Raw genomic sequence first — 55,320 nt, forward strand, 5'->3', positions numbered from 1 at the left:
GACAACAGGTATCTGATGACACCAGTAGGAAAGTAGCAATATTAGTTAAGGCGACTTCAACTCTTCACAAACCTGTTCATTATAATATTTTAAGTGATAGATTAAAGGTTGCTGCAATAGGGGCTGGTGATGAAGAAGCTAGTATAAACAGAGGATTATGGATTAGCGGCTTATACGGCATCAACAAACAAGGAACTTGGAGGAATATTCCAAAATATCAAAGTCGTACAACCGGCGTAACTATCGGGGCCGATGCTGAATTCATCAATAGCCATGATGTTATAGGAATAGCTTATAGCCGTTTGGAATCCCAAATTAAATATAATAAAAAACTAGGAAAAACATCAGTTAACGGTCATCTTTTAAGCATTTACGGTCTAAAAGAACTAATTAAAGATTTCTCGTTGCAGGCTATAACATCTTACGGTCATAATTATATTAAGAATAAATCTAAAAGTATTAATAATATAATTGGAAAATATAAAAACAATACTTTAAGTTTTCAAACTTTATTAAATTATAAATATCGTACAAAATACGATTTACATTTTATTCCTAATATTGGTTTTAAATATGATTATTCAAGAGCTAGCAACTATAAAGAATATAATGTAGATATAGAAAATCTGATGATTCGAAAGAAATCAAATCAATTATTTGAAAGTAGCCTTGGCGGTAAAATAGTGTTTAAGCCTATAACGACCACAAGTAATATAGTATTAACACCAAGTTTGTACGGTAATATTGAGCATCACTTCAATAATAAAAATACAAAAGTTAATGCACAAGCGACTTTTAAAGGACAAACATTACAAGAAACAATTATTATACCAAAACAACCTAAGCTTGGATATAATATCGGTAGTAATATACTTATGAGCAGAAAGAATATAAATGTTCTACTTGAGTATAATTATTATACTCATAGAAAATATCAAAGCCATCAAGGACTTGTTAAACTAAAAATCAATTTGTAAAAATAAATAGAGGATAGGGTTTTTTGAGAATCTTATCCTTATTTATCAAATCTCTTGATAGATAAGCATATTAACCAAACTGCCAAATAGAATATCGGTATACTAAATACGGTAAAAAATAGTTTAAATGAATAGCTATTAAGTACAAGATGACCTAATTGGTCAAAAGGAAAAATATTAAATAAGCTCATAATCCCAATTACAATAAAAGTATCGATAAATAAAGAAATTGCCGTACTAAAATTGTTTCTTACCCATAAATATTTACCTTTAGTAATTTTACGTATCCATAAATAGATATTAATATCAACAAGTTGAGCTATATAACAAGCAAAAGTTGATGCTAAAAAAGATATATGGTATGAACCAAAGACTTTATGAAAAGTTATGTTATCAACATTAGACCAATTAGTAGCTTCCAATTTATCCATAAGACTTATTATTAAAACTACTATTATATTAAAAACAATAGCAAGCTTTACACAAAAATTGGCTCTTTCTTTACCGTAAAACTCAGCTATTAAATCCGTTAATAAAAAAGTTAACGGGTAAAAAATTGCTCCTATAGATAATTCAAGAATATAAAAATTAAAAATATTAAGGTAAACAAATTTTTGATATATTAAGTTTCCTACTATAATAAGGACTGTAAAAAACGTACATAAAATGATATAAATTTTTTCTTTTATATTAAATTCTATAGACATTTCTAAAATTATTTTAGGTGCAAAAATATTGCTGTACTCTAATAATATATATTGGGAGTTCTGAAAACTATACTAAATTCTCTGATGTCATTCCGTTGATCCATAGGTGTTGTTGCATGAATCCTGTTATGTCATTCCCGCAGAAGCGGGAATCCAGTACTTTTATCTGTCACCCCGTGGTCAAGCCACAATGGCATTCGGTTAAGATAAAAAATATGATATAATGACTTTCATTGTAATAACAAAGAGAGGAATATTGAGATGGAGGTAGCAAAATCATTAATTTTTTGGTCTGAAGTCAACGAAATATTTAAAAAAGTAAGTGATAAATTTGATTCTAAGTGGCAAACAAGAAAACGAGTATTAAATACACAAATATTAGTAACATTTTTATTTAAACTAGTACAAAGTTATAATAAACAAGGGTATGGTAGTAGTCTTATTCAATTTTGGGAGTCATGTTTAGATAAAAATATTATATTACCCTAAACTAAAACAGTAGCTGCATCTTCATTATGTGAGGCAAGACAAAAATTACCAGAAGATGTTTTTATAGAATTGAATCAAAATTTATTGGTTCTTTGGCACAAGATTCAAGATTTACCAAATTGAAAGGGTTATAGAATATTTACAATAGATGGATCAAGGGTAAGTTTACCAAGAGAATTAATTAATGAAGGATTTATAGTGTGTTCAGCAGATCAAGGTAATTACTATCCACCAGGTTTAATGAGTTGTCTTTATAACATACAAGAAAAGGTGGTATATGACTTTAGTTTGCAAGCACATTTGAATGAAAGATTATCTGCTCTAGAACACATTCAACAGTTAGGTAGTAAAGATATTGTAGTACTGGATAGGGGATATTTTAGTTACTTAATGCTTTATAAAATCATAGAACAAAATTGTCATGTTATTTTTAGAATACCTTTTGGTATTAGAAATAATACCAATAATGAGATTATGAATTTTATAGAAACAGATCAAGAAGATAGTACTATAGATTATATGCCATCTACAACTGTTATGCATGATCTAAAGAAGGATGGTTATAATTTAAAATTTAGACCGCTAAAGGTACGCTTAATTAAACATAAAATAAATGATACAACTTATATATATGCTACAACTCTAACAGATAAGTATATTTTTCCCAAAGAATGTTTTTATGAAATTTATCACTCTAGATGGAGTATAAAAGAACTTTATAAAATCTCAAAGAGGTTTATAGAAATAGAAGATTTTCATGCAAAATCAGCTAGAGGTATTAAACAAGAATTATACGCTTTATACGCTCATATATTATTAATCAATTTATCTAGGTTTTTTGAGTTTGAAGCAGAAAAATTAATTCCATCTAACAAAAGTGAAGATAATAAATACATAACCAATACTTTTGATCCTATCTCAATGATAAAAATCAATTTTAAAAACTGTTTACTAATCGTAACGAGGCAGTTAGAAAATCTAGTGATGACAGGGTGTATTTTAACTAATAATACATTACAAAAAATTATAAGTTCTATAGCTAAAGTACGGCAAAAGGTAAGGTTAAATAGACACTATCCTAAAATATCGCGTAAATCTATTAATAGGTGGGTTACATCTCATAGTAGACGTAAATTTGCTTAACCGAATGCCATTGATCTTTCCTCCCATCTGAACTAAAAATTTTACTGTTTCTAAATCATGACCAAGTATTGCTAACTCCAAAGGAGTTCTACATTTAGCATCTGTAGCATTAATATTTTTTTCATTACACAAAGCTTCTACTAACTTTATTTCTTTAGACCCTACCGCTATATGTAAATCCGACCATTTATTATCTCTTATAGCCATCGGGTTTACTTTCGCTATCTTAGCTTTTAAAGCTTTAAGACGTGATATTATATAATCTTTAGGGGTAATTTTTGCATATGAGGCATAGAGGTAGTCATTGAATTATTTCCATTATTTAATATATTGCGGCGGCAATTATTAAAATATATTAATAATGTCAATGATAAATGTAGATACCGAGTCGTCATTGCGAGAAAATTACGCAAGTAATTGACGAAGCAATCTCAGGATATTTGACGAGATTGCCACGCAGCCTGTGATACAAGATACCGTGGTCAAGCCACAGGATGACAGCTAAAAGTACTGGATTCCCGCCTTCGCGGGAATGACATTTACCTCTCAGGCAATAATATCTCTCTTTTACCTGTATGATTCGGTGGTGAGACTATTCCCTCTTTCTCCATCTTCTCAACTAAGTTGGCGGCTTTGTTATAGCCGATTCTAAGCGACCTTTGGATATAGCTAATGGAAGATTTTCGCTCGTCACGCACTATCTGCACGGCTTTTTTGTAAAACACTTCATCAGATGTGCCGTCACCGATATCAATGCTACTATCGTCTTCTTCAGGCTGCTCGGTAACGGCAGAGATATATTCAAGCGTACCGGTCTCTTTCAAATATTCCGTAATTTTCTCAATTTCGGCTTCATTAACAAACGGTCCGTGTACCCTACTTATCTTTGAAGTATTACCCATAAATAGCATATCACCCATACCGAGTAACTGCTCGGAGCCTTGCTCGCCTAAAATCGTTCGGCTATCGATTTTAGAGGTAACTTTAAAGCTAATACGACTTGGAAAATTGGCTTTAATGACACCGGTAATAACGTCTACAGAAGGTCTTTGCGTTGCCATAATAATATGAATGCCTGCCGCTCTTGCCATTTGAGCAAGCCTTTGAATCAGCATTTCAATATCCTTACCGGCAATTAGCATTAAATCAGCCATCTCATCAACAATAACCACAATGTAAGGTAGTTTTTCCATATTCATCGTAACGGTTTCGTAAATAGGCTTACCGGTTTCAGGATCAAAACCCGTTTGAATCGAACGCTCAATTACTCTATTCTCTTTAACCGCTTCTAAGATTTTTGCATTATAACCTGCGATATTCTTAACACCGATATTGCTCATCATTCTATAACGGTTTTCCATTTCCTTAACTGCCCATTTAAGAGCAACTACCGCCTTAGAAGGCTCGGTTACCACGGGAGTTAGCAAATGCGGTATTCCATCATAAGCCGATAATTCAAGCATTTTCGGATCGATCATGATAAAGCGGCATTCTTCGGGAGTATAGCGGTATAAGAGCGATACAATCATCGCATTAATACCGACGGATTTACCTGAGCCGGTGGTTCCTGCTACTAATAAATGAGGCATTTTAGCAAGATCGGCAATTAACGGCTTACCTGCTAAATCTTTACCCAAGACTAACGGCAATAAAGTTGATTTGTCTTGGTATTCTGTAGTCTCTATAAGCTCTTTCAAACAAAAGAATTCACGTTGCTTATTAGGAAGCTCAATACCAAGTACGTTTTTGCCGGGTATGACTGCTATCCTTGTTGATAAAGCAGATAGTGAGCGTGCTATATCGTCAGATAATCCTACTACCCTTGATGTTTTAGTACCTGCTGCCGGCTCAAATTCATATTGAGTTACCACCGGTCCTTGATTGATATTAATTATCTGTCCTTTAACTCCAAAATCATTAAGCACGGTTAATAACTCTTCAGCCTTTTGTTTAAGCTCTGAGGAAGAAACCCCCTTTACATGATGGTTTTCAGGATCACGTAATAAGGAAATAGGCGGCAATTCTGCTATTTCGCTTTGAGATATTTTAGGGCTAACAGATTTGCTAAAGAATCTTATAGGATTTGCAGGTATGGGTCTTGCTTCTTCAGTGAATTTTACTTTTTCACTTACAGGCTTTTGGTAAGAAGAAGTTATATTTATCTTATCATTTTTTTTAGTATGGAATAATCTTATCGACGACAATCGTGAAAATACATTATGTAAAAAAGATTGTACCCGATAGATTAAAAATTTACCTAGCTTAATAATAAAATTACTTAAAGAAGTAAATTTAATTTCAAGTAAAACAACTAATATAATAAAGGTAAAAAATATTAATAATAAGTATAGTTGATTTGTAAATCGCTCAAAAAAATTAGAAGCTATTATTCCAATAGCTCCGCCTGCATTTGCCGGTATGAATTCTAGCTTAATCTTAGATAATAACGTGCTACTGCTAACGAGAGCGAGCAACATTACAAATATACGGATAAATGAGCCGCGATATCTTCCATACCAACAATTTCTCACCCAAACAAAGCAAGCAAGCGGTATAATAAAAGCAGCCAATCCAAAAAATTGATATAAACAATCCGATAAATAAGAGCCAAAAATTCCGACTAAATTACTAGGGTACTCTGTTGTGACCGAGTTAAAAGACGGATCGTCTATATTATATGACGTGAGAACAGTAACAATACCAAGCCCGATTATCCCTAAGATAACAGCTTGTACCTTATTGTTTGAAAGAATTTTATTTATGTAATATAGCATAGTTTTAAATATTAAGCTAAATTATGAGTTTTATATCTTTTTCTATAATACTCTATAGGCTTTTCAATAAAGAAATAAATTAAAAAAGAAATAATTATTACTGTTATAAAAGTAACCAACGTATTAAGAAATTTCCCATTATCAACCCAATATGAAATAGCAGGTAATATGTTATACAAGACAATTAAATGACAACAATATATTGGGTAAGAGAGTAAAGCAATTAATTTGTCTAACTTATTATCTTTGGTTAAGTCAAATATTTTTCCTAAAGATAGAGCAAATAAACAATAAAAAAGTAATTTTTTTAGTTGAGGCTCTATTGGGATAAACGAAAAAGTAATAATTATTAATATAATATAAATAGAGTAATTGACTAAGCCAAGGCTTTTTTTCGTTTATTTCTTTACTAGAATAAATATAAAATGCTTGACTACCGATTAAGAAAATTGCACGTTTAGAAGGAAAGAATCTATAAGACCAAGGATCTCCTATAAATCCGTTAAACTGAAGAATAATTCTAGTAATTAAAGATATACAAATTATGGATAAAATATAGATATTTTTCTTTTTTAGAATCCAAGGTGCTATTAAATAAAAAGAAATTTCTAACCCAATTGACCAACCAGGAGGTATCAACAAAAATTGATAAAGAGGAGGCGTGGAGTCAGTAAAGTATTGTGTAAAATGTACTGTATTATTATTAATTCCAATAAACATTGTTACATCTTGAAACAACATGGTTAGGTTTGTAAAAATTAAAAAAAACAGCCGGAAATGGAAGATTATACAATTGCCTTAAAAAAGAAAATTTTTGCTGCAAGAGGAAAGTAGCTAAAATACAAAAGATATAAGTAGGATAAAGCCTTAAATATCTACTTTTCCAAAATTTTATTTTGCTTGTATAATTGCTCTGAATCATAGCCATATAAAAGCCGGAAATCATGAAAAAAGATTGTACTGTGATTTCTGAACCTACAAATTTAAGAAATGGATGAGCATTTGAATGTGCAGCCACAACAGAAAGAGTAAATTAATAACCTAACTACACCCATTATGTTAAATAATAATCATATTAGCAATTATATAATATCCAAAACCTAAATCAAGTAACATAGCAGCACTTCTCAATAATAGGATAAGTTATTTACATTAAAAGAACCATTTTGTATTATAAAAAATACATTTTTTTACTTGAGTGAAAGGTAACCAAAATTCATGACCATAAAAATCCATACGGAAAAAGATTTCATAAAGATGCGAGCAGCTGGAAAATTAGCTGCAGAGACACTCGATTTTATTACTGATTACGTAAAGCCGAACGTCACTACTAATAGTTTAAATGACCTTTGTCATAATTTTATTACTTCTAATAATGCCATTCCTGCACCGTTAAATTACAAAGGCTTTCCGAAATCGATTTGTACTTCTATAAATCATGTGGTTTGTCATGGCATTCCAAACGACAAGCCATTAAAAAACGGTGATATAGTAAATATTGATGTTACGGTAATTTTAGACGGTTGGTACGGTGATACTAGCCGTATGTATTATGTTAGTGACGTAGCAATTAAGCCAAAGCGTCTTATTCAAGTAACTTATGATGCAATGATGAAAGGGATTGAAGTAGTTAGACCCGGTGCTAAACTCGGTGATATCGGACATGCTATTCAAAGCTATGCCGAGAAACATAATTATTCTGTGGTTAGAGATTATACGGGTCACGGTATCGGAAGAGTTTTTCATGACCAACCGTCAATATTAAATTACGGTCGCAGCGACACGGGTATAACGTTAGAAGAAGGGATGTTTTTCACCGTTGAACCTATGATAAATGCCGGTAATTACGACACTATATTAAGTAAACTAGATGGATGGACGGTTACTACACGTGATAAATCATTATCGGCTCAATTTGAGCATACTATAGGCGTGACTAAGGACGGTTTTGAAATATTTACGTTATCACCGAAAAAATTAAAATACCCTCCATATTCAATTTGATTCACACAATGTTAGAAAATAATTTGATAGAATTCGGTAATGATGAAATAGGTACACCTCATTATATAGGTCACCGTAAAAGGGTAAAAGAACGCTGCGTTACTGCCGAAGCAGAACATTTTTCCGATTACGAATTACTTGAAGTAATGTTATTTTCGGCTATCCCTCGTAAAGACGTCAAGCCTCTTGCTAAAAATTTACTTGACCATTTTGATATTACGGATTTAATTAATCTTGATAAAGAAAGGCTACTTTATTAAAGGTACTAATGAAAATTTATATATTAATTTTGCTCTAATACGTGAGTTGATAAATAGAGTATTGAAACAAAAAACAATCAATAAAAATATTATTGCTTCTTGGAGTTCTTTGATTGATTATTTAAAAGTTAATATGGGCAATATGCGACTCGAGCAATTTCGTATATTATTTTTGAACAAGAAAAATATTTTACCGATGAGGTTTTAAGTCAAGGAACTATAGACCAAGCTGCGGTATATCCACGTGAGATAATTAAACGAGCTTTATTTAACGAAGCAAGCAGCCTTATACTTGTGCATAATCATCCAAGCGGTAGCCCTGAACCTTCAAAAGCCGACATTCATATTATAAATAAGATAGTAGAGACATGCCAAACCGTAAATATTATAGTACATGATCACGTCATTATAAGTAATAACAAATATTATAGTTTTAAATCTAATATGTTACTATGAATATAAATAGCTATAGCACTTTAGACTTCCTGCATAACGTAGCTAATAAAGAGGAATTTGCAGGAAACACGGAAACGCTTGCCGCCGCAGCGTACACTTTAGTACGTGAGGATGCGAGTACCGGATTGACGCACAAATTACCTTTAGGAGTAAGTTATGCAGGAAGTCTATTATTTATTTTTTCTTTTATAGCAACCGCTATATTAACATATATATTAACTAAATATCTTCCTGCAATCGGTTTAGTTGATGTACCGAGTAGTCGTCGCTCTCATGATAAGATAACACCGCGCGGCGGCGGTCTTGCTATTGTAATTGTCGTAATGATTGCTTTGAGCGGATTTGAATATATAACAAGCAATAATCTTATTAATTCAACAAAAATACTACCTTTATTATTGGTAATTTCCTCGGTTTCTTTTTTAGATGACTTAAAAGCCGTACCTATTCTAATTCGTTTAATAGTCCACTTAATTTGTGCAGCTTTTGCTATTTTTCTTTTTTCACAGGTAAATTCCGTCCATATACTAATATATTCTATTTTAGTTATAGCTTTAAGCGGCTTTATTAATATATATAATTTTATGGACGGTATAGACGGTATGAGCTGCATAGAATCTATTCATCTATCTAGCACTATGCTTATATTATGTTTTTTACAATTTCCTACTATTGATAACTCGTATTTTATATCTAGTGTAAATGTTATTATTCTTGGTTGTTCTTGTGGTTTTTTAATATTTAATTGGCATCCGGCCAAAATATTTTTAGGAGATGTGGGAAGTATTAGCCTTGGATTCTTAACGGGTCTTTGCTTGCTCCTGCTTGCTCTTACAAGCACTAATTTATTTATAGCTTGTGCTATTGCTAGCTTATATTACATTACCGATGCCGTACTAACCATATTAATTCGGCTACTCAATAAAGAAAAAATTTGGCAGCCTCATTTAAAGCATTTTTTCCAAAAAGCAGTACAAAAAGGTAAGTCTCATAAAAAAGTAGTATCGATTATAGCAGTTTGTAATATATTTTTAATGATCATATCGGTTACATCTTTACATTTTCCCGTAATATCTATAATGCTTGCTTTAGCCGTTATAACTTTAACAGTGCAGAGTTTATTAAAATGAAGCTAATTAAAGAGGATATTGATAAAATAGTTAGACGTATATTTGCCAAACAACATCCATTGCTGCCTGAAATCATGATTAACTGGAATAAAATAGTCGGGTTTAACTTCAGTACTAAAGCATTACCTTTAAAAATCACCACCTATACTTATAAAAAACAAAAGATTAATACGCTGTTTATACAAGCAGAAGATAATGCTACGGCAGCAGAATTACCTTATTATCAAGATATTATTCTAGAACGTATTAAAATTTATTTAGGCTTTGAAGCAATACATCAAATGAACGTAACGTTTTATAAGAAAAAGCCTAAAGTATGAGAATTAATGCTCTCTTCGTGTGGATTTCTTGAATTAAAATATCCGCCGGAATATTTAAATTTTTATGTAATTTTCTAATCATAGATAAAGTAAGAGGTCTTCTTTTATTAAGAATTTTAGATACTTTACTTCTTGAACCTATGCTCTTTTCTAAATCTTTTCTAGAAAGTCCAAGCTGCTCTATCCTAAAATTAATTGCTTTAATTGGGTCAGGTGCTTCTATTTTATAATGTGTATTCTCATAATCTTCTACTAATATTGATAATATTTCTAATTTTTCAGCTTCTGAGGAATTTTCTTTTGCATATAATAAATTATCTAGTTCTTTATATTCTTTGTCTGTTTTTATAATATTTATTTCCATACTTAAATCTCCTTAACATTTATCTTATCATATTCTGCATGCGTTCCCACAAATCTTATGACCATTGCCTGCGTGAATACTCTAATCGTCAATGCGAGCAGGCGTTGTTGCGTAGATACCCAAGTCGTCATTGCGAGGAGCTGTAGGCGACGCGGCAATCCAAAAAATAATTAAAAAAATTCTGTAAATCAGAATTTTTTACTGGATTGCTTCGTCAATTACTTCGTAATTTTCCTCGCAATGACGAAAAAGCTGAATCATGCGATAATACCTTGCAGTCGCTTAGCTCATGACGCCTCAGTATCCACGTAGGCAATACCAAGGCACACAAACAAAAAAAGGAGTCTTTGATTAAAGACTCCTTTTTAGCTTGTAAACAGATTTGAGAGTTAATTACATATCAAATCTTAATCCTGCCATTAAGTTATTACCTTTATAACGGGTTCCACCAAATTTAACTTTATTTCCGGCAACATTTTTAGTATTAGTTTTTGATTTACCGTAATCTGTCCAGCTATAAACGAGTTCTGCTTTCACACCTTGTGCTAGTTCAAATGAAGTTCCTAAAGATAATTGATAAGCAAAGTTGGTTTTGTTTTTAGTGGTTCCTGAAAAATTAGTACTACTAATAACATTATTATTAGCAACAGTCTTAGTTGAAATATTTACTTTTTCCTTTACTAACGCAGCACCGACACCTGCTCCTGCAAAAACTTTAAACATACTTAAATCAATAAAATCTACATAACCGTTAAGTAATGCACTTACAATAGTAGGTTTATGTTTTACTGATACTGTAGTAGTAGTGCCGCCAGGACCACTTGTAAACACACCTCCTGGAATCACAACACCATTAATAATAAGTTGTCCACCTGCTGAAATAACCGATGGTACAGTAGTAACAGTAGAGCTAGAGGCTGAAACATTTGTAGACTTTTTCATGTGGTTACTTGTTACCATTCCAATTGTAAAATCAGTTCTTAAATTATCCATGATATAATAACCTGCTCCAATATTACCGGTAAAACCTGTATTGGATTTTAACTTAACACTGCTATTTGAAGGTTTCGCTTTATCAAAAATCACGCCACCGGCATTAAGTTTTAAATACCATTGATTTTCCAGAGATGATGACATCGATGAATTAGTAGATGAATCTACAGAAGAATTCGTATCGCAATCAGCGAATGAAAGACCGGAAGTTAAAAGTGCTGTGCTTGCAGCTGCTATTAAAAGTAATTTTTTCATATTGTTAAATTTTTCCTTTAAATTTTATTAGTTGTTAGTAAAAACGATATTAGATAATAATTTTACAATTTTTACCTAAATTCGATAAAAAATAGTTTTAAGTGACATTTTTGAGTTGTCGTTTAATGTCACTCCATGGCTTGACCACGGAGTCCAGTCTTTTTTTGTATTTCTAGATACCGTGGTCAAGCCACGGTATAATATTAAGTTATTACCTAAAACTATTAATATATTCTTGTAATTATATATCAAATCTTATACCAGCTGTTAAGTTGTGGCTTTGATAACGCATGCCACCGGTTGGTACACTTGTTCCTTGGTAAATTACATTCTTACTTTTTGTTCTACCATCATATATCCAGCTATAAGCTAGTTCTGCTTTAACCCCGTCGGCAATTTGCGCAGAAGTACCTAAAGTTAGCTTGTACGAGATATTAGTTCTGTTTTTAGTGTTAGATGAAAGACCAGTTATCCCATTATATGTAATTTTTTCTTTAACTAATGCAGGACCAACACCGGCACCAGCAAAAACATCGAACATATCACAATTAGTTAAATCTACATAACCGTTAATAAGTAAACGTGTAATAGTAGGTTTATGGCTTGCTGAAACATTAGTACCGGTAAAAGGTGCATTAGTCGCAGCTCCGGATTTCTTCAACTTCCCACCTATTATAGTGCCTAAAGTTAAATCGGCTCTAAAGTTTTCGGAAATATAATAACCGATACCTAAATCAACTGGAACAGTTGTATTAGATTTTAATTTAACACCGGTTGCCTTATCTTTTTCTTTATTAAACATTGCTGCACCGGCATCTATGCTTAAATACCACTCATTATCCATGCCCTCGGCAAATGATACGCTAGAAGATAAAATTGTTGCACTTGCAGCTATTAAAAGTAACTGTTTCATGATTAGCACCTCAAATTAAATAATTAAACATTATCTTAATAGCATATATAACATATTATATTTTTTAGTTCTATATTTAATCGGCAATTAGATTCATATAATAAAGCTTTTATTAAGTTTTGTGATAAAATAAACACATATAGTTAATTCATGTTATTTATGTATTTATTAAACTTATCTTTCTCATCTTTAAATTTATCGGCATCAGGCAAAGCAGGTTGTTTTTTGGTAATATTTTTCCATCCTTTATTTTCTATAAAATCTTTTGCACGTTCTACCCATTCTATTAACTCCGGTGATTCGGGTTTAATAGCATCTATAGGACAATCAGGAATACACACACCACAATCTATACATTCATCAGGATTGATAACTAGCATAAATTCACCTTCATAGAAACAATCTACGGGACATACTTCAACGCAATCAGTATATTTACATTTTACGCATTCATCGGTTACAACATAGGTCATTTTGTTATCGATTCTTAATTTTATCAATTAATATAGAGGTTCTTAAAAGTAATACTAACAAAAAATATAGTATAAAACTTATAAACATAATAATTAAAGGCTTTAACATTGAAGAATGAATAGTAGGAGAACCAAACCTTAAAACACTAGCAGGCTGATGCAGACTATACCAAATATTTACCGAGAATTTTACTATCGGTATGTTAATCAGTCCGATAATAGCAATAATCGAAGCAGGATTTTGTGCTTTTCTTATATTATCCGCACTATTCACTATAATAATATAGCTTAAATATAATAAAAATAATATGAGCATGGAGGTAAGTCTTGCATCCCAAACCCACCATGTCCCCCATATAGGTTTTCCCCATAAAGAACCTGTTACTAAACTAATCAAAGTAAAAGTAGCTCCAACGTAACTAGAAGCTACGGCTAGCAAATAGCTAATAGTAGTTTTCCATACTAAATAGCTAAAGCTGCATGCTGCTATGAAAACATAAACACCAAGGGCCATCCAAGAAGCAGGAACGTGAACATACATAATGCGTACAAACTCACCTTGCTGATAATCTAACGGCGAAACTATGAGGGCTAAATAAAGACCTATAATCATCATTAGGAAAGTAGATATAGCTAATATAAGTATTATAACCTTCGATAATTTATTAAAATAATAGGGGGTTAATAGTTTTAGCATATTTTCTTACTTCTTTATTTCATTCTTGCAATCCTCTATGTCATTCCCGCAAAAGCATTGTTGCGTGTATAGGTTTTTCATTTGTCATCCCGCTACTTGATCGCGGGATCCAGTTAAAAATACTAAAATTTATTAGTATTTTTAAGTTATTTTTATGGATACCGTGGTCAAGCCACGGTATGACACCGAGCATACTTTATGATCCACGCAGGCAATGCTCTACCATGATTATCGTATCCTTTTAAAAAACTCTTTCATTAATAGCCCCGAATCTTCGGCAAGAATTCCGCTATATATTTCCGGTCTATGAAAACAAGCACTACTGTTAAAATATCGTAAATTACTTTCGACTGCTCCGTGCTTGGAATCAGAAGCCCCGTAAAATAAACGTTTTAACCTGCTATGAGCTATAGCTGCCGCACACATAGCACAAGGTTCTAAAGTAACGTAAATATCATAATCATTTAAATTTTTAGAAGATATAAGATTATATGCTTCATTAATAGCAATAATTTCAGCATGACAAAGAGCGTTATTTTTTTCTTCCATATTGTTATGGGTACTAGCAATAATTTTCTGATTTAACCTATCTACAATCACCGCTCCGACCGGAACTTCATTTTTATCAAAAGCAATCCGTGCTTGTTTTAAAGCTTGCTCCATGAAAAAATTATTAAAATTAGCTTCTTTATCTAACAATATATTCACAGTAATTTACGTGTTCTTCGATTCCAAAAGGATCTTGGTGGATAATTATTTCAGCCTCCGGAAATTCCTGCAATATTTCAAAAGCAATCTCATCGCTAATTTTATGAGCATTATAAAGCGACATATTGCCGTCCATTTCCAAATGGCACTGGATAAAAGCTTTTTGACCGGCATATCTAGTTTTCATTTCGTGCATACCTTTTACGCCTAAATGGTTATTAACTATCGAGATAATTTTTCGTCTATCTTGTTCGGGTAATTCATGATCTACTAAATTTTTAAATGCCTTTTTAAATAAAGAATAAGAAGAGTGAAATATATATAACGAAATAACTACACCAAATAATGGGTCAACAAACCAAAAATAATCACTTAAATTTATAGAGATAATTACTATAACATTAGTTAGTAAGTCTGTGAAATAATGAAGCTTATCGGCTTTTACTATTTCCGATCCTGTTTTTTTAATTACATAAGTTTGATAAAGTACTAAAATAATTGTTAAGAATATACATACATACATTACAGTAGTACCGTCGCTAATATTCTCCGGTTTTGTTTTTTCAAATAACGATTTAACCGAAGAAAAGCCTACAAAAAAAGCTGAAGCAAAGAAAAATATCGATTGAGAAAAAATTGTTAAATCCTGCATTTTTTCATGCCCGAATCGATGATGATGATCCGGCGGTTGCAGGGCAAATCTTAAAGCTATTAAATTAATAAAGGAGGAAGTTATATCAAGCATCGAATCAATTAAAGACGCAAGGATTGATTGCGAATCGGTAACAACCCAAGCATATAATTTTATACTTAAAATAATTAATGCCGTAGTAACCGATAAATAAGATACCGATTTTATTAACCGATTACGGCTATTAGTATCCATGACAAATCTTTCCAATTTATTTTTTTGTAGTTTAACAAAGAAAATATAAAATTCAATTATAATTAGGTTCCGTGAACAAAATTAAAAATAATATTTTAAAATACAAATAATTTAAATTTTGTTTACAGAATCTGGTTTTAACTTTACAAAATTCTAAAAACCATATACTTATTAAATAATATATTAATTTAGAGAGAATTATATGAAACTATTATCTAAAATTATGATTATAGCTCTTGCAGCTTCTATGTTACAAGCCTGTAACGGTCCGGGTGGTATGAATAAACAAGGTACAGGAACACTTCTTGGCGGTGCCGGCGGCGCATTACTTGGCTCTCAATTCGGTAAAGGTAAAGGACAGCTTGTCGGAGTAGGTGTAGGTGCATTACTTGGAGCAGTTCTTGGTGGACAAATCGGTGCAGGTATGGATGAACAGGATAGAAGACTTGCAGAACTCACCTCACAAAGAGCTTTAGAAGCAGCTCCTAGCGGTAGTAGTACAGAATGGCGTAATCCGGATAACGGCAATTACGGTTACGTAACACCTAATAAAACTTATAGAAATAGTATAGGTCAATATTGCCGTGAGTACACTCAAACAGTTGTAATAGGCGGAAAACAACAAAAAGCATACGGTAATGCATGCCGCCAATCTGACGGACAATGGCAAGTTGTGAATTGATAGACCAAACGTCATTGCGAGCAGGCATTGCCTGCGTGGATCACTTCCTGTGCATACCACGACTTGATCGCGGTATCTCAGGACTCAGCCTGTGACACAAGATCCCGTGGTCAAGCCACGGGATGACATCCCTTAAACTAAGAGAGTAATAATGACTTTCATAATAACAAGTACTGCGTTTAAACATAATGACTGCATTCCTGATAAATTTACTTGTAAAGGACAAAATGTTTCACCGCATCTAGAATGGAATAATGCTCCTGCAGATACTAAATCTTTTGCACTTATCATGGATGATCCGGATGCACCGGTAGAAATAGCACCACCGCACGGTATATGGGATCATTGGATAATCTATAATATTCCTGCTTCTGTTACTAAGCTTTCAGAAGGACAAATAGATAGCAATATTAAAATTTTAAATAATAGCTGGAAAGAAAAAAAATACGGCGGTCCTTGTCCACCTGCCGGCAAACCTCATCGTTATTTTTTTAAACTATACGCTCTAAATGATTATCTTGAGCTTGATGAGAATGCTAGTAAACAAGCTTTAGTGTTGGCTTTGCAAAAACATTTACTTGCCGAAACAGAATTAATCGGCATTTATTCTACATAATGCAGCCATGGGATGACAGGAGTGAACCGATACATGCAAAAACCTATAATCGAGTTTCGTAACGTATCTAAAAAATTCGGTAATAAATTGCCGATAAATAACGTTAGTTTCACTGTCAAAAAAAATAATATAACTACTTTAATTGGACCTAACGGTGCAGGTAAAACTACCATAGTACGATTAATGCTTGGCCTTGAAAAACCTACAAGCGGCGAGATTATAATTGATCCCAAATTAAAAATCGGATATGTACCGCAGAAGTTCGGATTAACCCCTGATCTACCTATTACAGTAAAAAAATTTTTAGATTTGTTAGCACCTAGTAATTTTAATAACAATTTTAAAGAGATTAAATCATTTATTGATTTGGAACATATAAAAGATCAAGAAATTTCTAAGCTCTCAGGAGGGCAGTTTCAAAAGGTAGTTCTTGCATGTTCAATAGTTAATAATCCCGACTTAATTATTTTAGATGAACCGTTACAGTCTTTAGACGTAACAAGCCAACAAGAATTTTATCAGCTTATTAATTTGATTCGTAAAAAACTAAATATTACGGTTTTTATGATTTCTCATGATTTATTTACCGTAATAAAAAACTCCGATCAAGTGATATGCTTAAACGGTCATATATGTTGTAGCGGAATACCAAACGAAATAACTCCTAACTCTGAATTCTCAAATGCACTTTCTTCTCTAGGCTTCTATACCCACCACCACGATCATAAGCATTAGGTAACCGTTCACGAGTATTGCGTGGCTTATTATTCCTCTCTGTCATCCCGTGATTTATTCACGGGATCCAGTAAAAATTTTTTATTATTTTTCTGGATTGCCACGCAGCCTACGGCTGCTTGTAATGACGATTCGGTATCTATGAAACAACCACAGGATAACAGAGAGGAATAATAGGTCACACGCAACACCCGTGAATGCTGACGGCATTATACTTATTCCAAATATTGCTTTAAATATCTACCGGTATGGCTTTCCTCACAGGCAGTGATATCGGCAGGAGTGCCGCATACAACTATCTTACCGCCTTTGTCACCGCCTTCAGGACCGACATCAATAATATAATCTGCCGTTTTTATAACATCTAAATTATGTTCGATAACTAAAACGGTATTGCCCATATCAACAAGTTTATGTAATACTTTTAACAATTTATTAATATCGTCTATATGTAGTCCTGTAGTCGGTTCATCAAGTATATAAAGCGTTTTACCGGTTGAACGTCTTGATAATTCTTTAGCAAGCTTAACACGTTGTGCCTCGCCTCCTGAAAGAGTAGTAGCAGACTGACCGATTTTGATATAACCTAGACCCACCTCATTTAAGGTAATTAGTTTTTCATAGATTAACGGTATTTTTTCAAAAAATTGCATTGCATCTTCTACCGTCATCATCAAAATATCAGCAATAGATTTGCCTTTATATTTTATTTCAAGCGTTTCTCTATTATATCTGTGACCATTACAAATATCACATTTCACATATACGTCAGGTAGGAAATGCATCTCAATTTTAATCAGCCCGTCACCTTGGCATGCTTCACATCTACCGCCTTTAACGTTAAACGAAAATCTGCCTACTTTATACCCTCTAGCTTTTGATTCAGGTAATTCCACAAACCAATCCCTAATATGGGTAAAGGCACCTGTATAAGTCGCAGGGTTTGAACGAGGAGTTCTACCTATCGGAGATTGATTAATATCGATAATTTTATCAATATATTCAAGTCCTTTTAATTCTCTATATTTGCCGGGAAATACTTTGCTAGTTGGCTCTAAATGCTTTAGAGCCGCTCTATATAGAGTATGAATCATCAAGCTTGATTTACCGCTTCCCGATACTCCCGTTATAGCAGTAAAAGTACCAAGCGGAATTTTGATATCAACATTATCTAAATTGTTGGAAACCACCCCAAGTAATTCAATTGCCCTATTATCATGCCCTACTCTCGTTTCAGACGGCACTTTGATTGTTTGACGACCGCTTAGATACCTACCTGTAATACTTTCTTCAAAATTCTTTATTTCTTCAGCATTTCCTTCTGCAATAACACGACCGCCGTGAATACCGGCTCCCGGTCCTATATCAATAATATGGTCTGCTTCATACATTGTTTCTTCGTCATGCTCAACTACCAAAACGGTATTACCCAGATCTCTAAGCCTTTTTAGTGTCTCAATTAATCTTGTATTATCTCGTTGATGAAGACCGATAGACGGCTCATCAAGTACATATAAAACACCGCTAAGCCCTGAACCTATTTGAGATGTAAGACGAATACGCTGACTTTCCCCTCCCGATAAAGTACCTGCTTCTCGTGATAACGTTAGATAATCAAGCCCAACATTCATAAGAAATTTTAATCTCTCGGTAATTTCTTTGAGTATACGTTCGGCAATAAATAATTGCTTTTTATTTAATTTTTCTTCTAAGTGACTAAACCATTTTTGCAAGGCTGCAATACTCATACCTGCTACTTCGCCTATATGAAGATTCGCTATTTTAATGCATAATGCTTCATCTTTTAATCTAAACCCTGAGCAGGCAGTACATTTATGTTCTGACTTAAATTTAGCTAGTTCTTCTTTAATTAAAACCGATTCTATAGTACGGTCCTTTTCTTGCAAACTTGGTATTATACCGGCAAAAGGTTGTTTTATTATTTGCGTTTTAGAACCGTCGTGAAATTCAAACTTTATTGCCTCTTCTCCTGAACCTTCAAATAAAATATCCTTAACATTTTGTGATAAACTTACAAAAGGTACTTCAATAGAAAATTTATAATGATCAGCAAGAGCCTTTAATGTCTCTAGGATAAATTTAGAAGATGTACTACCCCAAGGCACTATTGCACCGTCTTTAATAGAAATTCTTTGATCCGGAACTATTAAATCTCTATCAAAGAAAAACTCTTTACCTATTCCTTCACATTTAGGACATGCTCCAAAAGGGCTATTAAAAGAAAAGATTCGAGGCTCTATTTCAGTAAGCTGAAAACCCGATACCGAACAAGAATATTTTTCGGAAAAAGTAATACGCTGATTTTTTTCAAACCCAGTCTTAACTGCCGGCGGCAATTCTACAATTTCCAAATAAGTAATACCCTCGGCAAGATTTAACGAACTCTCTAAGCTATCTGCAAGCCTATTACCTAAATTTTCGTCTAGAACTATTCTATCAACGATGACTTCTATATTATGCTTCTTATTTTTATCAAGTTTCGGTAAATCATCAATTTCGCAAACCTCACCGTTAACTATTAATTTCTGAAAGCCTTGCTTTTTCAGATTCATAATTTCACGTTTGAACTCACCCTTATGTCCTCTAACAATAGGAGCGAGTAAATATACTTTCGTACCTTTAGGTAGTTCATTAATTATATCTACCATCTCGGAAACCGTTTGGCTACGTATCGGAAGACCGGTTGCCGGAGAGTAAGGAATACCCACCCTTGCATATAATAATCTAAGATAATCGTAAATTTCCGTTATAGTTCCAACCGTAGAACGAGGATTTTTAGAAGTAGTTTTTTGGTCAATTGCAATAGCAGGCGATAATCCGGAAATAGATTCCACATTCGGTTTATTTTGTAAATGTAAGAATTGCCTTGCATATGAAGATAAGCTTTCAACATATCGCCTTTGACCTTCTGCATAAATAGTATCAAAAGCTAAAGAAGACTTGCCTGAACCGCTAAGACCGGTGATAACAACAAATTTATTTCTTGGAATATCAACATTTATATTTTTTAGATTATGTTCTTTAGCACCGCGTACCTTAATATATTCTTGGTTCATAATCACTTCACTACAAAAATTTTGAGATATTTTTTAAAAAACCTGTAGTATTATAGGCTCTTTTATATTATTATTGCAATAATAATATTTTAAAATAGGTAGTAATCTATGGCAGGTAGTTTAAATAAAGTAATATTAATAGGTAATGTAGGGCGTGATCCGGAAATTAGAACTACGGGCGAAGGGAAAAAAATCATTAATCTTTCCTTAGCAACAACCGAAACTTGGAAAGATCGCATTACCAGCGAACGAAAAGAACGAACTGAATGGCATAGAGTAGTGATATTTAGTGAAGGGTTAGTATCTGTTGTAGAACGCTATGTCACAAAAGGTAGTAAATTATATATTGAAGGTTTATTGCAAACCCGTAAGTGGAATGATAATTCAGGTCAAGAAAAATATACCACGGAAGTTGTGTTACAAAACTTTAATTCACAATTAATATTATTAGATAGTAAAAATTCTAATAATCATACTCAAGATTCAGGGCATAGCGAATATAAACATCCTGAAACTAAAAATCATTCCTTTGATCATAGCGACTTAGACGACGAAATACCGTTTTAATTATTTTCTGTCATCATTGCGAGCAGGTATTGCATGCCCTGCGTGGTTCGATAAAATCCACTGTGTCACCCCGTGGTCAAGCCACGGGATGATAGAAGTGTAATTGATCCACGCAACAATGTCCGCTCGCAATGACGATTTGATGTCCACACAGGAATGTCATTAAAGCCATGTAAATAACTCCTACCAAATATTACCTTAAATATTATGAAAAAACTTCTTTGTATAATATTCCTTACATCAATATTTCTTTCAGGGTGTTCTACTACCCATGATGTAGCTAGTAGGGTAAAGCATTCGCAAGATATAGCAACTCAAAATAACTTTCAGATGCAGCTAGTAAACGGAGGTGATTTTACTCTTACGACTTATCAGCGTATTACCGACCGTAACCTACCTTTTGTATTCTATATTGAGGGAGATGGACATCTTGCGGATAGATCTGCTAATTCCAACAACCCTACTCCCGTTAATCCGATGCTCTTAAAGCTTGCTACAATGGATAAAAGACCGAATATTGTTTATATAGCAAGACCTTGCCAATATACTCCTTTAGAAATGAACTCAAAATGCATTAGCGATTATTGGTTAGATAAAAGAATGGGGCAGGAAGTCGTAGATTCAATTAACAATGTCATAAATATTATCAATAACGGACAAAAATTTAGCTTAGTCGGCTTCTCCGGTGGCGGCGGGCTTACAATATTAATTGCCGCTCAAAATAGTAATGTTAAAGATATTATAACGATTGCCGGTAATTTAGATACTGAAAAATTTGATAAATATCATAATTATCGTGGTTACTTAGTTAAATCGTTAAACCCGATAAATTATGCAAAGCAGGTTAATAATATCCCTCAATTACATCTCTCCGGCATGGAGGACAAAAGAGTCCCGCCTTTCATAGCAGAACTTTACGTAAAAACAAGTAACTCACTATGTGTAAAAAAACAAACTTTTCCTAATATTTCTCATGCAAAAGGTTGGGATAAAGTTTGGTCTAATATATTATATATTCCTCTGATTTGTAATTAGGCATTGGGAAATATTATTAATCTATTTAAATTATATAAGATAAGATCCTTTATTGACTTTTAAACAGTATAATTTTTTTACAATTTAATTTTTTATACAAAAATTATGCTAGGCTACGAAAAAGAACAAAGAAGTTTGACAAAAGAACAGAAACAAGCTGTAGGGTTGTTATCTGTAGGAACCTTATTGGAATATTTTGATCTTATGCTTTATGTCCATATGTCCGTACTTCTTAATGAGCTTTTTTTGCCAAAAGCTGATGCTTATGCTACTTCGCTTTACTCTATAGCAGCTTTATGTGCTACTTTTATCTTTAGACTACTCGGGGCTCTCGTTTTTGGATATTTAGGCGATACATATAGGTGAAAAACTACAGTAGTTATAACAACTATGATGATGGCTACTTCGTGCATAGTAATGGCATTACTTCCTACTTACAATGAAATTGGTATAACAGCTTCTATTATAATAATATTATGTAGAATTGTTCAAGGTATGTCCTCAATGGGAGAGGTAATAGGAACAGAAGTTTATTTAACCGAGTTTACTAAGCCTCCAATACAATATCCTATTGTAGCCTTAGTTACGGTTTTCGCTACTGTAGGAACTTTCGTAGCTCTAGGAGTTGCTACTATTGTTACTTCTTATGGCTTTAATTGGCGTTATGCATTTGGTATCGGTGCAATTATTGCTGTTGTAGGAACATTAGCAAGAACCGCATTACGAGAAACTCCTGAATTTGCTAATGCAAAGCTTAAATTACTTAAAACTTTTGAAAAAGCTAATAGAGCTATAAAAGTATTAGAAAATAATCCTATTTGGAAAGAAAAAATTAATAAAAAGACGCTCTATTTATAATGGATTGTGCATGGCCTGTATGTTTTTATTTTGCATATATTTATTGTGGCGATATTCTTGTAACCAAATTTAACTGTACTCCTGAACAAGTTATAAAACAAAATTTCAAATTATCTATAATAGAACTTATAAGTATAATAATAGTAGCAGCATTAAGTTATAAGATATATCCTTTAAAAATTCTAAAAGCATTATTAGGTATCTTTACTATTACAATATTACTATGTCCATATTTATTAAATAAAGCTTCTAATCCAAATCAAATATTTATTATTCAATCACTTATCATGGCTTTTGCCCTTAATGTTATGCCGGCTGTACCAAATTGTTTTAGACATTTTCCAATCTTTAAACGCTTTACTTCCGTAACATTTACATATGCTTTATCAGCTGCTTGTATGTATGTTATTAGCTCTTTTGGTTTTCCTCATTTAATAAAAACCTTTGGAAACTGGGGAGTATTAATTATTATGATTCCAACAAGTATTGGATTTGGTATATTTCATTTTGAAAAATTGGAGAAAGAAAGTGGAAATTATCCGACAAAATCTTTTACCCCTTCTCCAGTGATGTCTGCTTAATTGATAAATATTTTTTGCATTTTATTATTAACCGGCAGCAGGTACAAAAGTATTATCACCACTTAACATGCTAACATCATCGTTTATATTGTGATTATCAATTATTTCGTTAAGCTGGTTTTCTATAGTCATAATTTTAAATTTTGTAGATTTATCAACTATGAGCTTTTGCATACTAGCAGTTATTTTGTCTATATCGGTTATATTATTAAGGACTTTAATGTTGTTTACTATATCCTCTATAGTGTCTTTTATTATAGCTTTAGCATTTATCGCAATATTAGTAGCTACTTTATCATTTATCCCATCAACCAACTTTTGAAAACCATCTATTTTATGCAATAAGTCACATACATTTTTAAAACCTTTATTTGTAGCTATACTTAAAGCTGTTTTACCATTATTAGTAACCTGATTAATAGCCTCATTAGACATTTTAGGTATAAGCAATTCGTAACCCCTTTCATAACCCATTAGCAACAGCCCAAGTTAAAGCCGTATAGCCGTTATTAGTAACCTGATTAATAGCTGTAATGGACATTCTATTAATAAGTAATTCACAAACTTTTTCTAAGCCATCACGGGCGGTTTTTAATAGCTGTGTTGGACGTATTAATAAGCAGCTCATAAACTACTTCTAAGCCCTTTTCTAAAGCAGAAATTAATATAGTATTCCCTTTATCATCAAAATTATTTAATTCATCCTGATTTATATGTTTTATTAGGTTTTGCGTGTCTACTTGATTTTTTTCTTTTAGTTAAATTATCGTCTACAATATTAATATTTTTTGCAGATAAATACTTGTTTTTGTTGTTCTTTATATTCCTTTTCTGCATTTGTTTTATTTTTTTCATATAAATTGTCTGCCCTATATGAGTATCCATCAAGTCCTTTCTTGATTTTTATTGCTGCTTTATATTTTTCTATAGCTTCATCATACTTTTCTTGACTGCATAAATTATTACCCTCTGCATTTATAGTTTGATTTCTTTGCAGATATCCGTTAATTATCTTTAATGTTGTATCGCCTATGTTGTTATAAGAAAGAGAAAGAGTTGTACTACCCTTTCTTAAACTATCGGCTTCCCATTTCAAACCTCGTTTTTCTAGAAATTCTATTAGTTCTTTCATATCTTTATCCTTATTAAATTCTATAAATCTTAATATTTTGTTAAAAATGAGCTTATAGACAGAATCATAATAAGGAGCTTTAAGAAAGCAATAGAAATTTAACTAAAAGTATAAATAAATAAATTAGGATTGATTCAGGGAATCTATTAATATATAGAGGATTAGAGGGAAATAATAATGTTGCCGACGTGTCGCTAAACCTTGCAGCTTAACACCGCCTTTAGCGTATATCCATCTTGGCAGTTCATCGACAGCCGCTAAATATTCAACTTGGTTAAGCTTCTGCGGCAAGGTTAATGCTTGAAACTTCCCGCTACCAAAATTAAAGATAAATGAGATTAAGGCGGCTTGTTGGTTTTCGGTTCATGACACACACCCTAGTGGACGATTATCGACACATTTACCAGCTTCGAGTAATTATTATTTACCTTCCTACAGATCCTCACTTGCTTTCCCGCAATATATTCTTGAGAGTAGTAATAGAATGAGGAAGGGGAGATTTATGTTTGTTAATAATAGTAGCCCTTATGTGTTCTAGTGTTTATTTAGTATTTTTATTAGCATGTGTTATAACCTCCATATAAATTACCTACTGCTTTCTGTTCTTTTTTGAACGCTTCTTTCTTTCCTATGTTAGCCAAAGCTTTAAAACTATGTTTTATAACTTGTCCAATATTTTTAAAAACATGCGAATTATCTTTTTTAGCTGTTTCTTTGCACCATGTATCTAGATTCTCTAATTCTTTTTTGATTTCTTGAGAAATTGCTTTTTTGTTTTCAGGATTTTCCTTCCCTTTTTCATAAGTATTAATAATCTTGTCTAATTTTTCTTTAAACTCTTTTTCGTTATTACTCGGTTTTAAATTAAGCATTACATCAGAGTGGTCGATAGTTCTTTGAGGATATTAATAATTATTTCTTCTTTTAATCCATTATTAGCTCCATTAAGCAAATTTTCATATTTATGATCTGGTACTATATTCGTTACATAATCTAAGAATTCTGTTTTGTGGTAATGATTCGGTATTGAGTTTAGCAAATTCTCCATTGTGTCTACATATGGAGCTATACTTGTGATATCATGGTTATTAGATAAATCGGCTATAAGAACACTAAAGTCTCTTAGTATATCTGGGTTCTTTAATGTTAATTTATGTTCTTTAAACAACTTTTCTAGTTTACTGTTAATTTCATGTTGTCCAAATTTATCTTAAGTTGAAGAATTTGGCATTTTGATAATCCTATATTAGTTAACACAAAAGAAATTAAAGCTTATATTAATAAACTTGAGAAATATTTTTAATTAAATTATTAATATTTCTTTTTATAAGGTGATAAATTTACTATTTAGAAGAAAGAGAAAAGCTGCTTAGTTTAGAGATTTGGTGAAAGACACTTAATATTCCAGTAAAACGGCAAAAAGCTTGACTTTATGCTGTATCCGCCGTTTGATAGCTTTATAAAAGTGTCGGAAATCGAAGAATGGCGCACCCTAAAGGATTCGAACCTCTGACCCACAGATTAGAAATCTGTTGCTCTATCCAGCTGAGCTAAGGGTGCTAAACATTTACAGTAAATTTTATATCAGTTTAAGCAAAGTTTTTCAAGGATTCTTTTTATTAAAAATAATAAGCAAATGTGATAAAAGATATTCATGGATAAATTCTACAATTACAATTCTTCTTCAAATCAGGCTTTACTTAGTCTTAAAGTAAAACCTAATTCTAACCGGAATCTAATTAGCGATTTTATAACTATTAATAATATCCCATATCTAAAATTATCTATAAAAGCAGTACCGGAGCAAGGTAAAGCTAATGAAGAAATCATAAGTTATTTAGCAAAAGAATGGAAATTATCACGTAGTAATATCGAAATTATTAAAGGTCATACTCATAGCTTAAAAACGATATTGATAAAAAATATTAATGAAGACTATTTAAATTTGATTATTAATTCCTATATTAAATAAATAAAGTTTTGTTACAAGATACCAAAATCGTCATTGCGAGCAACTAAAAGGAGCGTAGCAATCTCAGGACTATAGCACGAGATTGCTTCGTCAAAACCTACAGTTTTTCCTCGCAATGACAAAAAAACTGACCTAATAACAAAGCTAAAAACAAGAATTTATAAATTGGTTTAGTATGACACAAGAAAAGAAAAAGTTTGATGCCGAGGTTGGCAAGATTTTAAATTTAATGATTCACTCTCTTTATAGTAATAAAGAGATTTTTATGAGGGAGTTAATTTCCAATGCTTCGGATGCTTGCGATAAATTACGTTATTTATCTCAAAGTAATAGTGCATTAGTAGCAGGTGATAGCAATTTTAAAATTACGGTTAAAGTCGATAAAGATAACGGACAAATCATTATCCGTGATAACGGCATAGGCATGAATAAAGAGGATTTAATCGAAAATCTCGGTACTATTGCAAGATCGGGTACGGCAAATTTTCTTAAAAGCCTCTCCGGTGATTCTAAAAAGGATAATATGCTAATCGGTCAATTTGGTGTTGGATTTTATTCAAGCTTTATGGTAGCTGATAAAGTGACTGTAACCTCAAGAAAAGCTGGTGAGGATAAAGTCCATGTTTGGGAATCAGACGGACTTGGTGAATATATTGTCTCAGATTCAGATAAAGAGTTCACAAGAGGCACGGAAATCGTTTTACATATCAAAAAGGAAGAAGATACATTCCTTGATCATTTTAGATTAAAACACATCGTTAAAAGCTATTCCGATCACATAGCAGTACCGATATATTTCTTTGATGAAGCCGGTAATAATGAAATCCAGCTTAATTCAGCTTCTGCATTATGGACAAGACCGAAATCAGAAATTACGGAAGAACAATATAAAGAATTCTACAAAAGCTTATCTTATACCGTTGATGACCCTTGGATAACGATGCATAATAAAAACGAGGGAGCTATAGAATTTACTAACCTACTTTTCATCCCATCGAGCAAAACATTTGACTTATTTCACCCTGATCGCAAAAGGCGAGTAAAATTATATATAAAAAGAGTATTTATATCTGATGAGAATATAGATTTAATCCCGTCATATTTGAGGTTTTTACGAGGTGTAGTTGATTCAGAAGATTTACCACTAAATATTAGCCGTGAATCACTGCAGCATAATAGCGTGCTTGAGAAAATCAAAAATGCTATTACAAAAAGAGTGCTTGGTGAGCTTAGAAAAAAGAAAGAGGAATCACCTGAAGAATATAATAAGTTTTGGGCTAATTTCGGCGGTGCTTTAAAAGAGGGTTTATGTGAGGCTACTACCGATCATGAAAAATTATTAGAGGTATGTATATTCAGAAGTGCCTTGCATAATAAAATGATCAGCCTTGACGAATATATAGCGAATTTTAAAGAAGGGCAGAATACTATATATTATTTAAGCGGTGATAACCCCGATAAATTACTTTCAAGCCCACAAATCGAAGGGTTGTTAAGTAAAAATATCGATGTATTACTTTTTACTGATACAGTGGATGATTTTTGGGTAAATGTTAATAGCGAATATAAAGGACATGCTATTAAATCTGCTACTAGAAGCGATATCGATGTAGAGCAAACCACTTCACAATCTGAGAAGAAAAATACAGATAGTAAAAAATCTGATGATGAATATAAATTGCTAACCGATTATTTTAAAGAGACACTCGGGGAATTAGTAAAAGAAGTTAAGATCTCTAAAAAACTTACTTCAAGCCCTGCTTGTCTTGCCGTTAGCGACGCTGCTATGGATATTCGTATGGAGAGATTTTTGATTGAGCAGAAACAAATAGCTAATGCCTCAGCTAAAAATTTAGAGCTAAACCCTAAAAATAAAATCATAGAGAAAATCTTTAATGACCTAAAAGCAAATAATAAAAATAATGAAGAATTGGTTAATCTAATATTTGATCAAGCCTGTATTTTAGAGGGTGAACCGGTTGCTGATACAGGGGCATTTTCAAAGAGATTAAACGATATTGTACAAAAAGCCATATTATAACTTTAAACTTTTTTAATTTTAATGTAGAATAGTCGCAATCCGTTGTCATCCCGCAATCAAGTCGCGGGATGACACAGTACGTTTTACAATTCACATAAAAAATTTCTAACAAATCAATAGTTCTAATGTTTTATTACAATACTATATTTAGCAAACATATAGATAAGATCAAAAGCGAAGGAAGATATCGAGAATTTAAGGCCTTAAAAAGACAAGCCGATAATTTTCCTTTTGCAGAACACGCTAATAAACAAATAGTTATGTGGTGCATTAATGACTATTTGGGTATGAGTAAACATGCAAAAGTAATGCAAGCTTCTATAGATGCCTTGCTAAAATACGGTGTTGGATCAGGCGGAACTCGCAATATCGGCGGTAATAATATCGCCATTCTTGAGCTTGAAAAAGAACTTGCAAATTTACACAAAAAGCAAGCAGCTTTAGTTTTTACATCCGGTTTTGTTGCAAATGATACAACGCTTGCAAGTCTTGCTAAAATCATGCCAGATATAGTATTTTTCTCCGATGAGCTAAATCATGCATCAATAATTGCAGGAATTACAAGTTCAAGAGCCGAGAAATATATATATAGACATTTAGACGTTAAGCATTTAGAAGGGCTTTTACAATCAGTCGATATTAATAGACCGAAAATTATTGTTTTTGAATCGGCTTACTCTATGGACGGTTTCTTCTCACCTATCAAAGATATAATCAACTTAGCCAAAAAATATAATGCTTTAACCTTTATCGATGAAGTTCATACGGTCGGTTTATACGGTAAACAGGGTGGCGGTATTGCCGAACTTCTTAATTGTAGTGATCAAATCGATATTATTCAAGGTACACTTGCCAAAGCATACGGCACTATCGGCGGTTATATCACTAGCAACCATAATTTAGTCGACGCTATAAGACTAACCGCTCCAGGGTTTATTTTCACTACTTCATTGCCGCCGGTAATTTCTACCGCTGCAACGCATAGTATTAGACATCTCAAAAAATCAAATGAAGAACGAATAAAACATCAAGAAGTAGTTACAAAACTTAAAAATTCTTTTGAACGTTTTAATATACCTTATTTGAAAAATGAAAGTCATATAGTGCCGATAATTATTGGTGATCCGATTAAAGCGGCGAAAGCCTCAAATATGCTCCTTAATGAATACGGTATTTACGTTCAACATATCAATTTTCCAACCGTACCGAGAGGTACGGAACGCCTCCGAATCATCCCAACCCCTGCCCATACCGATAAAATGATCAATGATTTATCTATAGTCTTAGTGCAGATATTTGCCGAACTTGATATAGAATTATCTTCTGCTAAAGAACTTAACGAAGAAGTACGTTTGAACCTTATTGCTTAACGTCATTCCCACGGAAGCGGGAAGGAAGTAAAAACCTATAAAAAACTTGTTTTTTTAGGTTTATTTTATCAATAATGTTTAGCAATATTAAGGTTATTTCTCTGGATTCCCGCTTCTAGCTAGGAATAACATAATATCCACGTAACAATGCTTTCAGTAGTTTAGCTCATGACTATATCCATCTTTATTTAGCAATGTCTAAAAAATATAAGTAATATGAATTTTAACTTAATATCATTACCAAATATGTCTTTTTTTGACCGCAAAACTGCAATTATTAAACTCCTTAAAACTCATGCTGGCAAAGAGTTTACTGAATAGCAACTTGGCTAGTTGATACTTATCCTGAAGAAGCAAAGAAAAAAGAGGAAGCAAGCAATGATAAACAATTACTTAATGCTAAAAGCAAAGTAAGAAAGAGAAAAATTATTATCATGATTTATAGAAATGAATTGAATAACTATTGAACGCTATACAAAAAATAGAACCGAAAATTAAAATAACCAAGAGAGGACGCTGGTTTAGATATTGTTATGTTAACAATATTAATAACATAGTTAATTATGATAATAAATACTATGAGACATTTGATCTTAAATCAAAAATTATTAAAGCCCTTAAAAATCATAAGAAAATTATTAAAGCTCTTGAAAATTATAAGAAGCAGGAGCTTACTGCTATGGAAATTGCTCAATTGCTGTTAAGTGCTAACTCTAAATAGTTAGTGATTGCAAAAATATACGACTATAGTAAATCACCTTGAATTAGGTGAGATTTATAAGAAATATTTTTAATGCTAGCCCATTTACGGTATGAGATATATTTTTAAAAAATTAAAAAATTGCATTTAATTTAAGGTGATTTACTATATATGCCGGCAAAGGTGAGTCCTGCGAAACTCACAGTCAACAATGCCTAATCCTAATGGGATTTTACAAAAACTATTGCATATTTCAGCTCTTTAGTTTATTTTGATTAGCAAACTATGTACAGAATTAATGGATTATTAAAATGGGAATTACCGTATTAAAAAACGAAGGATTGGATTTTCATGCAAGAATCTCTACTCCTTTAAGTGAGATAGATGACGATATTCAAAAAGAATTACTTGATTTAACCAAAAAAGTTAAAATAGCGGGTTTTAGAGCCGGTAAAGTACCGGTTTCAATTGTTAAGAAAAAATACGGTACTTCCGTCAGGAATGATATAATAGAAAGAAGAATTAACCATTCGGTAAATCACGTTATTAAAGAGCATAATCTAAATATAATCGGTAGACCCAAAATTGAAGAATTACAAAACGAACCCGATAAAGCTTTAGAATTTACCGTAAAAATAGAGCTATTACCTAAAATTACTATTCCGGATTTAAAGAAAATCTCACTAGATCGTCCAAAATTAGAAGTAAACTCTAAAGATGTTGAAGAACAACTAGAAAAACTTGCCGCATTAACAAAAAGCTATACCAAAGAAAGTAAAGCAAAAATAAAAGATGGAGATCAGGTTACTATTGATGCAATCGGGTACATCAAGGATGAAGCTTTTGAAGGCGGTAAATTAAATGATTTTAAGGTAGTAATAGGTAGTAATACACTTATTCCAGGTTTTGAGAAACAATTAATAGGTTCTAAAACAGGTAGTGAAGTAGATGTTAATGTTACTTTTCCTGAAAATTACCATGCTAAAGATTTAACAGGTCAAGATGCTCGTTTTGCAGTACAAATTAAAGCAGTACATACTGCAGAACCTACCGTTATTGATGAGGAGTTTGCTAAAAAATTCCAAAGTAATAGCCTTGAAGAATTGCGTACACATTTTACTAAACAAATAGAAAATGAGTCGGAAGAAGCTATTAATACTATAATGAAAATGAACTTATTTGATAAGTTAGAAAAATTGTTAGATTTTGATGTACCGGAATCTTTATTAGAGCAAGAAAAAAATATTCTAAAGTCCGAAACCGATAAAAATGACCAAGATGAATCATTATTAAAAGATAAATCCTCTAAAGAAATAACAGAATATTATAATAAATTAGCCCTACGCCGTGTACGAATAGGCTTATTACTTGCTGAATATGCAAAATCTAAAAATTTGCAATTAGAGCCTGATGATTTAAGAAAAGTTATTATGCAACAAGCTCGTAATTTTCCTGGGCAGGAAAATATGATATTTGATTTTTATAAAAATAATCCTAGAGCAATTGAAGGACTTAAAGGTCTTGCCTTAGAAGATAAAGCTGTACAATATATATTTAATAACGAAATAAAGCTTAAAGAAAAGAAATATACTAAGGAAGAGCTAGAGAAATATCTAGAGGTAGAAGAGTAACGTATTACTTTGATTTAAAGTTTACTGTTTTTTTTGTGTTATACCGTGGCTTGACCACGGGCTCTTGTGTCACAGGCTGTATCCTGAGAGCCCGTGGTCAAGCCACGGTATAACATTGAACGGGTTTTTCGATCCATGCAACTAATACTAACAGTATTACTCCTGATTTTTTATAGTCTTTAAAGCCAGTTTAACTATTTTATTTACTCCGGTATTAGTGTAGGTAGAGATAGGAAAAACTTCTTTATTAGTAGCTTTCTGCAACTTATTTATTTTTTCTTGTATTTCCTCATCGGTAAGAACATCACATTTATTAAGACATATGATTTCGATTTTATTTTTTAGATAATCGGAATATGATTCAAGCTCAAGACGTACCGTATTATAATCTGCAACTACATCATTACTAGAGCCGTCTATTAAATGTATTAATACATTACATCTTTCTATATGCTTTAAGAATTTATCGCCAAGTCCGTGACCTTGATGAGCTCCTTCGATCAAGCCAGGAATATCGGCTATAATAAACTCTTCGTCATCAACATACACCACTCCAAGATTCGGCACTAAAGTAGTAAAGGGATAATCGGCAATTTTAGGCTTGGCTGCCGTTACAACCGATAAAAAAGTAGATTTACCGGCATTTGGAAGACCCACAAGCCCAACATCAGAGAGAAGTTTTAAGCTTAAATGAATCCACATTTCTTCGGCAATTTCTCCTTCCGTACGCTTTCTTGGAGCTTGATTAACCGACGTTTTGAAATGACTGTTACCAAGACCGCCACTTCCTCCTTTAATTATTTCAAAGCTTTGGTCATCTTCAGTAAAGTCATGCAATAATATATTGCCGTCCTCGGAAAAGATTTGAGTACCGATGGGAACATCAAGAACTAACGATTTTCCTGATTTACCACTTCTATTTGAACCTTTACCGTTTTCACCGTTTTCTGCGGTAAAATGCTGTTTATACCGATAATTTACTAGCGTATTAAGATGGTGATTACTCCTGAAAATAACACTACCGCCACGTCCACCGTTACCACCGTCCGGTCCGCCTCTGTCAATAAATTTCTCACGATGGAAACTAACACAACCATTGCCGCCGTTCCCACCTTTTATATATATTTTAACTTCATCAATAAAATTCATATGATTTATATTTTCAACGTCATTGCGAGGAGCGAAACGACGTGGCAATCTCATCAAATCTCTTGAGATTGCCACGCTCCTTGCAGTCGCTCGCAATGACGACAATGTTTACCTCTCCCGAATACCCTTATACTCTCTATGTACATAACCGGTGTAAAGCTGTCTTGGTCTGCTGATTTTTTGTTCAGGGTCTTCGTGCATTTCTTTCCATTGTGCCATCCAGCCTACGGTTCGTGCTATTGCAAAAAGTACCGTGAACATTTGCGACGGTATACCCATAGCTTTATAGATAATACCTGAATAAAAATCAACATTTGGATATAATTTTCTCTCAATAAAATATTCATCTTTAAGAGCGATAGCTTCAAGTTCTATTGCTATTTGTAACAGTGGATTATTTTCTAACTGTCCGAGTTCCTTTAATACTTCTTTGCACGTTTCTTTAAGTACTGCGGCACGCGGGTCATAGTTTTTATATACACGATGACCGAAACCCATTAACCTAAACGGATCATTTTTATCCTTAGCTTTAGCTATATATTTAGGGATATTCTCAGAACTACCGATTTCTTTAAGCATATTTATTACCGCTTCATTAGCCCCGCCGTGAGCAGGTCCCCAAAGTGAGGCAATACCCGTGCTAATACAAGCAAAAGGGTTAGCTCCGGATGAGCCGGCAATTCGAACTGTTGAGGTAGAAGCATTCTGCTCATGGTCTGCATGTAGGATAAATATCTTATTAAGAGCATTTTTTATTATTGGATTTACTTTATATTTCGTACAATGCGTTGCAAACATCATATGCAGAAAATTTTCGGTAAAATCTAACGAATTATCAGGATAAATAAACGGTTGCCCTATAGAATATTTATAAGACATTGCGGCGATAGTAGGTATCTTAGCAATCATTCTAATAGCGGTAAGTTCGTAGTCTGCTTCCTTAAAATTCAATAAATCAGGATAAAATGCCGAAAGAGAACCGACAGCCGCAAGCATAATAGCCATAGGATGAGAAGAGCTACAAAAGGTTTGAAATAAATAATGTAATCTTTCATTCACTAATGAATGATGAGCAACCTGTTTAGTGAAATTATTATACTGCTCACTACTTGGTAGTTCCCCATAAATCAGTAAATATGCTACTTCTAAAAAATCACTTTTCTCAGCTAAATCTTTAATATCATATCCTCGATGCCGCAAGATTCCTTTATCACCGTCTATATAGGTGATAGTAGACTGACAAGAAGCAGTAGACATAAAGCCCGGGTCGTAAGTAAAGCAATCGGCTTCTGCAGATACCCTACTTATATCGATTACATCCTCACCGATACTTGCTTTAAGTATCGGTAATTTAAATATTTTTCCTCTGATTTTTAATTCGGCAAATTCTGAATCATTATTATTTTCGTTGGTCATATGGATATACCTTATTTTTATACATCAGTAAGTATAACCCTAATTTAATGAAATTAGAAATGAATTATGATTTATTAGGATTTAAAAATTTTCTTTGATATCTTGCTCAACTTGCAAGGTTAATGAAAATTTAAAACGCACATGCTTCTACTTTCAACTGCAATCCTAAAGAGTTTAATAAAGATCCTATATTGTCGAAACTTGGATTACCTTTGCTAGATAACATTCTATATATATGTTGTCTATTTATATGAGCTTCTTTAGAGATTTTTGCTATACCTCCTTTTGCTATAATGGCTTCTTTTAAAGTAGCCAAAAATAGCTCCTTATTATGATCCACGAAATATTGCTCTAACGCTTCATTAATATATCCTACTAATATTTCCTCATTTTGTAATTTTTCTTTTAAATAATCTGTAAACTTTTCCATATAACACCCTCAATTTCATTTATAAACTTCTTCTATTATTTCTAAGGCTTTTTTAATATCTTTGCCTTGAGTATCTTTATTACCTGCATTTAATAGCAGAATAATTTTATTATCTTTTTCAGTAAAATATATTCTATAACCTTTGCCAAAGAAAAACCTAAGCTCATATAGTCCTCCTTTTATCTGTTTGTAATCACAATAAATTCCATATTCTAAGCGAACTAATATATTAAGAATTCTACTATGCATCTCGATATCTAATTTTTCTAACCAATCTTTAATATAAGATTTACCATTTTCTGTTATAAAAAATTGTATTTGTTTAGTTTTTTGCATATTAAGCTTAACTAGAGACGATTACATTGTCGTATATATACGACTAATTGTCCAGTAGAAAATTATTTTAAAAAGTACATGAAACTGTGAGTACGAGATTAATGTACAAGTTATGCAAGAAGTCTATTATTTACTAAATACTCCTTAATCTTGAGTAAATCATACCAAGAGGTTCGTTTTTGCATAGGTTGGCGTAATAGATAGGCAGGGTGGAAGATTGCCGTAGTTTGAATAGGAGCGGATAGATATTTATTGGTATAAAAATAATATTCTTGTCTAATTTTAGTAATACCTGAATTTTTTCCAAGTAAGCTAGTTGCAGCCGTGCTACCGACTAGAATAATTAGCTTCGGGTTAATAAGAGCGATATGCTTCTCAACGAAAGGTCTACAAATATCGACTTCTTCGAGTGTCGGTTGTCTATTAGCAGGAGGACGCCAAAATACCGTATTCGTAATATAAGCGTTATTTTTTCGTGAAATTCCGATAGCGTGCAGCATATTATCAAGTAAATTGCCGCTTTCACCGCAAAAAGGTATGCCTTTTAAATCTTCGGTACTTCCCGGGGCTTCGCCTATTAACATAATTTTAGCTTCCAAATTACCGTCACCGAAAACCGTATTAGTAGCAAATTTCTTAAGTTCACAACCATTAAAATTTAGTAGAGATTCTTTTAGTTCTTCGATATTATTAGCTTTATCGGCAAGAGATCTTGCTAGGGTTATATTATCATGAACTTTATCATTAGAAATCTTCCCAAACTCTACTGCTAGAGGTAATTTATATGTCGATCCGGTACTCGAATCCTCACGTACGCTTGTGTACGCTGCGGTTCTGTGTTCCGTGTCTCCTTTAAATTTGGAAAGATTTCCATTCATATTGAATGCAGTTTCTTTTGTAGGCATAAGTTTTACTTGTGACTTTTCAGTTAGCTTGGTATTATTACTTACTTTTAATTTCGGTGGATGTTCATGGCAATAATATTCAACACCGATTGCACTTAACCATTTAAGCGTATTATTCATTATCTTAAAATAACATATGTTAACATATAACGTACCGAACGAACTAAATAATATAAGACTTGATAAAGCTTTATCACAACTTCTTGAAAATGTTTCTAGAAACCAAATTCAAAAATCTATTAAAAGTTCTTGCGTACAAGTTAATGATGTAATTATTTCTGATCCTGATGTTTTGGTCAAGGAGAATGATGTTATATTATTTTCTTTTAAAGAACCTGAAGAGCTAAAAATTGCAGCAGCAAATATAGCACTTGATATAATTTACGAAGATGATGATTTGATAGTAATTAACAAAGCTGCAGGTATGACGGTACATCCTGGAGCAGGGCATCATGATGATACGCTTGTTAATGCATTACTTTATCATACGAAGAATTTATCGGATATCGGTTCATCAGAAAGACCCGGGATAGTACATCGTTTAGATAAGGACACTACCGGTTTGATGTTAGTTGCTAAAAATAATAAAGCACATATGTTGCTTGTAAATCAGATAGAGCAAAGACAGGTAATACGGAAATATAAAGCGTTAGTATGGGGAGTAATTAATCCGCTAGAAGGAGTCATTAAGAATAATATCGGTCGTAGCCGAAGCGATCGTCAAAAAATGACCATATTAAAATATGGCGGTAAAGAAGCCGTTGCACATTACAAGACTCTAGAATTGTTTTACAGCGGTGCTATTAGTATGGTGGAGTGCAAGCTTAGTACGGGCAGAACTCATCAAATTAGAGTACAGCTAAGCCATTTAAAACATTCGGTAGTCGGCGATCAAACTTATGGCAATAACGACCGAAAAATTGCTCATTCTCCCCCTGAACTAAAAGCAAAATTAATTGATTTTAAGCGTCAAGCCCTACATTCTTGGTATTTAAGTTTTACTCATCCGACTAGTAATGAGATTATGGAATTTTCTTGTGAGCTGCCAAGGGATATGGGGGAGATTATAACTGATAATAAATCTTCTAACATATTTAGTGAATTTACCGAACTTAAAAAACGAGTACCGTTAGGTAGTGTAGATGAGATTTTAGAAATGAAAAATTTTGGCAGAAAATAAAACTTTCCATGCAATGTTCTATAAAGCAAATTCTTAGTAATGCTACAGATAAATTAAATAAAATCGGTATTAGTTCGCCGCAATTAGAAGCACGAATTTTACTACGGCATGTTATAAATAAACCTATTGAGTATTTGCTTATTAATCTTGATGAGCAGTTAAATGAAGCCGAGATAGAAGCTTTTGAAAAACTGTTAGAGAGAAGATTAAAGCATGAACCGATAGCGTATATTACAGGTGTTAAAGAATTTTACTCACGTGAATTTATTGTTAATAAACATGTATTAATTCCAAGAAGCGATACTGAAGTTTTGGTGGAAATAGTTCTAGGGTTACTCAAACCGTCATTGCGAGCGACTGAAAGGAGCGTGGCAATCTCAGGGATTTTGCCTGAGATTGCTTCGTCGACGCCTATGGCGTCTTCTCGCAATGACGAATACACAAAAATCCTAGAACTCGGGACAGGTAGCGGCTGTATTGCTATAAGTCTATTATGTGAGTTACCGAATGCTAATGTAATTGCGACCGATATAAGTCTTGATGCTATAGAAATTATCAAAAGTAATGCGGCAAAACATGAGGTAATGGATCGTTTGCAAGTTATTCATAGTGATTGGTTTGAAAATCTAGGAAAGCAAAAATTTGATCTTATAGTTAGCAACCCACCCTATATATCTTACAGCGAAAAATCAGAGATGGCAATTGAAACAATCAATTATGAACCGTCTATTGCTTTATTTGCTGAAGAAGACGGCTTACAGTGTTATAAAACAATCGCCGGAAATGCCAAACAATTCTTAAAACAAAACGGTAAGATTATATTAGAAATAGGGTTTAAACAGGAAGAAGCGGTAACTCAAATTTTCTTAGATCAGGGTTATAATATTGAAAATGTTTACAGGGACCTACAAGGTTACAGTAGGGTAATATTATTTTCTCCTATCAATTTGAATAAGTCATACGCAAGACGCATCGGTAAAAGCTTGTCAGGAGTGCAACAGAATTTATTAGATAACGAACTACCAAAATATTTATTTTCTAAAGAAAAGCTTGTAAATGAAAAACGTAAAGTATTTCTTGAGATATGCTTTGGTATGGGTGAGCATTTCATTAATCAAGCTAAAATGAATCCTAATGCACTTTTTATTGGGGTAGAGGTATATTTAAACGGAGTTGCAAATGTTTTAAAACTTGCGGGCGAACATAATATCATGAATTTTTTATTATTCCCTAATAATTTGGATTTAATATTAAATGAGATACCAAGTAATAGCCTTGATGGAATTTATATTTTATTTCCTGATCCATGGATAAAAAATAAGCAAAAAAAAAAAAAGAAACGTTTTCAATAAAGAACGACTTAAGGTTTTACAAGATAAGCTAAAAGACAACGGTAATTTAGTATTTGCTTCCAATATCGAAAATTATTTTTATGAAGCAATAGAGTTAATACAGCAGAACGGTAATTTTGAAATTATAAATAAAAGTGATTATTTAAAACTGCACGATAACTATGTAATGACCAAATATCATAAAAAAGCTATTAAGGCGAATAGAACGCCGAAATTTATGATTTTGCAGCACGTTTTAGGCGATCATTAATTGCAGTCCCTATATTCACTTGAGGTATAGGAACAACTGCTATACTGCTTACATCATGAGCTGCAGCATAATCGTCAAGAATTCTTAAATAAGCATAAAGATTTGCAGCAGCTTCTATAAGATTACCTTTGGCACTTAAATTTAACGAAAATTTTCCCGTAAGATTACTATTGCCAAAATTTAATCCGATTTCTTTATCCTCTAAATTTATAGCATTTAGCCTAACCGGTACTTTTGGTGAATAGTGTTTAGCAAGCATGCCCGGAGCTTTTATAGTACTTGTCTCTGATGCTTTTAAAACTTTTACCCCTAGTACTTCTTCTAAAATTTCAGCAGTTATAAACCCTTCTCTAAGAATAGTAGGAGTAACAGTTGTTGTATTGATTATCGTTGACTCTAGCCCATATTCAGATTGATAAATTTCAGGTGCTAAAATAAAGATTTCTGCGTTTTCTGAAAAATGTTTTGTAACATGCTCGACGTTAGTCGGACTAATATAGTTTGAGGGGTTAGCACTTGGGGCAGCTATAGGTACGCCTGATTGTCTGATAAGCTCTAATGCTAGTGGATAAGACGGCATTCGAATCGCTATTGTATTAAGCCCTACCGTTACGCTAGGAGCAATATTTGCATTCACTTTTAAAGGGACAACTATAGATAACGGTCCAGGCCAAAATTTTTCTGCTATTTTTGTAGCTAAATCGTTAAACTCCCCTATTTCTTTTGCTTGCTCTATGGATGCGACATGCACGATAAGCGGGTTGATAGCAGGACGATTTTTGAACTGAAAAATCTTTAAACATGCCTCATTATTTGTAGCATCCGCTCCAATCCCATAGACTGTTTCAGTCGGCAAAACAACCACTTTACCTGATTTTATATATTCAACGGCTTTACTGATCATTAATTTAGTTATTTTGGTTTTGTTATATATCTGCTTCTCGATTTCATTCCTAGCTAAAAGCGGCGTTGTTGCATGGCTTATTTATGTCATTCCCGCTTTTGCGGGAATGACATAGGAAAGTTTGATCATAAGCAGTTAAACTTAGCTATTTTATGGAATAATTCATAAGTATTTTGTAATAACGATAAACGATTTTGAGCGATCTTTGAATCAGAGTCATTAACGAATACATTATCAAAAAAGCTAGTAATCGGAGTTAATAGAGATGATAATAAATTTAAGGCTCTCTTATAATCTTTATCAGCTATACTATCTATAATTTGCGGAGAAATTTTTTGGATTACTTCAAATAATTCTTTTTCAGGTTGTGTAATAAAGAGACTTTCATCAACTAAGCCGGTAATTTTCTGACCATCAATTATATTACTAGCTCGTCTGTAAGCATTTAATAATTGCTTTCCTGCGTCTTCTATTAAAAATTCTTTTAACGCATCAAGCTTAAATTTTGTATCCACTAAATGTAAATCAAGAACTGCATTAATTAACGCAATATCATAGTCATTTTTAAAGTAAAATTTTACTCTTTCTTCAAAGAAAGATATTATTAAATCCTTATTTTTATCAGATGAATCTTTATATAAGTTTATAGAAAAATTAATTAAGCTATTTAAATGTAATTCTAATTTATTCTCAAGTATTATTCTTATTATACCAAGAGCTTGACGTCTTAAGGCATATGGATCACCTGAGCCTGTCGGAGCTTCGCCTGCTATCATCAAACCTACTAAACTATCTAGCTTATCGGCTAAAGCAAGCAAAGCAGCATTTCTGCTTGGTATATTATCATTAAGTTTTTGAGGTTTATAATGGTCTTTAATTGCTGTGGCTACTTCTTCATTTAACCCTTCATGCTTTGCATAATAATAACCCATAATACCTTGCAACTCAGGAAATTCTCCGACCATCTCGGAAACAAGGTCACTTTTGCAAAGTTTCGCTGCCGTAATTAAATCTTTATTATTTGGAGCTATATGCTTACAAATTTTAGTTATACGCTCCACTTTTTCTCTTAAATTACCAAGTTCTGCATAAAATGTTACAGCTTCTAATTTGCCTAATCTTGATTCTAAAGTTTTAGCTATATCCTGCTTATAAAAATATAAAGCATCCGAAAGACGTGCAGATAGTACTTTTTCGTTACCTTTAATAACGAGGTCAGCATTTGCAAATCTACCATTACTGACAAAGAGAAAATACGGTGCGAAATTTCCTGTTTTATCAAATAAACAAAAATATTTCTGATGCGTACGCATCGAAGAAATAAGTACTTCTTTAGGTAACTCTAAAAATTTTTGTGGGATTTTTCCAAGTAGCACAACGGGAAATTCACTAAGCCCTGCTACTTCTTCGATTAAACGATTATCTTCTTTTATGTTTAGATTACAAGAATTTGCCAGTTCCAGTAAACCGGTTTTAATTACTTCTTCTTTCTTTGTTCTCTCTAAAATAACATGATTTTCTAAAAGCTTATTTCTATAATCTTCAAAATCTGTTACTTCTAATTTTTTATTATCAGTAAGACGATGCCCGTACGTAATATTATTAGCGGTTAAATGCCCAAATTGCAGTGGTAGTACTTCACCGTCAAATATACATAAAATATTTCGTAACGGTCTAATCCATTTTATTTTGTAATTGCCCCAAAACATCGATTTTGCCCAGCTATATTTATTAATAGCCTCTATAATAATCTCCGGCAAAATCTCTTTTATTTCCCTTTCTTCTGTTTTTTTGACAAAGAAATAATATAGCTGATTATTAATTAATTTAGTAGAAAGTTCTAATTTACTAACATTATGAGCTTTACAAAAGCCGTTAATAGCAGCTTCCGGTGCTTCCGTGCTAGGCCCTTTTATCTCGAGTTCTTTTGATAACGTTACTTTCGGCAAGTGAGTAGCATGCAACGTTATTCTACGAGGCCCTGCAAATACTTGTACTTTTGCAAATATTTCGTTTTCTTCAAAAATTTTCGTGAATATGTTTAAATAACCCTCTTCAGCATTTTTTTGCATTAATGCAGGTATTTCTTCACTAAATAACTCTAATAATAATTCACTCACCGCTTAACTCCAACCATTTTATACAACAAATTCTAGCTAAATGACGTACTCTTAAAACATAAGAAGCACGCTCAATTACACTAATCACACCTAATGCATTTAGTTGATTAAATGCATGACTTGCCTTAAGGCATTCATCATAAGCCGGCATAGGTAAATTAGCTTTAATTAATCTCTCACACTGTTCTTCGCTATCCTTGAAATGTCGCAGTAATATTTCACTATCGGCAAGCTCTAAATTATATTTTGAAAATTGCCGTTCAACTTCGAAATCCACTTCACCGTATTTTAAAGCTTTTTCGCCTACTTGCCCGTTCCAATCAAGCTCTTTTACTTCATCAACAACTTGAATGTATAAAGCAAGCCTCTCGAGTCCATAAGTAATTTCACCGGCAACGGGACGGCATTCAATACCGCCGATTTGCTGCATATAAGTAAATTGCGATACTTCCATACCGTTACACCATACTTCCCAGCCAAGCCCGGCAGCACCTAAGGTTGGCGACTCCCAATCATCTTCAACAAATCTGATATCATGAATTTTTAAATCTATACCTAAACATTCTAAACTTTTAAGATATAGCTCTTGAATATTATCCGGCGAGGGTTTTAAGATAACCTGAAATTGATAATAATGTTGCATTCTATTAGGATGCATGCCATACCTGCTATCCCCTGGTCTTCTTGATGGCTGAACATATGCAACAGACCAAGGTTTGGTACCAATGCAGCGAAGCACAGTTGCAGGGTGAAACGTACCGGCTCCGACATGGGCATCGTAAGGCTGCAATATTGCACAACCGTAATCCTGCCAGTAATTTTGCAAAGCTAGTATAATTTGCTGAAATGATAGTTTTTTCATAAAAAATGCATTGTCATACTGCGACTTGATCGCAGTATTTAATAAAATCAATATAAATTATTTGTATATTTAAATGGATACCGCGATCAAGTCGCGGTATGACACATAACACAGAAATCTTAATAATACTCCTTGCCGATCTCGATCTTAGGGCGATTGTTTGCTACTCGCCAATCGTTAGTATCACGGAAAGAATAAACACAGCCGCAAAATTCTTGTTTATAAAAGTTCTCTTCTTTGGCAATTTCGTACATTCTGCTAGCACCGCCATCTTTACGCCAATTATAAGTACAATAGGTCACCCCTTCATAATGAGATGCAGCCCTAGTTCCTGATTCATTAATTTGGTTCATATCTTTCCATCTAGAAATACCAAGTGAGCTAGTTATAACCTTAAAGCCGTTTTCATAAGCATATAAAGCCGTACGCTCGAAACGCATATCAAAACACATTGTGCAGCGTTTACCTCGTTCAGGCTCACACTCCATCCCTTTAGCTCTTCTAAACCAATTTTGTGGATCGTAATCCGCATCGATAAATTCTATATTATGTTTCTCGGCAAACTTAATATTTTCGTTTTTACGAAGCTCATATTCTTTTTTAGGATGAATATTAGGATTGTAGAAAAAAAGTGTAAACTTAATGCCGGTATCGATCATTTTTTCCATTAAAGGGCCAACACAAGGAGCACAACAACAATGGAGTAAAACCTTGTTTTCACCGTTTGGTACTTCAAAAACTTCGCTCATATAAGATTCTGTATATTAAATTTAAATTAATCTATTTTAGCTCTTTTTAACTGCAAATTATAAGATTTTTTTGAAATAGGAACTGCTATTCCTGCAAAAATCTTATTAATTTTAGCACAGAACCTAGTTTACCAAATTCTTTTTATAAGTTTCTTTATAGAATTTTAGGATTATAGAAGATAACAAGGCAAGTGCAATTAAATAATATGCAATAGCATAATTGTCTCCGGTAACTTTCGTTAATATCATTGCTAACATTGGAGCAGTACCGCCAAATATAGCAGCTGCAAGGTTGTATGAAAGTGCAACACCGGTAAATCTTATGCTAGTCGGAAATATCTCTACTAAAACCGTTGGAATAGGTCCCATATAAATGCTAATAACTCCGGCAAATATTACTTGAGATATTATAGCTAAAGTAAAATTCATCGATCCTAAGGCTACAAAAATAGGATAGACTGATAAAATTAACAAGATAATCCCCCATATTAGTACAGGACGCCGCCCCACCTTATCCGAAACATACGCAGATATAGGAAATACTATCATCATTACGATTAATATTATACTACTAACAATTGTGCTTTGCTGATTAGTATAACCGAGTGTTTGCATAAAATTACCGATAAAAACCGTAGAAGTATAAAAAGGAGCAGTTACGGTAATATAAAGACCAAGTGCGATAATTAGTTCTTTTGGATATTTTGTTAATGTTTCTCGTAAAGGAAAACGTGCTAAACGTCCTGTTTCGTTAGCTTTTTTATAAATAGGACTTTCTGCTAGGTTTTTTCTAATATATAAACCTACGGAGCTAATAAATAAACCGGCAATAAAAGGTATCCTCCAACCCCATTCAAATAGCATATCGGCAGGCATAAAATAAGAAAAACCGGATGCTGTACCAAGTCCAAGCAGCATACCGCCGCACATACTAACGAATGAGCTACTCCCCGCAAGTCCTCGCTGCTCGAACGAAGCATGTTCTACAATATACGAAATACAACCGCTAAATTCCCCTCCTAAAGAAAAACCTTGTATGAGTCTGATAATAGTTAAAATAATAGGAGCGGCAATTCCAATAGTTTTATAACTTGGTAAGAGACCTATTCCGGCAGTCGGTATTGCCATAGTTATAATACCCATCACCAAAGCAGTACGTCTACCGAATCTATCACCGATATTACCGAAAATAATACCGCCAAGCGGTCGTACTACAAAGCCTGCAGCAAATACCGCAAAAGTTAAAGTCTCTCGCATTTCTGAATCCGGAAAAAAATGCTGCCCTATAATATAAGCAAATTGAGCATATAATGCATAATCATACCATTCTAAAGCGTTGCCGATCATGCCGGATATTATTACTTTTCTCATTAAGTTATTTTATTGATTTTAAAAAAGATAATAAGAGTAATATTTTATATTCTCAAGTAAAAAATAGCTTTATGGCTTTGTTGCATGGCTCAGAAAATGCACTCGCTGTCATACCGTGGCTTGTCCACGGTATCCAGAAAAGCAACTTAAAATACTAATAATTATTAGTATTTTAAGCTGGACCCCGTGATTATTAAGTCACGGGGTGACAGTGGAAAAATCGATTTATACAACAAAACCCTATCTATGTTTTTCATTAACCACTTTCTTAGTTAATTTAGCATTTATTTGAGAAGGAGAAACTTTTATATTTTTTTTGATGTTTTTTGTTTTTTCTTGAGATAGAAGACTTTCTTTATCATTTTGTAATGTTTTCATAAACTTCTCTATATTGCTTTGTTCTAGTTTTATTGCATTATCATTATTTAAAATTAATCCTCCAATTTTTTCACCAAGTTCAGGTGCATATCTGACGGCAAAAATTGATGCCGGTACAACTATGATAGAAAAAGCCGCTCCCGCAGTCGCAACACTAATTGCTCCGACTAATAAAGCACAAACAGCACCGGCGATTTTTCCGGTTGCTTGTTTAAATATATTACTTTTTTGTGTAAATGCTAAAGACATCTCTAATATTTTATTAAATTCTTTCTTTATATAGATAGTTGCTTCATCAATATTATTATATTTCTTCATTGCATACATTACAGAAGCCTTAAATAATTTTTTGTGAGATTCCGCATAATTTATTATTTTGTCAAAATTCTTCTCTTTTAAAAGAGTTTTAAATATATTTTTAATTTTTTCTTTTTCGGTACTATTTATTTTTTCATCTCCAAAATAAACTTCTACAAGATTTTCTGCTATTATATCTTGTGATTGCTCTAAAATATTATTCTTATTTTGCTCATTTTCGTCTTCAGAAGTAATCATTATTGCAAATAACTCTAATGCTACGGAAAAATTATCATCGTTAATAACCCGCATACCTAAATAATTTTTGAGTCTAGAAATACATTTATTAATATATTTTGCAGCTTCCGGTTTAGAATTAAGCCTTAGCGTATAATCTATAGCAAGCATATTTGCAATAGTAGAGCAAGTAGATTTTGTAAGATTATTGACAAAATTATTAACAATATCTTTTTTAAATAAATTAGTATTTACGTTATTAAGTACTATTGCATTATTCATTTTAGTAATTTATTTTGAGGCTAATTCTCTGATATATAATATCAATTTAGCATAAATAAGATTAGGAGCATGATTTACTGAAAGTTTATAGATATTCTTAGGCGTTAACACTTCTTCATTACGTACTCGTACAAAAGATATAAGAGTATTAGGAGGCATATAAGAATAAATTTCAGAGAATATTTTTAGAAAAGTCAAAAAATCTGCACATGCATATTTTATATTTATGCTATAATTATTTACATGAATCGATTCACCTTCTCCTTCAATCGCCTGAACATTATTTTTAAAAAATACTGAATTTATAGATACATCTATAGGTTCTACTAAATCATATTTATTGCTTAAGCTTTTTATTTTAGGAATTAGTTCTTGATAATTTAAGCAACTCACACTACTTGGCACGCTTAAATCTACATATTTTTTGTAAGATTCTAATATTTCTTCTTTAGAGTTAATGACAGAATAAAGCTTTAAAACTTCCTCTGTTAGATTTTCTTGTGAAACTTGTTTATCAAGAATAGATTTACTGTATTCTTGCTGGAAATTTTTTATTATCCAGATAGTTAAGGCAATAAAGAAGAAATATATAATAAATTGAAAAAATATAAGATTCTTTAAATACATAATATATTTTTCAAACATTTTGTGCTTACCTTACTTTATTAGTGTAGAGCAGTTTTTTCGTCATTGCGAGCGACTGAAAGGAGCGTGGCAATCTCATCAAATATCCTGAGATTGCTTCGTCAATTACTTACGTAATTTCCTCGCAATGACGACTTGGTATCCTTGCAGTAATGACACAGTTGTTATATCTTATCATTAACTATATTAACCGATAAAGGAATTACTACCTTACCGAATATATCAAGTATTTTATCCTTATATATAACATAATCTATCTGCAAATTAGATAATTTATTTTTTACGTTTTGCATATGATCATCTAGTATCTTTAGAGATTCATCTACCGATAGATTATTATTATGATATTTAAGTATTAATTTGATTATTAATTGCCTCTTAGAAACTAACAAAATATTATCTATATTTGTTAATTCCCATTTAATTTCTTCTAATTTAAAAGCCGGATTTAAAGTAATTATTAGCCTTTTAAGTAAATCAAACGGCAGTGGCACCGGTGCTTCTAGTAATTTTTCTATTACATATAAATCAGCTAGGCTAGCAGTATTTTTAATATAAGGATATTTATATTTTATACTATCATATTCTTGATTTGTTGCATAATATTTTTCATTAATAGAGTTTATGTCTTTGTAATTCTGTTTTGTATTATATTTGATAATACCGACCATTAATATTAATATTATAAGTAATGCACTATATAATTTAAATGTCAGATCCTTTATAGTAACTAGTTTTTTTATTGATTTTAAATTATTATTATAAGCGGGAAAACTCTTATATTCTAGAAACAGCCTACTAATATTCGTATCTATAAATCTTTCTTTTTCTAGAGTTTGCTTATTTAGTATATTATCAACCGGTATAAAGATTACAGGGCGATCTTCAAAATTTGTTGATTCTAATAAAGATTTTAACTCTTCATCTACTATAAGAATTATACAGACTCTTTGGTCAAGATTACTTATATAGTTTTTAAATAATATCAAACAATCATTAATTGCTTGTTCTATAATACCTTGAACATAGCCAGTTGTTTTATCAAATGGATACTCAAGATTTCTAATTGTTATTATATCATTTTTATGTTTGATAATAAATTTTATACCGCTAGCTTGTGATGCATATACACAAATTTGAAAATAATCGTTATATTTATCATTTTCTATATTCTGCACTATTTTATTTATAATAACTTTTAGCTCTAACGTTAAAAAGTAAATTCCTTTTAAATCAAGCGATCTTTTATCTATAATGCATGAAATTATATCACTTAAAGGTGTTTCAAATGGACACGACATAATTAAAGTCGACCAAATTTCACTTGGGGTAGTAGTAATTTCGTAAACACAATGTGCTATAATGTCTTCTTTATTAAAATAACCTTCAATAAATTGTTCAATAGGATTAAGTTTAACTATTGACTGTAATATAGGTATTTGATCGTGCCGTGTTTTACATTCGCTGCCGTCAAGTAAAAAATAAATATCGCTTTTTGGAAATTTACTAAAAAAGTTTTTATAAGGATTTAAGTCTATCTGTTCCTGAGTAGGGATAAATAATTTATCTAATAATTTATTATTGAGAAAAGTACTAAGAAATACACCTTTATTACCTAGTAACACCACAATCTTTTTTCTTTTGAAAGAAAATATTTTTAATTTTGTAGCAAATTGAACAAAATGTAATTTGATCGAATCAAAAATATTTTTCATAAATAAATTTATTTTAATCATAATTCAGTGTATTTTACTATACTGGACGTCATTTCTGCATGGATACCGAACCGTCATTGCGAGCGACTGATAAGGAGCATGGCAATCTCAGGACTTTGGCACGAGATTACTTCGTTAATTACTGCGTAATTTTCCTCGCAATGACGAAAAATGATCCACCCCGGAATGACATAACATTAAATAATATATTTTACCATGACTAAATTTACCACCGAAGAAGTTAGAAGTAAATTTATAACTTACTTTAAAGCAAATAATCATACACATGTACCGGCTAGCTCGTTAATTCCATACAATGACCCTAGCTTAATGTTTGTTAATTCCGGAATGCTACAATTTAAAAATGTTTTTACCGGACAAGAAAAAAGACCCTATAACAAAGCGGTAACTAGTCAGAAATCTCTTAGAGCCGGCGGTAAACATAACGACCTTGAGAATGTCGGTTATACTGCAAGACATCACACACTTTTTGAAATGCTAGGTAATTTTTCATTCGGTGACTATTTTAAAGAACAAGCCATATATTACGCTTGGAATTTATTGACTAAAGAATTTGAACTCCCAAAAGACAAGCTTTATGCAACAATTTATCATACCGATGACGAAGCAGCTTCTTACTGGAAAAAAATAGCAGGATTTGGGGATGATCGCATAATAAGGATTAAAACAAACGATAATTTTTGGTCTATGGGCGATACTGGTCCTTGCGGTCCTTGCTCTGAAATTTTTTATGACCACGGAGAACAAATATACGGCGGGCTACCTGGTACTAAGGACGAAGACGGTGACAGATTTATCGAGATTTGGAATATGGTATTTATGCAATATGAACAAATCGATAACGATACTAGAATAGAGTTACCGCAAAAATCTATCGATACCGGTATGGGTCTTGAGCGTATGACGGCAGTATTACAGCATGTTAACAATAATTATGACATAGATTTATTTCAGGAAATAATTAATTTTACCGAAAATATAGTAAAAGTGAAAGTAGAGGGAGAAGCTAAATTTTCTTACCGAGTTATTGCCGACCACTTACGAGCAAGTAGCTTTTTAATAGCTGACGGCGTTATCCCTTCAAATGAGGGGCGTGGTTACGTACTGCGCCGCATTATGCGAAGATCCATGAGGCATGCTCATATGCTAGGTAGCAAAGAGCCGTTAATGTATAAATTACTGCCAAAACTTGTTGATTTAATGGGGAATGTTTATCCTGAACTTAAAAGAGCAGAAAGCTTTATAAGCAGTATCTTAGAACAAGAAGAAATTAGATTTAAAGCCACATTAGAACGTGGTCTAAAGCTTCTTACCGAAGAAACAGAAACGCTAACAACAGGTAATGAATTATCAGGAGAAGTAGCGTTTAAACTATACGATACTTACGGATTTCCGCTTGATTTAACCGAAGATATTCTAAAAAACCGTAATATTTCCGTTGATCACAAAGGGTTTGAAGAGCAAATGCTTATGCAAAAAGAACGTGCTAGAAAATCTTGGCTTGGCTCCGGTGAGTCCAAAACCGATCAACTATGGTTTGATATCAAAGAGCAGCATGGTAGTACGGAGTTTTTAGGATATACGCTTAATGAAGCAGAATGTAAAATAATTGCATTAATTAAAGATAATAATTTAGTTAATGATATAAAAGAGATAGATACGCAATTTCTGCTAATCAGCAACCAAACACCTTTTTACGGTGAGTCCGGCGGTCAGATGGGTGACATTGGGACAATATTTGCAAAAGATTCTGAAGTAGAAGTAATAGATACTTTAAAATATTTAGGCTCTATTATAGTCCACAAATGTATTTTGAAAAAGGGGCAGATTAACGTAGGCGAGAATGCTAATTTTAGTATAGACATAAGATATAGGCAGAATTTAAGAATTCATCACTCAGCAACGCATATATTACATGCAGTACTGCACGAGGTACTTGATAAACATGTTACACAAAAAGGTTCGTTAGTCGCTCCGACTTATTTACGCTTTGATATTAGCCATTCTAAAGCTGTGACTAATGAAGAAATCACTTTAATCGAAGATAAAGTAAATGAGATTATTAGAGATAATCATGAGGTAAATACTACATTAATGGCAACTGAAGATGCAGTCAAACAAGGAGCTATGGCACTGTTTGGCGAGAAATACGACTCCGAAGTAAGAGTAGTTAAGATGGGCGGGACTTCTTTAGAATTATGCGGCGGTACGCATGTCAGACGTACCGGTGACATCGGTTGCTTTAAAATCACAAGCGAAAGTGCTATAGCGGCAGGGGTTCGCAGAATTGAAGCAGTTTGCGGTGAATTCGTAATTAAATTAATGAGAGAAAAAGATAATTTACTTAAATCGGTAGAAAGCAGTTTAAAGACTAATAAAAATGAGCTTATTACCAAAGTTAATAATATTTTAGAGCGTAACAGAGAACTTGAGAAAGAGTTAGAAAAAACTCATTTAGCTAGTTTAGATTTAAGTATAGAACAAATTGAAAAACAAGCTGAACAAATAACAGGAATAAAACTATTACACAAAAAAGTAGGAAATATAGACAATAAAATATTACGCCAGGCTGCCGAAAATTTAACAAAAAAATTAGAAGATTTAATAGTGGTATATATTGCTGAGGGGATTGGTAAATTATCTATTACGGTTGCGGTGAGTAAAGCTATAACAGACAAATACAATGCAGGTATAATTGCAAAAGAACTTTCTTTATTCTTAGGCGGCAGCGGCGGAGGTGGACAAGCAAGCCTTGCTCAAGCCGGTGGAAATGATATAGGTAAGCTAACTAACATCCATGAAAAATTATATAGTTTATTAACAATGTCGTAGTATACTAATTTAGGACGTCATTACGAGCGGACTTTGTACGTGGATACCCGATCGTCATTGCGAGCAGTCGTAGACTGCGTGGCAATCTCGTCAAGTATCCTGAGATTGCTTCGTCAATTACTTCGTAATTTCCTCGCAATGACGAGGTGGTATCCACACGTAATAATGCCTATGCAGGGAAGCATTGTAATGACGAAATTTATGATTGTTAATACTCTGCTTTCACAAAATAAAGACCGTAGGCGGGAGCAGTAGGACCGGCGGCTTTTCTATCTTTGGCTTCTAGAACATCTTTAATTTGCTCTGCCTGCCAAACATTCTTACCGACAAGCACTAAACTACCGACAACATTACGTACCATATGATGCAAAAATGACGGGGCTGAAAGATATAATTTTATTTCTTCGTCTTCTTTAATAATATTAAGTTCAGTTAAAGTTTTAATCGGTGATTTTGATTGACATGAGCTAGCTCTAAATGAAGTAAAATCATGTTTGCCTAATAGATAAGCGGCAGCTTTTTGCATAGCTAGAATATCTAAAGGTGAACTAATCCACCATGCTCTATTTAAATCAATTACGGATGGATAAGGTCTATTAATAATTCTATATATATAATGACGAGAGGTAACTGAAAACCTAGCATGAAAATTATTGGGAGCTAATTCACAATTCCATACTCCTACGGCATACGGTCTTGCAAAATAGTTGATAGCTGTAATAATTTTGTGAGGTTCTAAATATTTTGAAAGATCAAAATGTGCTACTTGACCTATAGCATGAACACCGGCATCCGTTCTTCCTGACCCAAACAATATTACCTGTTCACCGGAAAATTTATAAATCGCTTCTTCTAATATCTGCTGTACCGACATTACTCCTGCTTGCCTTTGCCAACCTGCAAGATTCGTGCCTAAATATTCAATGGTGATCTTATATCGATACATAAGGGGATTGGATTTTACAATTGTCATCCCGTGGCTTGACCACGGGATCTTGTATAACAGACCGTATCCTGAGATACCGCGATCAAGCCGCGGTATGACAATATAAGTGTTATCACGCTTCTAGTAAATCCGATGGATTACCGTCACCACGCTTTCCTCCAATTCTAAAGCTATTAAGCTTTTTGGATCTAATAGGATGTTGTAACTTTCTTAAAGCTTTTGACTCGATTTGTCTTATACGTTCTCTAGTTACTTTAAATTGCTGCCCTACTTCTTCTAATGTATGGTCAGTATTCATACCTATACCGAAACGCATTCTAAGCACTCTTTCTTCACGAGGCGTAAGGGTTGCAAGTACTCTAGTGGTAACTTCTCGTAAATTTGACTGAATTGCCGCATCAATCGGTGCTACTGCATTCTTATCTTCAATAAAATCGCCTAATTGACCTCCATCACTATCATCACCTACGGGATTCTCAAGACTTATAGGTTCTTTAGCTATTTTCATGACTTTACGCACTTTATCAAGCGGCATTGAAAGACGGTTAGCGATTTCCGTTGCCGTTGGTTCGTATCCGAGTTCATTAAGCATTTGTCTTGAAGTACGCAGTATCTTATTAATTGTTTCAATCATATGCACAGGAATACGTATAGTCCTTGCTTGATCTGCAATAGCTCTTGTTATAGCTTGTCTAATCCACCAAGTAGCATAGGTAGAGAATTTATAACCACGGCGATATTCAAATTTATCCACCGCTTTCATAAGTCCTATATTACCTTCTTGAATTAAATCTAAAAACTGCAATCCCCTATTAGCGTATTTTTTAGCGATAGATATAACTAAACGTAAATTCGCCTCTATCATATCTTTTTTTGCTTGTAGCGTTTGTCTCTCACTTTTTTGTATAGTATTCACTAGTTTTTTAAAATCATTAACTAAAAGACCAGTATTAGATTCTATAACCGATAATTCGGCAATCATTTGATCTATATAATCTGATTCTTTAGTAATTAACTCTTTCCAAGCGACTTTTTTATTTTTCAGCATTTTTTCTTTCCATGCTGCATTGATAACCGATCCTATATATTCATCGAAGAAATTTTGGCGAGTTACTCCGTATTTTTCAGCAAGTTTTAAAAAGGCTGTTTCTTTATTAATTAAATCACGATTTATTCCATACATCTTACCTAAAATTTCTTCTGTTCTTTTAGAATTAAAATGTATTTCCAAAACTTCATTTATTAATAATTCCAAATTATTATTATATTTTTTGCTATTTTGTAAAACTTTCGGCTCAAAAGATTTCTCATAACATTTTTTAGCTTCAATGAGTAGTTCTTCGCAGATAAAAGAAATCTTCTTCATACGCTCTATGATATTAGGTAATATCTGCGTTTCTACTCTAGACATAGATAAGTGATTATCCTCATGCTCTTCTCCTTCGGTATCACTACTATGTTCTTCATCATTTTCGGGTGTTTCATCATGTAACATGTTAGCTTCTAAATCTATCAGATCACGTAGTAACATTTTTTCATTAACTAAATCTTCATACCATACTATAAAACAACGCATAGCAATAGGGCTTCTACATAAGGAAGCAGTCATTGTTTTACGTCCTTCCTCAATCCTTTTTGCTATTTCTATTTCGTTTTCACGAGTTAAAAGATCGACTCCCCCCATATCCTTAAGATATAATCTTACAGGATCATCGGTAGTACCTATATTTTCTTCTTCTACCTCATCCTCAGGTTCATTATCAACATTGGTAGATAGCTTAAATTCTTCATCTATTCCGATATCAAGCTTAATTTCATCATCTTCGTTAGATTCTAAAATATCTACTCCCGCATCGGAAAATTTTAATATAGCTTCCTCTAATTGTCTTATTGAAGGATTTTTATTAAGAGGAAGAGCTTTGTTTATATCATCATAAGTGACCGGTATCTTTTTAGATTTAGCTTTTTTAAGTAAACTATCTATTTTATCTAGATCATTGTCTATATTGCTATTGCTCATTAAATACCTATATGCTTTTTTCTTTTAAAAGAAGTTTGAAATAATTAAGTTATCGTGTGATTAATAAAAGATTCGTTTAAAACTTGAAGTTCATTTGCAATCTTCAGAATTTCTTTTTTATATAATAAAACTTTTTCAAAGTTGTGATTGTCTGTACTGTTTATGGTAATAGCGTATTCTTGTTGTAAATTTATTAGATAATATTTCTTATGTAGCCACTGCCATAATAAATCCAGTCTGATATTATTTTTATTAAATGAGATATCTAAAAACAAATTATCCGTTTTTGATAATAATAAAAAAATATCAAAAAAGCTAGTTTTTTCCACAATTGCAGTAATTTCACTTGCTTCTACGTTATTATCTATAATCTCGTT

The 55,320-nt window shown here is 32.7% G+C and carries 55 protein-coding genes, 1 tRNA gene and 7 pseudogenes; 24 read left to right on the forward strand and 39 right to left on the reverse strand.

Translation table 11 applies throughout. The annotated features are described in order from the left end of the window. The coding region (locus D6968_RS00005; protein ID WP_141110514.1) for an autotransporter outer membrane beta-barrel domain-containing protein at positions 1-977 on the forward strand (977 nt) is incomplete at its 5' end. A 38-nt stretch (positions 978-1,015) separates the two neighbouring features. Here D6968_RS00005 and D6968_RS00010 read toward each other — a convergent pair. After that, positions 1,016-1,684 carry a queuosine precursor transporter gene (locus tag D6968_RS00010; RefSeq protein ID WP_121542525.1) on the reverse strand — a complete coding sequence of 223 codons (669 nt, stop codon included), beginning with the start codon at positions 1,682-1,684 and terminating at the stop codon, positions 1,016-1,018. A 261-nt stretch (positions 1,685-1,945) separates the two neighbouring features. On the opposite strand from D6968_RS00010, the gene D6968_RS00015 reads away from it, so the two are divergent. Further along, a complete protein-coding gene (locus D6968_RS00015; RefSeq protein WP_121542527.1) occupies positions 1,946-2,173 on the forward strand; it encodes a hypothetical protein in 228 nt (75 codons plus the stop codon). A gap of 135 nt (positions 2,174-2,308) precedes the next feature. Beyond that, positions 2,309-3,316, forward strand: a complete 1,008-nt coding sequence (locus D6968_RS00020; protein ID WP_121542529.1) for a transposase — start codon at positions 2,309-2,311, stop codon at positions 3,314-3,316. On the opposite strand, the gene D6968_RS06570 is transcribed toward D6968_RS00020, so the two are convergent. From D6968_RS06570 to D6968_RS06575, 4 genes are all read right to left on the reverse strand, one after another. Next, positions 3,236-3,592, reverse strand: a complete 357-nt coding sequence (locus tag D6968_RS06570; RefSeq protein ID WP_410519437.1) for an ankyrin repeat domain-containing protein — start codon at positions 3,590-3,592, stop codon at positions 3,236-3,238. The genes D6968_RS00020 and D6968_RS06570 overlap by 81 nt on opposite strands. Before the next feature lie 263 nt (positions 3,593-3,855). Continuing rightward, a complete protein-coding gene (locus D6968_RS00030; RefSeq protein ID WP_121542531.1) occupies positions 3,856-6,090 on the reverse strand; it encodes a DNA translocase FtsK in 2,235 nt (744 codons plus the stop codon). A gap of 255 nt (positions 6,091-6,345) precedes the next feature. Next, the gene (locus D6968_RS05475; protein WP_245968917.1) at positions 6,346-6,831 is read right to left on the reverse strand and encodes a hypothetical protein; all 486 of its coding nucleotides are present in this window, start codon (positions 6,829-6,831) and stop codon (positions 6,346-6,348) included. After that, positions 6,794-7,108: an acyltransferase family protein gene (locus D6968_RS06575; protein WP_410519435.1), complete on the reverse strand. Its 315-nt coding sequence runs from the start codon at positions 7,106-7,108 to the stop codon at positions 6,794-6,796. The genes D6968_RS05475 and D6968_RS06575 overlap by 38 nt, the downstream gene beginning before the upstream one ends. Positions 7,109-7,308: 200 nt before the next feature. Here D6968_RS06575 and map point away from each other — a divergent pair, with 200 nt between their 5' ends. The 5 genes and pseudogenes from map to D6968_RS00060 all read left to right on the forward strand — a co-directional run bounded on the left by map (position 7,309) and on the right by D6968_RS00060 (position 10,260). Continuing rightward, complete coding sequence (map, locus tag D6968_RS00040; protein ID WP_121542533.1) at positions 7,309-8,094, forward strand: type I methionyl aminopeptidase; 786 nt, start codon at positions 7,309-7,311, stop codon at positions 8,092-8,094. 8 nt (positions 8,095-8,102) lie between these two features. Then, a pseudogene (locus D6968_RS00045) lies at positions 8,103-8,409 on the forward strand (UPF0758 domain-containing protein); the annotation flags it as partial. A gap of 6 nt (positions 8,410-8,415) precedes the next feature. Further along, positions 8,416-8,820 (forward strand): annotated as a pseudogene (locus D6968_RS00050) (JAB domain-containing protein). Then, entirely contained in the window at positions 8,807-9,940 is a 1,134-nt protein-coding gene (locus D6968_RS00055) for a palindromic element RPE1 domain-containing protein (protein ID WP_121542537.1), read from the forward strand. The pseudogene D6968_RS00050 and the gene D6968_RS00055 overlap by 14 nt, the downstream one beginning before the upstream one ends. Then, the gene (locus D6968_RS00060; protein ID WP_121542539.1) at positions 9,937-10,260 is read left to right on the forward strand and encodes a DUF721 domain-containing protein; all 324 of its coding nucleotides are present in this window, start codon (positions 9,937-9,939) and stop codon (positions 10,258-10,260) included. The genes D6968_RS00055 and D6968_RS00060 overlap by 4 nt, the downstream gene beginning before the upstream one ends. Here D6968_RS00060 and D6968_RS00065 read toward each other — a convergent pair. The 8 genes from D6968_RS00065 to D6968_RS00110 form a co-directional block, all read right to left on the reverse strand. Next, positions 10,250-10,624: a helix-turn-helix domain-containing protein gene (locus tag D6968_RS00065; protein WP_121542541.1), complete on the reverse strand. Its 375-nt coding sequence runs from the start codon at positions 10,622-10,624 to the stop codon at positions 10,250-10,252. The genes D6968_RS00060 and D6968_RS00065 overlap by 11 nt on opposite strands. A 393-nt stretch (positions 10,625-11,017) precedes the next feature. Beyond that, a complete protein-coding gene (locus D6968_RS00080) occupies positions 11,018-11,872 on the reverse strand; it encodes an outer membrane protein (protein ID WP_121542545.1) in 855 nt (284 codons plus the stop codon). Positions 11,873-12,113: 241 nt separating this feature from the next. Further along, entirely contained in the window at positions 12,114-12,785 is a 672-nt protein-coding gene (locus D6968_RS00085; RefSeq protein ID WP_121542547.1) for an outer membrane beta-barrel protein, read from the reverse strand. A 143-nt stretch (positions 12,786-12,928) separates the two neighbouring features. Next, complete coding sequence (fdxA, locus tag D6968_RS00090; protein WP_121542611.1) at positions 12,929-13,258, reverse strand: ferredoxin FdxA; 330 nt, start codon at positions 13,256-13,258, stop codon at positions 12,929-12,931. A gap of 4 nt (positions 13,259-13,262) precedes the next feature. Further along, positions 13,263-13,955 carry a heme ABC transporter permease gene (locus D6968_RS00095; RefSeq protein WP_121542549.1) on the reverse strand — a complete coding sequence of 231 codons (693 nt, stop codon included), beginning with the start codon at positions 13,953-13,955 and terminating at the stop codon, positions 13,263-13,265. A gap of 40 nt (positions 13,956-13,995) precedes the next feature. Then, complete coding sequence (locus tag D6968_RS06580; RefSeq protein WP_410519436.1) at positions 13,996-14,148, reverse strand: hypothetical protein; 153 nt, start codon at positions 14,146-14,148, stop codon at positions 13,996-13,998. Positions 14,149-14,183: 35 nt separating this feature from the next. Continuing rightward, complete coding sequence (locus tag D6968_RS00105) at positions 14,184-14,663, reverse strand: nucleoside deaminase (RefSeq protein ID WP_121542551.1); 480 nt, start codon at positions 14,661-14,663, stop codon at positions 14,184-14,186. Beyond that, entirely contained in the window at positions 14,644-15,549 is a 906-nt protein-coding gene (locus tag D6968_RS00110) for a cation diffusion facilitator family transporter (RefSeq protein ID WP_121542553.1), read from the reverse strand. The genes D6968_RS00105 and D6968_RS00110 overlap by 20 nt, the downstream gene beginning before the upstream one ends. A 202-nt stretch (positions 15,550-15,751) precedes the next feature. Between D6968_RS00110 and D6968_RS00115 the strand changes: the two genes are divergently transcribed. The 3 genes from D6968_RS00115 (at position 15,752) to D6968_RS00125 (ending at position 17,582) form a co-directional block, all read left to right on the forward strand. Beyond that, the gene (locus D6968_RS00115; RefSeq protein ID WP_121542555.1) at positions 15,752-16,231 is read left to right on the forward strand and encodes an RT0821/Lpp0805 family surface protein; all 480 of its coding nucleotides are present in this window, start codon (positions 15,752-15,754) and stop codon (positions 16,229-16,231) included. Between the two features lie 151 nt (positions 16,232-16,382). Then, a complete protein-coding gene (locus D6968_RS00120) occupies positions 16,383-16,847 on the forward strand; it encodes a YbhB/YbcL family Raf kinase inhibitor-like protein (protein ID WP_121542557.1) in 465 nt (154 codons plus the stop codon). Between the two features lie 33 nt (positions 16,848-16,880). Beyond that, entirely contained in the window at positions 16,881-17,582 is a 702-nt protein-coding gene (locus D6968_RS00125) for an ATP-binding cassette domain-containing protein (RefSeq protein WP_121542559.1), read from the forward strand. A gap of 215 nt (positions 17,583-17,797) precedes the next feature. Here the strand turns inward: D6968_RS00125 and uvrA are convergent, their stop codons facing one another. Beyond that, positions 17,798-20,659 (reverse strand): excinuclease ABC subunit UvrA, encoded by a 2,862-nt coding sequence (gene uvrA / locus D6968_RS00130; protein ID WP_121542561.1) that lies wholly within the window; start codon positions 20,657-20,659, stop codon positions 17,798-17,800. 108 nt (positions 20,660-20,767) lie between these two features. Here uvrA and D6968_RS00135 point away from each other — a divergent pair, with 108 nt between their 5' ends. Then, positions 20,768-21,226: a single-stranded DNA-binding protein gene (locus D6968_RS00135; protein ID WP_121542563.1), complete on the forward strand. Its 459-nt coding sequence runs from the start codon at positions 20,768-20,770 to the stop codon at positions 21,224-21,226. Here D6968_RS00135 and D6968_RS04985 read toward each other — a convergent pair whose 3' ends face one another. Next, positions 21,227-21,376, reverse strand: coding sequence for a hypothetical protein (locus D6968_RS04985; RefSeq protein ID WP_177717079.1), 150 nt, complete (start codon positions 21,374-21,376; stop codon positions 21,227-21,229). A gap of 57 nt (positions 21,377-21,433) precedes the next feature. Here D6968_RS04985 and D6968_RS00140 point away from each other — a divergent pair, with 57 nt between their 5' ends. The 4 genes from D6968_RS00140 (at position 21,434) to D6968_RS05500 (ending at position 23,700) form a co-directional block, all read left to right on the forward strand. Continuing rightward, positions 21,434-22,261, forward strand: a complete 828-nt coding sequence (locus tag D6968_RS00140) for an alpha/beta hydrolase family protein (protein ID WP_045803613.1) — start codon at positions 21,434-21,436, stop codon at positions 22,259-22,261. Positions 22,262-22,366: 105 nt separating this feature from the next. Then, positions 22,367-22,627, forward strand: coding sequence for a hypothetical protein (locus D6968_RS05490; protein ID WP_245968919.1), 261 nt, complete (start codon positions 22,367-22,369; stop codon positions 22,625-22,627). Positions 22,628-22,678: 51 nt separating this feature from the next. After that, entirely contained in the window at positions 22,679-23,119 is a 441-nt protein-coding gene (locus tag D6968_RS05495; protein ID WP_245968921.1) for an MFS transporter, read from the forward strand. 287 nt (positions 23,120-23,406) lie between these two features. Further along, on the forward strand, positions 23,407-23,700 hold the full coding sequence (locus tag D6968_RS05500) for a hypothetical protein (RefSeq protein ID WP_245968937.1): 294 nt from the start codon (positions 23,407-23,409) through the stop codon (positions 23,698-23,700). A 27-nt stretch (positions 23,701-23,727) separates the two neighbouring features. On the opposite strand, the gene D6968_RS00150 is transcribed toward D6968_RS05500, so the two are convergent. The 7 genes and pseudogenes from D6968_RS00150 to D6968_RS00170 all read right to left on the reverse strand — a co-directional run bounded on the left by D6968_RS00150 (position 23,728) and on the right by D6968_RS00170 (position 26,392). Continuing rightward, the gene (locus D6968_RS00150) at positions 23,728-24,174 is read right to left on the reverse strand and encodes a hypothetical protein (RefSeq protein WP_121542565.1); all 447 of its coding nucleotides are present in this window, start codon (positions 24,172-24,174) and stop codon (positions 23,728-23,730) included. Next, positions 24,164-24,328, reverse strand: coding sequence for a hypothetical protein (locus tag D6968_RS04990; RefSeq protein WP_177717082.1), 165 nt, complete (start codon positions 24,326-24,328; stop codon positions 24,164-24,166). The genes D6968_RS00150 and D6968_RS04990 overlap by 11 nt, the downstream gene beginning before the upstream one ends. A gap of 150 nt (positions 24,329-24,478) precedes the next feature. After that, complete coding sequence (locus D6968_RS00155; RefSeq protein ID WP_121542567.1) at positions 24,479-24,832, reverse strand: hypothetical protein; 354 nt, start codon at positions 24,830-24,832, stop codon at positions 24,479-24,481. Between the two features lie 123 nt (positions 24,833-24,955). After that, a pseudogene (locus D6968_RS00160) lies at positions 24,956-25,183 on the reverse strand (glycoside hydrolase family protein); the annotation flags it as partial. Between the two features lie 206 nt (positions 25,184-25,389). Then, positions 25,390-25,704 (reverse strand): hypothetical protein, encoded by a 315-nt coding sequence (locus D6968_RS00165; protein ID WP_245968923.1) that lies wholly within the window; start codon positions 25,702-25,704, stop codon positions 25,390-25,392. Next, a complete protein-coding gene (locus D6968_RS05505) occupies positions 25,704-26,000 on the reverse strand; it encodes a hypothetical protein (protein WP_245968926.1) in 297 nt (98 codons plus the stop codon). The genes D6968_RS00165 and D6968_RS05505 overlap by 1 nt, the downstream gene beginning before the upstream one ends. A gap of 315 nt (positions 26,001-26,315) precedes the next feature. Next, positions 26,316-26,392: transfer RNA gene (locus D6968_RS00170), tRNA-Arg, on the reverse strand. Between the two features lie 94 nt (positions 26,393-26,486). On the opposite strand from D6968_RS00170, the gene D6968_RS00175 reads away from it, so the two are divergent. From D6968_RS00175 to tig, 5 genes are all read left to right on the forward strand, one after another. Beyond that, positions 26,487-26,804, forward strand: a complete 318-nt coding sequence (locus D6968_RS00175) for an A1G_07140 family DUF167 domain protein (protein WP_121542569.1) — start codon at positions 26,487-26,489, stop codon at positions 26,802-26,804. Between the two features lie 175 nt (positions 26,805-26,979). Next, positions 26,980-28,845: a molecular chaperone HtpG gene (htpG, locus tag D6968_RS00185; RefSeq protein WP_121542571.1), complete on the forward strand. Its 1,866-nt coding sequence runs from the start codon at positions 26,980-26,982 to the stop codon at positions 28,843-28,845. 125 nt (positions 28,846-28,970) lie between these two features. After that, positions 28,971-30,215 (forward strand): 5-aminolevulinate synthase, encoded by a 1,245-nt coding sequence (hemA, locus tag D6968_RS00190; RefSeq protein WP_121542573.1) that lies wholly within the window; start codon positions 28,971-28,973, stop codon positions 30,213-30,215. A gap of 463 nt (positions 30,216-30,678) precedes the next feature. Then, positions 30,679-30,936: a hypothetical protein gene (locus tag D6968_RS05510; RefSeq protein ID WP_245968929.1), complete on the forward strand. Its 258-nt coding sequence runs from the start codon at positions 30,679-30,681 to the stop codon at positions 30,934-30,936. Positions 30,937-31,226: 290 nt separating this feature from the next. Then, complete coding sequence (gene tig, locus D6968_RS00200; RefSeq protein ID WP_121542575.1) at positions 31,227-32,546, forward strand: trigger factor; 1,320 nt, start codon at positions 31,227-31,229, stop codon at positions 32,544-32,546. Positions 32,547-32,702: 156 nt separating this feature from the next. On the opposite strand, the gene obgE is transcribed toward tig, so the two are convergent. From obgE to D6968_RS06355, 6 genes and pseudogenes are all read right to left on the reverse strand, one after another. Next, a complete protein-coding gene (obgE, locus tag D6968_RS00205; protein WP_121542577.1) occupies positions 32,703-33,695 on the reverse strand; it encodes a GTPase ObgE in 993 nt (330 codons plus the stop codon). A gap of 108 nt (positions 33,696-33,803) precedes the next feature. Further along, complete coding sequence (locus tag D6968_RS00210) at positions 33,804-35,111, reverse strand: citrate synthase (protein ID WP_121542579.1); 1,308 nt, start codon at positions 35,109-35,111, stop codon at positions 33,804-33,806. Between the two features lie 130 nt (positions 35,112-35,241). Beyond that, positions 35,242-35,541 (reverse strand): helix-turn-helix domain-containing transcriptional regulator, encoded by a 300-nt coding sequence (locus D6968_RS05390; RefSeq protein ID WP_121542581.1) that lies wholly within the window; start codon positions 35,539-35,541, stop codon positions 35,242-35,244. Positions 35,542-35,556: 15 nt separating this feature from the next. Further along, complete coding sequence (locus D6968_RS00220) at positions 35,557-35,877, reverse strand: type II toxin-antitoxin system RelE/ParE family toxin (RefSeq protein ID WP_121542583.1); 321 nt, start codon at positions 35,875-35,877, stop codon at positions 35,557-35,559. Between the two features lie 110 nt (positions 35,878-35,987). Next, a pseudogene (locus tag D6968_RS00225) lies at positions 35,988-36,623 on the reverse strand (uracil-DNA glycosylase family protein); the annotation flags it as partial. Between the two features lie 129 nt (positions 36,624-36,752). Beyond that, positions 36,753-36,902 (reverse strand): annotated as a pseudogene (locus tag D6968_RS06355) (uracil-DNA glycosylase); the annotation flags it as partial. 16 nt (positions 36,903-36,918) lie between these two features. Here D6968_RS06355 and D6968_RS00230 point away from each other — a divergent pair. Both D6968_RS00230 and trmB read left to right on the forward strand, forming a co-directional pair. After that, complete coding sequence (locus tag D6968_RS00230) at positions 36,919-37,962, forward strand: RluA family pseudouridine synthase (RefSeq protein WP_121542587.1); 1,044 nt, start codon at positions 36,919-36,921, stop codon at positions 37,960-37,962. 8 nt (positions 37,963-37,970) lie between these two features. Then, positions 37,971-39,564, forward strand: a pseudogene (trmB, locus tag D6968_RS00235) (bifunctional peptide chain release factor N(5)-glutamine methyltransferase PrmC/tRNA (guanosine(46)-N7)-methyltransferase TrmB). On the opposite strand, the gene D6968_RS00240 reads toward trmB, so the two are convergent. The 8 genes from D6968_RS00240 to D6968_RS00275 all read right to left on the reverse strand — a co-directional run bounded on the left by D6968_RS00240 (position 39,530) and on the right by D6968_RS00275 (position 49,145). Continuing rightward, a complete protein-coding gene (locus D6968_RS00240; protein ID WP_281269426.1) occupies positions 39,530-40,480 on the reverse strand; it encodes an L-threonylcarbamoyladenylate synthase in 951 nt (316 codons plus the stop codon). The pseudogene trmB and the gene D6968_RS00240 overlap by 35 nt on opposite strands. A 113-nt stretch (positions 40,481-40,593) precedes the next feature. Further along, positions 40,594-42,588, reverse strand: a complete 1,995-nt coding sequence (glyS, locus tag D6968_RS00245) for a glycine--tRNA ligase subunit beta (RefSeq protein ID WP_121542591.1) — start codon at positions 42,586-42,588, stop codon at positions 40,594-40,596. After that, positions 42,581-43,450 (reverse strand): glycine--tRNA ligase subunit alpha, encoded by an 870-nt coding sequence (locus tag D6968_RS00250; protein WP_121542593.1) that lies wholly within the window; start codon positions 43,448-43,450, stop codon positions 42,581-42,583. The genes glyS and D6968_RS00250 overlap by 8 nt, the downstream gene beginning before the upstream one ends. Positions 43,451-43,569: 119 nt before the next feature. Continuing rightward, entirely contained in the window at positions 43,570-44,199 is a 630-nt protein-coding gene (locus D6968_RS00255) for an epoxyqueuosine reductase QueH (RefSeq protein WP_121542595.1), read from the reverse strand. 123 nt (positions 44,200-44,322) lie between these two features. Further along, complete coding sequence (locus D6968_RS00260; RefSeq protein ID WP_121542597.1) at positions 44,323-45,570, reverse strand: metabolite/H+ symporter; 1,248 nt, start codon at positions 45,568-45,570, stop codon at positions 44,323-44,325. 240 nt (positions 45,571-45,810) lie between these two features. After that, on the reverse strand, positions 45,811-46,764 hold the full coding sequence (locus D6968_RS00265; RefSeq protein WP_121542599.1) for an RP853 family protein: 954 nt from the start codon (positions 46,762-46,764) through the stop codon (positions 45,811-45,813). Positions 46,765-46,773: 9 nt separating this feature from the next. After that, positions 46,774-47,409, reverse strand: coding sequence for a hypothetical protein (locus D6968_RS00270; protein ID WP_121542601.1), 636 nt, complete (start codon positions 47,407-47,409; stop codon positions 46,774-46,776). Positions 47,410-47,573: 164 nt separating this feature from the next. Beyond that, complete coding sequence (locus D6968_RS00275) at positions 47,574-49,145, reverse strand: hypothetical protein (RefSeq protein ID WP_121542603.1); 1,572 nt, start codon at positions 49,143-49,145, stop codon at positions 47,574-47,576. 195 nt (positions 49,146-49,340) lie between these two features. Between D6968_RS00275 and alaS the strand changes: the two genes are divergently transcribed. Beyond that, positions 49,341-51,977, forward strand: coding sequence for an alanine--tRNA ligase (alaS, locus tag D6968_RS00280; RefSeq protein WP_121542605.1), 2,637 nt, complete (start codon positions 49,341-49,343; stop codon positions 51,975-51,977). Between the two features lie 208 nt (positions 51,978-52,185). Here the strand turns inward: alaS and truA are convergent, their stop codons facing one another. The 3 genes and pseudogenes from truA to D6968_RS00295 all read right to left on the reverse strand — a co-directional run. Continuing rightward, positions 52,186-52,923: a tRNA pseudouridine(38-40) synthase TruA gene (truA, locus tag D6968_RS00285; protein ID WP_121542607.1), complete on the reverse strand. Its 738-nt coding sequence runs from the start codon at positions 52,921-52,923 to the stop codon at positions 52,186-52,188. Between the two features lie 112 nt (positions 52,924-53,035). Further along, entirely contained in the window at positions 53,036-54,943 is a 1,908-nt protein-coding gene (gene rpoD, locus D6968_RS00290; protein WP_121542609.1) for an RNA polymerase sigma factor RpoD, read from the reverse strand. Positions 54,944-54,987: 44 nt separating this feature from the next. Further along, a pseudogene (locus tag D6968_RS00295) lies at positions 54,988-55,320 on the reverse strand (DNA primase); the annotation flags it as partial.

Origin of the sequence: Candidatus Rickettsia colombianensi (assembly GCF_003664375.1) — a bacterium.
GTDB lineage: Bacteria > Pseudomonadota > Alphaproteobacteria > Rickettsiales > Rickettsiaceae > Rickettsia > Rickettsia tamurae.

Bases quoted from the DNA above. Each gene is read 5' to 3' on its own strand.
- D6968_RS00010 (WP_121542525.1), bottom strand. From the start codon at position 1,684: ATGTCTATAGAATTTAATATAAAAGAAAAAATTTATATCATTTTATGT.
- D6968_RS00015 (WP_121542527.1), top strand. From the start codon at position 1,946: ATGGAGGTAGCAAAATCATTAATTTTTTGGTCTGAAGTCAACGAAATA.
- D6968_RS00030 (WP_121542531.1), bottom strand. From the start codon at position 6,090: ATGCTATATTACATAAATAAAATTCTTTCAAACAATAAGGTACAAGCT.
- D6968_RS05475 (WP_245968917.1), bottom strand. From the start codon at position 6,831: ATGTTGTTTCAAGATGTAACAATGTTTATTGGAATTAATAATAATACA.
- map (WP_121542533.1), top strand. From the start codon at position 7,309: ATGACCATAAAAATCCATACGGAAAAAGATTTCATAAAGATGCGAGCA.
- D6968_RS00055 (WP_121542537.1), top strand. From the start codon at position 8,807: ATGAATATAAATAGCTATAGCACTTTAGACTTCCTGCATAACGTAGCT.
- D6968_RS00060 (WP_121542539.1), top strand. From the start codon at position 9,937: ATGAAGCTAATTAAAGAGGATATTGATAAAATAGTTAGACGTATATTT.
- D6968_RS00065 (WP_121542541.1), bottom strand. From the start codon at position 10,624: ATGGAAATAAATATTATAAAAACAGACAAAGAATATAAAGAACTAGAT.
- D6968_RS00080 (WP_121542545.1), bottom strand. From the start codon at position 11,872: ATGAAAAAATTACTTTTAATAGCAGCTGCAAGCACAGCACTTTTAACT.
- D6968_RS00085 (WP_121542547.1), bottom strand. From the start codon at position 12,785: ATGAAACAGTTACTTTTAATAGCTGCAAGTGCAACAATTTTATCTTCT.
- fdxA (WP_121542611.1), bottom strand. From the start codon at position 13,258: ATGACCTATGTTGTAACCGATGAATGCGTAAAATGTAAATATACTGAT.
- D6968_RS00095 (WP_121542549.1), bottom strand. From the start codon at position 13,955: ATGCTAAAACTATTAACCCCCTATTATTTTAATAAATTATCGAAGGTT.
- D6968_RS06580 (WP_410519436.1), bottom strand. From the start codon at position 14,148: ATGCTCGGTGTCATACCGTGGCTTGACCACGGTATCCATAAAAATAAC.
- D6968_RS00110 (WP_121542553.1), bottom strand. From the start codon at position 15,549: ATGGATACTAATAGCCGTAATCGGTTAATAAAATCGGTATCTTATTTA.
- D6968_RS00115 (WP_121542555.1), top strand. From the start codon at position 15,752: ATGAAACTATTATCTAAAATTATGATTATAGCTCTTGCAGCTTCTATG.
- D6968_RS00120 (WP_121542557.1), top strand. From the start codon at position 16,383: ATGACTTTCATAATAACAAGTACTGCGTTTAAACATAATGACTGCATT.
- D6968_RS00125 (WP_121542559.1), top strand. From the start codon at position 16,881: ATGCAAAAACCTATAATCGAGTTTCGTAACGTATCTAAAAAATTCGGT.
- uvrA (WP_121542561.1), bottom strand. From the start codon at position 20,659: ATGAACCAAGAATATATTAAGGTACGCGGTGCTAAAGAACATAATCTA.
- D6968_RS00135 (WP_121542563.1), top strand. From the start codon at position 20,768: ATGGCAGGTAGTTTAAATAAAGTAATATTAATAGGTAATGTAGGGCGT.
- D6968_RS00140 (WP_045803613.1), top strand. From the start codon at position 21,434: ATGAAAAAACTTCTTTGTATAATATTCCTTACATCAATATTTCTTTCA.
- D6968_RS05490 (WP_245968919.1), top strand. From the start codon at position 22,367: ATGCTAGGCTACGAAAAAGAACAAAGAAGTTTGACAAAAGAACAGAAA.
- D6968_RS05495 (WP_245968921.1), top strand. From the start codon at position 22,679: ATGGCATTACTTCCTACTTACAATGAAATTGGTATAACAGCTTCTATT.
- D6968_RS05500 (WP_245968937.1), top strand. From the start codon at position 23,407: ATGGCTTTTGCCCTTAATGTTATGCCGGCTGTACCAAATTGTTTTAGA.
- D6968_RS00150 (WP_121542565.1), bottom strand. From the start codon at position 24,174: ATGGGTTATGAAAGGGGTTACGAATTGCTTATACCTAAAATGTCTAAT.
- D6968_RS04990 (WP_177717082.1), bottom strand. From the start codon at position 24,328: ATGAGCTGCTTATTAATACGTCCAACACAGCTATTAAAAACCGCCCGT.
- D6968_RS00155 (WP_121542567.1), bottom strand. From the start codon at position 24,832: ATGAAAGAACTAATAGAATTTCTAGAAAAACGAGGTTTGAAATGGGAA.
- D6968_RS00165 (WP_245968923.1), bottom strand. From the start codon at position 25,704: ATGCTTAATTTAAAACCGAGTAATAACGAAAAAGAGTTTAAAGAAAAA.
- D6968_RS00175 (WP_121542569.1), top strand. From the start codon at position 26,487: ATGGATAAATTCTACAATTACAATTCTTCTTCAAATCAGGCTTTACTT.
- htpG (WP_121542571.1), top strand. From the start codon at position 26,980: ATGACACAAGAAAAGAAAAAGTTTGATGCCGAGGTTGGCAAGATTTTA.
- hemA (WP_121542573.1), top strand. From the start codon at position 28,971: ATGTTTTATTACAATACTATATTTAGCAAACATATAGATAAGATCAAA.
- tig (WP_121542575.1), top strand. From the start codon at position 31,227: ATGGGAATTACCGTATTAAAAAACGAAGGATTGGATTTTCATGCAAGA.
- obgE (WP_121542577.1), bottom strand. From the start codon at position 33,695: ATGAATTTTATTGATGAAGTTAAAATATATATAAAAGGTGGGAACGGC.
- D6968_RS00210 (WP_121542579.1), bottom strand. From the start codon at position 35,111: ATGACCAACGAAAATAATAATGATTCAGAATTTGCCGAATTAAAAATC.
- D6968_RS05390 (WP_121542581.1), bottom strand. From the start codon at position 35,541: ATGGAAAAGTTTACAGATTATTTAAAAGAAAAATTACAAAATGAGGAA.
- D6968_RS00220 (WP_121542583.1), bottom strand. From the start codon at position 35,877: ATGCAAAAAACTAAACAAATACAATTTTTTATAACAGAAAATGGTAAA.
- D6968_RS00230 (WP_121542587.1), top strand. From the start codon at position 36,919: ATGTTAACATATAACGTACCGAACGAACTAAATAATATAAGACTTGAT.
- D6968_RS00250 (WP_121542593.1), bottom strand. From the start codon at position 43,450: ATGAAAAAACTATCATTTCAGCAAATTATACTAGCTTTGCAAAATTAC.
- D6968_RS00255 (WP_121542595.1), bottom strand. From the start codon at position 44,199: ATGAGCGAAGTTTTTGAAGTACCAAACGGTGAAAACAAGGTTTTACTC.
- D6968_RS00260 (WP_121542597.1), bottom strand. From the start codon at position 45,570: ATGAGAAAAGTAATAATATCCGGCATGATCGGCAACGCTTTAGAATGG.
- D6968_RS00265 (WP_121542599.1), bottom strand. From the start codon at position 46,764: ATGAATAATGCAATAGTACTTAATAACGTAAATACTAATTTATTTAAA.
- D6968_RS00270 (WP_121542601.1), bottom strand. From the start codon at position 47,409: ATGTTTGAAAAATATATTATGTATTTAAAGAATCTTATATTTTTTCAA.
- D6968_RS00275 (WP_121542603.1), bottom strand. From the start codon at position 49,145: ATGATTAAAATAAATTTATTTATGAAAAATATTTTTGATTCGATCAAA.
- alaS (WP_121542605.1), top strand. From the start codon at position 49,341: ATGACTAAATTTACCACCGAAGAAGTTAGAAGTAAATTTATAACTTAC.
- truA (WP_121542607.1), bottom strand. From the start codon at position 52,923: ATGTATCGATATAAGATCACCATTGAATATTTAGGCACGAATCTTGCA.
- rpoD (WP_121542609.1), bottom strand. From the start codon at position 54,943: ATGAGCAATAGCAATATAGACAATGATCTAGATAAAATAGATAGTTTA.